Here is a 57671-nt window from a genome sequence, read left to right as displayed (position 1 = left end):
AACTGACCGTTTGAACTTGGTATTTCGAGAAGGGTTGACAGGTGTCAGAGTCATCCGCGCATTCGATAAGACACGCTTTGAAGAAAATCGTTTTGATTTAGCGAATAAAGATTATACAAATACAGCAATCAAAGTTAATACGATTGTCGCATTGATGATGCCGATGATGACATTGATCATGAGCGGTACAAACGTAGCAATCACTTGGTTTGGTGGACACTACATAGCAGATATGACCTTGGAAGTCGGTAATCTGATTGCATTTATGACTTATGCGATGCAGATCTTGATCAGCTTTATGATGCTTTCCGCTATTTTTATCATGGTACCTCGTGCACAAGCTTCAGCTGATCGTATCAATGAGGTGTTGGATGAAAAAATCGGTATCCATGACCCTGAAAATCCTAAAACCGTTTCTTTTGCTGGAAAAGAAGCAACATTGGCCTTCAATCATGTCAATTATCGATATCATGGAGCAGAAAAACTTGCATTGGAAGATATTGATTTTCAAGCTAAGTCAGGCGAAATCGTCGCAATCATAGGAGGAACTGGTTCAGGTAAAACGACCTTAGTCAATTTGATCCCCCGATTATATGACATCGAATCTGGTTCGATCCAAATAAACGGAACGGACATCAGTGAAATGACTCAATATAATTTGCGGGAGCTAATGGGCTTTGTTCCTCAAAAAGCAGTTCTTTTCTCTGGAACGATCCGAGACAATATGCAGTATGGTAAGCCGGATGCAACAGATGAAATGATTTGGAAAGCGTTAGAAATCGCACAAGCTAAAGATTTTGTTTCAGAGATGGAAGATGGATTAGATAGCCATGTGGAACAAGGAGGAGGAAACTTCTCCGGCGGACAAAGACAGCGTCTAGCAATTGCACGAGCATTAGTCAAAACAGCAGACATTTATGTGTTTGATGATTCCTTCTCAGCATTGGATTTCAAAACGGATGCCAATCTTCGCCAAGCATTGAAAACGAATATGAAAGAAAGTATCACGGTTTTAGTTGCTCAACGAGTAAGTACAGTAATGGATGCAGATATGATCCTTGTGCTAGATGAAGGAAAACTAGTTGGCAAGGGAACACATGAAGAACTATTGGCAACAAATGAAACTTATCAAGAAATCGTTCATTCACAACTAAGAGAGGAGGACTTAGCATGAGTAAAACAAACACACGTCCCTCTCACGGACCAGCAGGCGGTCCAGGACACGGCGGACCTGGCAGGAATCTCGGTGTAAAAGGGGAAAAGCCTAAAAATTTCTGGGGAACAGTACGCCGATTGTTTGGCTATATGTCTAAACGTATGGTTGCAATCATCGCTGTATTTGTACTAGCAATAGCAGCCGTGATTTTCCAAATCCAAACACCAAAAGTTTTGGGGAAAGCAACTACAGAAATATTCAAAGGTGTAATGGCTGGCGCGCAACAGATGCAACAAGGGCAACAAGTAACAAAATTTCCGATAGATTTTGATAAAATTGCGCAAATCATTGCAACAGTAATCGTGATGTATTTGATCTCAGCTGTATTCAACTTTTTACAGCAGTTTATTATGACACGTGTTTCACAGCGGACAGTTTATGAGTTGCGTCATGACTTGGAAGCCAAAATGAATCGTGTACCGATTTCCTATTATGATACACATACAAATGGCGATATCATGTCTCGAGCAATCAATGATATGGATAACATCGCAAGCACGCTGCAACAAAATTTGACTCAATTTGTAACTAGTGCAGTCACATTGATCGGGGTCATCGTGATGATGCTTTCAATCAGCTGGCAATTAACGTTAGTCGCGTTATTGATGATCCCTTTAAGCTTGATCATCGTTATGGTCGTTGCGTCAAGATCACAAGTGTTTTTCGCAGATCAGCAAAAAAGTTTAGGTTTATTGAATAACCAAGTAGAAGAAACATATGGTGGTCATACGATCGTTAAAACATTCAATCATACTGAAAAAGATCAGGAAGTATTTGAAAAAGAAAATCAGAATCTGTATGCCGCTGGTTGGAAAGCTCAATTTATTTCGGCAATCATCATGCCGTTGATGAATTTCGTTAAAAATCTAGGCTATGTGTTCGTCGCTGTACTAGGCGGAGTAAAAGTTGCAAATGGGAACATGACATTAGGGGATGTTCAAGCATTCTTGCAATATACGACACAGTTCTCTCAACCAATCACTCAACTTGCAAGTTTGATGAACACTATCCAATCAACGGTTGCTTCAGCCGAACGGGTATTTGAAGTGTTGGATGAAGAAGAGATGTCCAATGAAAAATCTGGCCTTCCAGAAGAAAAAGATACACCATACAAAGTTCGTTTTGAAAATGTTCAATTCGGCTACACACCAGATAACTTGCTAATGACTGATTTCAACTTGGATGTCAAACCTGGTGAGATGGTCGCTATTGTAGGGCCAACCGGTGCAGGAAAGACGACACTGATCAACCTTCTTGAACGGTTCTACGATGTTTCTGGAGGCAGTATTCGTTACGATGGTGTAGATACCCGTGACCTTTCACGTGATGAATTGCGCGCACAGTTTTCAATGGTACTGCAAGATACGTGGCTGTTTACAGGAAGTATCTATGACAATATCAAATATGGGAACGACGATGCAACAGATGAACAAGTCATTGAAGCTGCTAAAGCCGCTCACGTAGATGATTTTGTTCGTAAATTGCCAGAAGGATATAACACTGTATTAAACGAGGATGCAAGCAATATTTCGCAAGGGCAACGTCAGCTGATCACTATTGCGCGGGCATTCTTAGCAAATCCGGATGTCCTGATCCTTGATGAAGCAACATCTAGTGTAGATACACGAACAGAAATACTGATTCAAAAAGCGATGAACCGCCTATTGGAAAACCGAACAAGTTTTGTTGTCGCTCACCGCTTGTCTACAATACGCGATGCAGACAACATTATTGTGATGAATCATGGTTCGATCGTAGAAACTGGAAACCACGATACATTGATGGAAAAAGACGGATTCTATGCAGATCTTTATAACAGTCAGTTTTCTGAAGAAGAAGCTTCATAGAAACGTACAAATTTATTATTTTTCTTTACCGCATGAAGCACATTTCAAGAAAATGAGTTTCATGTGGTTTTTTACTCATTTATTTACAAAAAACAAGTAAAATGCGAAGTTTCTCACACTTTTTTTAACAAAAACAAAGTTATTGCTTGAAAGAAGAAGAATCCATCGTTAAAATAAAGCTTGACGTAGAGGGGAGCAAGAAATATGAGAGATTTTCAATTGGGGGCTGCCACCTATTTAAAAAGTGTAGCCATTCGGGTGAAAGACCGAGATAAAATGATTGATTTTTACAAGAACGTTGTTGGCTTTGATTTGAAAAGAGAAGAAAACGAATTAGCCATTTTAGGAACAGAAGAAGCTGGAAGTGAAATGTTGCTGCTGGAAGAAAGTCCTAGAGCGAATGATCACATGGGGAAGATCAAAAAGCTGAACCGTTTCTCATTGATTATCCCTAGCACAGAAGAACTGGCAGATATTCTTTGCCGTATTCGTAAAATGAATTATCCAATCAAAGAAGCTTTAGAAGATCATGGACGTATGGGGATTTTACTCGTAGACCCAGAAGAGAATGAATTAGAAATTTACCATGAAGAGAATAAGAATGACCAAAGAGAAGTTCCAGAGACGATGGATCAAGAAGCGTTGTTAAGAAAATCTGAAGAAAAATTCAGTAAACTATCAGCAGGATCTTATTTTGAAAAAATCCATTTAAATGTTACTGATTTAGCAAAAGAACGCCAATTTCTTAATCGTGTCCTTGGTTTGAAGGTACATAATGAAGAAGAGGGCATCCATGTATTGAATGAAGGAGACTTCCATGTTGGATTGACAGAAGCAAGTGGTGGTGCCATCGATTTGCCTACAGATGAAGTGATTGGACTTGATTTTCTGAAATTCATGATTGATACTGAAAGCATGGAAGGACTGATTGCTCACTTGCAGCAATTATCAGTCGATTTCTTCTTGGACAAAAAGCATACAGTACTCACAATCTATGATGCCATAGGAATCGAATGGTGGTTCGTCAGTGAGCCAAAAGAAAAGAATAAAACTGACATTCGATGCGACGCTTAACTTTTTCTTTCTTAACGATTGTCGCATGTCTCGTCATTTTATGAACGGTCATACTATCACTTGTTCTAGAGATAGAAAGAGCAAACAGTATACCGAATGAAACTGCGTGGTTTTCCGCGCAGTTTTTTTGTGTAAAAAGGTTGATTCCTCATAGATTAAGCTTTAAGCTTGGACTGTAAGAATCTGACAGAAAAGCAGGAGAAAAAGATGTACCCACAAACGAAACAGCTTATTTTGAAAAAAATGGAAGAAGGATTTTATCCAGGTGTAGCAGCCGCCTTCATCAAAGAAAATCAAGTAGAATCATTTACAGCTGGCTTTGCCCAAGTCGTTCCTGAAAAACAGCCGATGACAGAAGATCTGTTGTTTGATGCAGCATCACTGACGAAAGTCGTTGCAACCACTTCATTAGTTTTGCGTCTATTAGAGGATGGAAAAATAGAACTCGATCAACCACTGCATAAATATCTTTCTGAATTCGAAAATCAGACAATCACTTTGCGTCATTTACTGACACATACTTCTGATATCAAAACATGGATACCAAACAGAGATGAGCTATCTCAGGAAGAATTGATTGCCGCTTATTTGAAGCTAGAACCAGGTGAGCAACTAGGAAAAGAAGTAAAATATACAGATGCCGGAACGATTCTTCTTGGATTGATGCTGGAAAAAATTTACCAAGAAACTGCAGTGGAAATCTTTCAAGAACAAGTATTGGAACCATTAGAAATGATGAACAGCTTATTTCTTCCTTTTCCTTCCAAAAAAATCGTTCCCACAGAACAACTGCCTTCGGGTGAGGTTTTGCGTGGACAAACTCATGATCCGAAAGCAAGAGTTTTAGCTGAACATGCAGGAAATGCTGGGCTCTTTATCGATTTGAACGACAGCATTACTTTTGTCCAAATGTATTTGAACAAGGGAAAAATCAGTAATGGTCGGTTTTTAAAAGAAGAAACGATTGATTCTTTGCTACAAGATCAAACTCCAGAAAGAAATGGCTATCGTTCTCTAGGGTGGGATTTAAAAAAAGATGTAGGAGACGGTCATGCGATTCTTTTTCATACTGGTTATACAGGTACGTTTTTCTTGATTGATATAAAAACACAAGAAGCGTTGATATTTTTGTCTAATCGCGTACATCCTGTCGATCATCGTGCGGAGTATCTCATATGTCGAGATGAAATTGTTGAAAATTTTTTGAAAGAGAAAGCGGTATTACAGAAATAATGCTATAATAGCTATGAAAAATGAGAGGAGTTTGAATTATGCAAGAACCTATGTTTTTAAAACCAGTTTTTCAAGAAAAAATTTGGGGAGGAAGCCGCTTACGTTCAGTCTTCGGTTTTGATATCCCTAACGATAAAATCGGAGAAGATTGGGCGATCAGTGCGCATCCTCATGGTGTCAGTGTAGTAGAAAATGGCGAATTCAAAGGGAAAAGATTAGATGAACTATGGTCAGAACACAAGGAATTGTTTGGCCATCCTTCAGAACCAGTGTTTCCATTATTGATCAAGATCTTAGATGCAGAAGATGATCTATCTGTACAAGTACATCCAGATGATGCCTATGGGATGAAACATGAAGGTGAATTAGGAAAAACTGAGTGCTGGTATATCATCGATGCTGAACCTGGTGCAGAAATCATCTACGGTCATCATGCAAAGACAAGAGAAGAACTAGCTGAGATGATCAAAAATGGGCGCTGGGATGATCTTTTGAAGAAAGTACCAGTTAAAAAAGGTGATTTCTTTTATGTACCAAGCGGAACGATCCATGCTATTGGTAAAGGGATCATGATTTTAGAAACACAACAAAGCTCCGATACGACCTATCGCGTGTATGACTACGACAGAAAAGATGCGCAAGGACAAACAAGAGAGCTGCATATCCAACAATCGATCGATGTAACAACTGTCCCTGCCAAAACACCAGAACTACAAATCAAAGAAGTTCGAAAAGGGAATTCATCGATCGTCACTTATTTAGAAACTGAGTTTTTCAATGTATATGAGTGGGATATTAAAGGAATCGCATCTTTCAAAAAACAAGCCCCTTATACGTTGATGACAGTGATTGAAGGAGCAGGAGACCTTGTTGTTGACGGAAAAACATATCCATTAGAAAAAGGAACAAGCTGTATCATTCCAAGTGGCGTTTCTGAGTGGACGGTCCAAGGTGAACTAGCAATCATTGCGTCTGAACCAGGCAAATAGTTCCCAGATAGCTGAAAGCGGCAGACGGTTTTCGTTTGCTGCTTTTTCTACATAAAATCCGTCTATCAATAAATAGAAGTATGGTGAAAAAGATGGAATACAAATGGAAAGCAAACAGCAACAGTCGAGTGTTTACGAAACAACTGAGAAAAGCCGGACACCACTTGAATGAGATGATCATGCCAAACCTAAGTCTGTTTATTGCTTGGGGAATCTTGTCATTAGTAATGAAAGGTGTGTCTGGCGATTTGCACGCCACGTTGGAAGAGGTATGCCACTGGATGATTCAACTGCTTTTACCAATCTTGATCAGCTATTCAGGCGGAAAATCGGTAGGGGGACAAAAAGGAGCAGTCGCGGGCGCAATCGCTTCTTTAGGGTTGATTGCTCGTTCCGATGCCCCGCAAATCGTAGGAGCGATGATTATAGGGCCGCTTGCCGGCATCTCGTATGAACAATTTGTTTCTAGATTTCATGCGAAATTCAAAGGTGGTTATGAAATGCTTGTCAGCAACTTACTAGTAGGGCTGATTGGTAGTATTATTTGTATAATTGGAATCGTTTTTATTGAGCCAGCTTTAAATAGTTTCCACCTGTTGCTTGTCTCCGTCGTGTCTTGGCTAGTCAAAATGAATCTGTTGCCGCTTGTCAGTTTGATCCTAGAACCTCTAAAAGTACTATTTTTTAATAATGCAATCAACCATGGTGTGTTGACACCTTTAGGAATCGAATTCTCACAAACAGTCGGGTACTCTTACCTGTTTTTGATGGAGGCAAATCCGGGACCTGGTTTAGGGATCTTACTTGCTATCCTTTGTTTTGCAGAAAAACAGGAAAAAGTAAATGCGAGTGGAGCATTGATGATCCATGCGATTGGCGGGATTCACGAAATCTATTTTCCATTTGTCTTGCTGCGACCGTATCTATTTTTAGCTGTAATGGTTGGTGGAGCAAGTGGCACGTTGATATTCCAATGGTTAGATGCGGGATTAGCTACTCCTGTATCGCCCGGGTCACTACTCGTGATTTTTGCCAATACGCCTTATCCGCAACTAGCTGGGGTAAGTATAGGGATAGCAATCAGTACATTTGTGACCTTCATTTGTGCAACGCTGCTATTGAAATTACCGAAAAAAGAAGAAGGAGACAACACGGTCAAAGAAAGGGGAGAAATTTTGGAACTATCTACCATTCATTCTGTCGTTTTTGCGTGTGACTCGGGCATGGGATCAAGCGCTATGGGAGCTGCCCTGCTGAAGAAAAAATTAGCAGCGGAAAAAATTGATCTCGCTGTTGGATACAGCTCTGTCTATGAATTGAACAATCAAGTAAATCAGCTTGTTATCGTCCAACATGAATTAGCGGATCTTGCAAGAGAAAAAGTACCTCAAAGTCAAATTTTCGTATTGAATCACTTTTTGGAAACAGATATCTTGCTGTCACGAATAAAAAAAGCAATCCACGAACCAAATTGGAAAGAAAAAAAAGAGAGAGTAGAAGTAATAGAACAGAAAAAGTCGCCCGTCAACGTTGTGTTTTTGTATAAAAATAATAGACGTGGTTCACAAACCATGGGCATGGCGATTTTAAGTCAATTAGCAAAAAAAGAGAAAAAACAGTTTGTTATCTTAAAGGAACCAATCGAACAGCTCAAAATCCAAGAAGAAACGATTTATATCGCCCAAAGAGAACTAGCTGTAAATGAACAGCTAAAAGAAAAGATCCCTCAGCTAGTCCTAGTGGAACATTGGGTAGCTACGAATGAATACGAAAAACTTGTGAAGGGAGAAAAATAAGATGTACTTATCGCCCAGAGAAAAACAATTATTAGCAGAATTTCTCAGCAGTCCCTCACCTGTGACTATCCAAAAAATGATGAATTTATTGAAAGTCAGCAAGCGGACCATTTACCGCGAATTAGATAATCTTGAAGTCTCATTGAAATCGGTAAATGCTTCGTTGAAAAAAGTAGCAAGAGGTTCGTTTGTCATTGAGGCATCGGAAGAAGTAATGGAGCAATTAAAAGAAAATACAGAGGGGAAAAGCGATGATTTGCCTACTGCTAAACGCCAACACGCAATTTTAGCCGAGTTGTTACTAACGACAGAACCGTTGAGTCTTGCTCATTTTATGGAATTATACCGCATCAGTAATACTACTTTTTATGCAGATATCAAACAGTTGGAAGAAAGTATCCGCCAACTGCCTTTGGAAATCATTCGGAACCAAGGATATGAGATCGTAGGACCGGAAAAATACCGTCGGCTTCTAACAGCGAATGTATTAGAATTAGAAATCAATGAATATGAACTTTTTCATAGTATTCCTTTTGATTCATCGCTGAATTACTTTTTTCGATTCGTTGATCCGCAACATCTGTCTCTTGCACGCCAAGTAGTCGGGGAAGAATTGATCCAAAAAAAGACTAATCTAAGTGATAGAAAACTTGAACATTTGGTTTTGATGCTGACATTGACGATGGATCGTGTAACGAAAAATCATTTACTGACAAATGAGACGTATAATGGTCTGGCAAACAAAGAATTGCTTCAGACCGCTAAACGATTATTCTCACGGATTGCTTCTGAGACAAAACAACTTTACCCAGTAAATGAGATCGTCTTTTTTGCAGGATTATTAAATGACTTCACGAACTCATTTGATCAGAATTTCTTTGAAGAAACGTTCGATACACAGCTTGCTTATTTAGTAAAACAACTGATTCAAGAAGTAAGTGAAGAGACGAATGTCCATTTTTATGAAGATGAAACCTTGTACAAAATGCTTTTGACCCATTTGTCTGGTGTGTTTTCAAGAGCCGTTTTACAAGAAGAGACACTGACTAATCCGATTTTAGAAAAAATCATGGTTCAATATGAGGAAATTGCCAATGCAATCCGCAAAGCAGTAGAGCGGATTTTTCAAGAAAAGAAATTATCAGAAGAAGAGATCGCATATATGGTCCTTCATTTTGCAAATTCATTGGAAAGAAGCCCGAAAGAAAGCGATATCAGTATCGCAGGATTCTCACCAAGCGGCTTAGCTTCTACTAGCATGTTGGAACTGCGTTTGAAACGGTATTTTCCTTTCATTCAACAGATTCATTTCTATCGGATCGCTGATTTGAAAAAAATTGATTTACAAGAAGAATATGATATTGTTATTTCTACATCTATTCTACCAGGATATGATGGAAAATATATTTTAGTCTCCCCGCTACTGCTAGAAGATGAAGTCAAGCAGCTAAAAGAAGCTTTTTCGCATATTGAGAAGAAAAAAAGGCAAAAGAATACGTATAACAGCAATAACGAGTGGATGCTAGAAGATACTTATGAGGAAACGATGCATTTCATGGAGCAAATCAATCAATTACTTGATCGTTTCTTTATTCAAGAACTAGATAATCCTAATACGGTCTCTGAAACGATTCGCAGTTTATTTCCTTATTTTCCTGAAGGACTAGTAACAGATGAAGAGGTGGTTCATCGCCGACTGCTTAAGCGATATGAACAAGCACCTATCGGAATTCCTCATACAAATATGGGGTTATTCCATACATCCAGCTCATTGGTTTCTAAACCGATCTTTTGTATTTTCAATTTGAAACAACCGTTGACAATTGACGGGATGGATAGACAGCCAGTCGATTTGTCCCGTATGTTAGTTATACTGGCGCCTTCGCCAATCCAAGAAAAAGACGGGATTCTTTTAGGAAAGATCAGTGGAGCAATCATCATGAACGATTTGAACACCGAGATCTTCCGCTCAGGAAATAAAGAAATCGTTTATCAATTGTTAGCGAAAATCCTGATTGAAGAAATAAAGAAATGAGGGTGAAAAGATGATCCAGCTACCAGCAGAAAAAATATTGCTCGATCAATCCTATCAAAATTGGAAAGAAGCGTTGACCGAGATCGGCCAGTGGATGACCCAACAAGGGGGAATCAAACCGGCATATATCCAATCAATGATCGAAAGACAAGAAAAAGCGAGTGTCTATATCGGGAATTTCGTAGCCTTGCCACATGGGACTGACAAAGATGAAGAAGTAGTAGAAGAAGGGATCTATTTAGTCCAAGTACCTGATGGTGTGGACTTTGGAACAAAAGAGGAACCAAAAATCGCGACACTCTTATTTGTAGTGGCTTTAAAAAAAGAACATCAGTTAGCTGTGCTACAAGATTTAGCCTTTTTTTGTTCAGACATCGACCAAGTAATGGCACTCAGTGATGCGGAAACCATTGAAGAAGTCCAAATGATTTTTGAACATGGACATATATAACCAATGTTCTCAGTAAAAAAGATGCCTTGCATCAAGTAATAACTTCAACCAAGTGAAAAATAGGAGACGGTGACAAGATTTTTGTCACCGCTCCTATTATTTTTGTGTTTTAATAACTCTTTTTTATATAGATAGCGCACATACCTATGAATAATAGAACAATACTCCATGTACCAAGTGTCAAGATACCATTCATGAAAGTAACCTGTTCTGAAGCTAGTGGAGAGAAAATATCTCCTCCTACGATCACATTTTGAAAATCAACATAAGAAGTTGGCAAGTAATGACTGATTGATTCTATCCATCCAATCGAAGAAAACAAGCGATACTCTGCTAAGAAAAGACAAAGAAGTGTACCTAAAAGATTGACTAGAGAATGTTCAAATAAAGCAGATAGAAGAAAACTGATCGTACTTAAAAAGAACACCCACAACAACAAGAACAGAAAACTCTGGAAAAGATATGCATACATCGGAAGGATTCGTATCTCCTGACCAATGATCGTTCCTACAGGATAACGGAAGTCGCCCAAACCATTTTTGATTACTACTAGTATAGAGACGAACAAAAATGGAATCACGAGACTTAGCATAGCTGCACCATAATAAACGGTGAAACGGATGCTATGTTTCTTTACCATACTATCCGGTAATAGATTGACTAGAGAGATTACCTGCTTTCTTTTTTCATAAGAGATGATCGAGGAAAGAAACAAGGCGGTTATACATAAAATCAAAAAACTAGAAATCATTCCTGAAAAAATATTTTCGTAGTAATTCGCTAAAGGGAGGTGCGCTGGCAAGTCAAAAATTGAATATCTTTGGATCTGATGTTCTTTCATATAACGGAGCAACTCTACACGTTTTTGTTGTTCAATGATTGGAAGTCCTTGTCTTTGACCAGAAATCAGCCGGCCCAGTATATCTTTTTCATAATGATAAGTTGCTTCGACCATTTCCTGGACATTCCCTGTGTTTTTTGCACGTAAAATTGCTTCGATCAGTTTGTTGCTTTTCTCTAAACTTTCCACAAATTCTTTCTCATTCTCATCTTCTTTCAACGTTTCAATCAAACGTTGCGTCTCTTCATAGTTATGATTCAGTTCATCGAATTCTGTATAAGCAAGTTCATGATCAAAAAAAAGTGGGAATGCAAAGAGCACGATCAACAATAGAGGGAATAAAAAGTTTACTTTGTTTTTTAGTAAGAGATTGCGTTCAAATGTAAATAAAGTCATAGTTACACCTCATACAATTGACGATAAATAGCTAAAATCTCTTCCATATTTGAGGATTCTGTGACGATTTCTCCATTTTTTAGAAAACATGCTTTAGAACAAATCGATTGGATATTCGCGATAGCGTGGGAAGAAAGAAGAATCGTCTTCCCCTCTTCCTGCCATTGTCTGATCAGCCTATTCAAGATATCAATACTTCCTGGGTCTAACCCGTTCAACGGTTCATCGAATAACATGACAGATGAATCACTGATCAAGTAAGCAGCAAGCAAGACATGTTGTTTCATTCCTAGAGACATTTTTCCAATCGGCAAAGTAAGGTACTCAGTCATCTTCAATCGTTGGAAAACAGTTTAGCATTCTACTTTGCTCTGCCAATAGTATTTGATCAAAGTCAAATAATCAACAGCCGTTAGATAGTCGGATAACTGATTCGTTGATTCTAGAAAAAAGAAAGACCGGCGATAATCTGTATAAGCAGTAGGAGAGATGTTGTGAAGGGACAATTGATCATAAGTTGTTGGCAGCAGTTGGGCAATGCCATTCAGCAAAGTTGTTTTGCCAAATCCGTTCGGGGCAATCAAAGCAGCTACTTCTCCTGATTCTACTAAAAGATCCAATTGTCGAATCACACGTTTTTTACCACGTTTCATGTTCATGTTTTTGATCAGTAATGTCATAGATAGGTCTCCAATATAAATTTTAATATCATAATAAAACAAAAAGCATCCAAATAAAATGCTGACAAAAGTTATTATTTACATATTATAAAAAAGTTAAAATAACATGTTTATTTAAAAGTAAAGTTTGCTGATCCCAAAATTTTTTTATTTTGCTGATATCCTCAAACCTTTGGCACAAAGTTTCGTGCCAAAGTACGACTATTTCTCTTTTTAGTAAGCGAATACAATTAGAGTATCAAAAGGAGAGAGGAAGAGACAAAATGGAACGGATGATTCCCAAAAACAACATTTCGCTAAAAGCGAGGGTACAAAAATTAGGCAGTACCTTATCAAGCATGGTCATGCCAAACATTGGAGCACTGATTGCTTGGGGTGTGTTAACGGCTTTATTTATCCCAGATGGTTATTTGCCAAATGAAGCTTTTGCTACCATGGTAAGCCCGATGCTAACTTATCTGATTCCTTTATTGATCGGCTATACTGGCGGAAAAGTAATTGCTGGTGACCGCGGATCAGTTGTGGGAGCAATTGCAACGATGGGTGTGATTGTCGGAACAGATATTCCAATGATGCTAGGTGCGATGATCATGGGACCTCTTGGTGGATATGCTATCAAGAAATTTGATCAGCTGTTCCAAAAACGGATCAAATCCGGTTTTGAAATGTTGGTCAATAATTTTTCAGCAGGTCTTATCGGTTTTGGATTAGCGTTATTAGGTTTTTCTGCGATTGGTCCAGTTGTCGATACATTGACTCAAGCAATGGCAAAAGGTGTAGAGATCATTTTATCTGCCCATTTGATTCCATTGACAAGTATTTTTATTGAACCAGCAAAAATCTTATTTTTGAATAATGCAATCAATCATGGGATTTTGACACCATTAGGAACTGAACAAGTAGCAGATGCAGGAAAATCTATTCTATTCTTGCTTGAAGCAAATCCTGGTCCAGGACTTGGCGTATTACTTGCTTTTACTTTGTTTGGCAAAGGAGCAGCAAAATCTTCAGCACCAGGTGCTATGATCATCCACTTTTTAGGTGGGATCCATGAAATCTATTTTCCTTACGTCATGATGAAACCGTTATTATTCTTATCAGTTATAGGCGGAGGAATGTCAGGAAGTTTCATTTTCCAATTGATGGATGCTGGACTAAGAGCGCCAGCTTCTCCAGGATCAATCATTGCGATTCTAGCGATGACACCGTTCAATTCTTACCTTCCTGTTATTTTGGGCGTGATTGTTGCCGCAGCTGTTTCATTCGGTATTTCTGCAGTGATTTTGAAAGCGGATGCGAAAGATACAAATGAAGACTTTGAAAAGTCTGTGCAAGAGACAAAAGCAGCTAAACAAGCATCTAAAGGTGCCCAAGGTATTCCTCAAGGAACTGCGCTATCTGGCGTACAAAAAATCATTTTTGCTTGTGATGCAGGGATGGGATCAAGTGCGATGGGCGCTTCGATTTTGAGAAAAAAAGTACAGGAAGCAGACTTGCCTCAAACGGTGACTAACCAAGCAATCAGCCAACTGACAGATGACTCGAATACATTGATCGTTACTCAGGTCGAACTACAAGAAAGAGCAAAACAAAAAGCACCGAACGCGCGTTTTGTTTCAGTAGAAAACTTTTTGAATTCACCTCGATATGATGAAATCATTCAAGAATTGAGCAGCAAACAGGAACCATCAACTTCTGAAACTAAGAACGAGCCAACAGAAGAGTTTCTTTCAGCAAACATCAAACAAATCAAAGAGATTCTACTTGTCCACGATGATCGTTCGGGATCAGCAACAATGGGAATGACTGTGCTCAAAGATATATTAGACAAGAACCATTTAACTATCCCGTTACGAAAAGTCAACATCCAGGAGTTAAAAGGGGAGCCTGATTCACTGATCGTAGCCAAAGAAAGTTTAGCAGAAAAAGCACAGATGGCTGCACCGCAATCCATTCATTTATCGGTTAATAGCATGGTCAACCCACAAAAATTTGAATCAATTGCACAATATTTGAAACAGACAGCTTAAGGGAGGAAAACAGCATGCAAAGTTTGCCATTCGACATGATCGAACTCAATCGATCATTTAAAACCAAAGAAGAAGCGATCCGCTATTGCGGTCAAAAGCTTGTAGAAGCAGGATGCGTTGATGAGGAATATATCGATGCCATGGTAGAAAGAGACAACATGTTATCTGTTTACATGGGGAATTTTATCGCGATTCCTCATGGAACAGATGAAGCAAAAAAATATGTGAAAAAATCCGGCATTTGTGTCGTACAGGTGCCAGACGGTGTCAATTTTGGTACGGAAGAAGAAGAAAAGATTGCGACTGTTTTGTTCGGTATAGCAGGAGTCGGCGATGAGCATCTGCAACTTGTACAGCAAATCGCACTTTATTGCAGTGATATGGACAATGTTGTCCAACTAGCAGACGCGCTCAGCAAAGAAGAAGTAACGGAAAATCTAGCAATTGCTTAAGGAGAGAGAAAAATGAGAGCAGTACATTTTGGTGCAGGAAATATCGGTCGAGGATTTATTGGAGAAATTTTGGCAACTAATGGATTTGAGATTACTTTCGTAGATGTGAATCACACGATCATTGATGCTTTAAATGAAAGAAAAGAATACGAAATCGAATTAGCAGATGAATCAAAAGAAAGAATCACTGTGAAAAATGTCAAAGGAATCAACAATCAAACAAATCCAGAAAAAGTAATCCAAGAAATCGCTGAAGCAGATTTAGTCACTACCGCCATTGGCCCGAATACCTTACCTTTTATTGCCGAGTTGATTGCAAAAGGTATCCAAGCAAGAGAAATGGAAGGAAACGCAACACCTTTAGATGTCATTGCCTGTGAAAACATGATTGGTGGTTCAGCATTTCTAGAAAAAGAAGTGTATAAATATCTTCCAGAAACATCATTTACTGACAAATATATCGGCTTTCCAAATGCAGCAGTCGATCGAATCGTCCCATTACAACACCATGAAGATCCTTTATTCGTCCAAGTAGAACCTTTCAAGGAATGGGTCATTGACGATAGCCAAAGAAAAAATAAAGAAATCCAATTAAAAGGGGTTTTATATGTAGATGATCTAGAACCATATATCGAACGCAAACTATTTAGTGTCAATACTGGTCATGCGACTGTCGCTTATACAGGTGCCTTGTTAGGTTACCAGACCATTGATGAAGCAATGCAAGATGCGTTAGTTGTAGCACAATTAAAATCAGTTCTGCAGGAAACAGGAAGTTTGCTGATTGCCAAATGGGGGTTTGATTCAGAGCAGCATCATGCGTATATTGAAAAAATCATCCATCGTTTCCAAAACAAATATATCTCTGATGCGATCACACGTGTCGCTCGGACACCATTACGTAAGTTAGGTTATCAAGAACGGTTTACACGGCCAATGAGAGAACTGCAAGAACATAACTTGACTTGTCCACATTTGACGGCAACAATGGGTATTATTTTTAATTATTATGATCCTGAAGATGAACAAAGCCGTCAACTGCATGAAATGAAGATCCATGAAAACTTAGAACAATTGATCCAAGAAGTCACAGGAATCAATGATCCGAAAACAATCGGGAATATCAAGCAAAACGTGAACCGTTATGCCAAGCAAGTCGCTTAAAATAGGATACGAAAAAGGGGAATGTGACGCAACTTTTGTCACATTCCCCTTTTTCGAATAACTAGGCTGTTTGTCCTTCAAGATAGGGCAGGTCCAACTCTTCACCGTAACGTTGTTCTAAAGCTAGGCGAATCAAGCGAGCTGCTAATTTCTCATTTCTTGCAAGGATAGGTCCGTGGAAATAAGAACCGAAGACATTTCGGTAAATGACACCTTCGGATTGATCTTCCCCATTGTTCCCTTGACCTTGTACCACTTTCCCCAAAGGCCGTTCACCTTTACCTAAGAAAGTCCGACCATTGTGGTTTTCAAATCCATAATAAGTTTCATTGAATTCTTCATTATGGATGACAATGTCACCGATAAACCGGTTGTTTTCCTGACTTAATGTGTAGTGATCCAGGGCACTGATACCTTGGATCTTTTCTCCGTTGGCTCCCATGTAGTAGTGACCCAGCAATTGATAACCACCGCAAATGGCTAACATGACACCATCATTTTCGATATAGTTGATCAAAGAATCTTTCTTTTTCTGGATGTCTTTTGAAATGATCAGTTGCTCAAAGTCTTGACCACCGCCAAAGAAAACCAAGTCATATTTATTAGCATCAAAAGGTTCATGTATACTAACGATCTCCGTATGGCAAGAAACCCCCATTTTTTCTGCTACATATTTCAACATCAAAAGGTTTCCGTTATCACCATATGTGTTCATCAAATTTCCATAAAGGTGGGCGATATTGAGTTCATAATTAGCCATGATTCATTCCTCCTTTGATAAATCCTTGAGCCGCTAGTTCTTTACGTAGCTGCAATACAGCAGTGTAAGTAGCTAAGATATAGACATGTTCAGTTGGCAATTCTTTGATTTTTTCGATTACTTCTGGTAATTCTTTTGTTTCTGTCAATTTATTTTCTGGAATCCCGGCAACTTTCAGACGTAAAGTCATATCTGTATGACGATCTCCTCCAGAAATAACGGCTGGGATATCCATATCGGCAAAGTTTTCAAAATTACCATCCCAAATCCAGCTGACATCGATTCCATCTGCGTAATTGGCATTCAATAAAGCTACTAAAGAAAATGGATAAGGAGCTAGACCAATCATATCGATTACTTGATTGATGCCTACAGGATTTTTGACAAGTACTAATGTACATTTCTTTCCATTGATATTGATGACTTCTTGTCGGCCGAACACTTTCTCGTCATATCCTAAACCTTGTTTGATTTTATCAGGATCGACATTGAAGTACTCCGCCACTGCAGTAGCTGCTAAAGCGTTGTAGACGTTATACATACCACCAACTTCGATTCCATATTCATGACCATCAATCACAAAATCTGCTGAAACATTGTCCATCCGTACCATATCAGTCAATCGGTAATCCAGTTCAGGACGTTTGAAGTCACAATTTGGACAGTAATATTTTCCTAAGTTTGCATAAGTGATCATTTTATAATGCAGGATGTGATGACAATTCGGACACAAGACACCGTCTGTATTGTAATGCGCCATTTGTTCACGATCTTCTTCATGGTCAAAGCCATAATATTTTCTAGGATTAACTGTTTCGATCGAATTGAAGATCGGTGAATCACCGTTACTGATAATCGTTGCATTTGGTGACTTTGCGGCACCGTCTACAATCATTTTATAGGTCGTATAAATTTCTCCATACCGATCCATTTGATCACGGAAAATATTTGTAAATAAAAATAGTTCTGGTTTCATATATTCTGTGACTTTGCTCAAACTTGCTTCATCTATTTCTAGGACAGCAAATTTTTTCTGTCCTTTTTTTGGTTTTGCCTGCAAGAAAGTCGATACAATTCCCTGTACCATATTCGCACCAGTAGGGTTGGTTAGAACTTCATCGAATTGCTGGCGCAAAATATTGACTGTTAAAGCGGTAGTCAATGTTTTACCGTTTGTTCCGGTAACAACGACGACTTGGTAGTCTTTTGCCAAGCTATCCAATATATGTGGATCGACTTTCAGCGCTAGTTTACCTGGTAAACTTGATCCGCCTTTAAAAAAAGTTTTTAATGCCCATTGCGACGTTTTCCCAACTGCAATCGCAAAATGACTGCGTATTCCCATTATGTAACCTCCAAAAACGATTTGCTGACGAATAAATTCAACTAATCATACCATATGTTGAAAAAAAGGTTAAATTGCTTTTCTTATTCTTAAGAAAAGGTTACGGCTGAAAGTGCATGAAATCGGAGAAAACCGCATGATTTAAAAAAAACAGCTTGAAACAAAATGATTGTTTCAAGCTGGTGTGATTTTATTATTACTCTTCATCGGTCTTTTCATTATTAACCAATAATGATTTTCTCACTTGGATATTCATAGCCCAGATCTCGGGTTTCTTTTGGTACGAACAGCATCAATGTATACAGCATTCCAATCCGCCCAATAAACATCAGGGCAGCAATCGTGATTTTCCCTACAACAGACAAGTCGCCGGTAATCCCTAAGGACAAACCAGTTGTTCCAAAAGCAGAAGTTACTTCGACGATGATCGAGATCAGTGTTTGTTCCTCTGTAGCAGATAAAAAAACGATACAAAAGAAACACATACCAAGAGAAAGCATAAAGACAACGACTGACTTTCGCACATCATCTTGATCGATTCTCCGTCCAAAAATATTGATATTACCTTCACTCTTGAGGAAGGAGTATAGATACAAACCGATGATTGCTACAGTAGTTGTTCGAATCCCGCCTCCTACAGAACTAGGACTGCATCCGATAAACATCAGTAAAGAAAAAATGATCAGTGTCGTAATCTGAAAATCACCCAAATCGTGAATCTGGAGACCGGCATTACGAGTCGTAATCGAATAAAACATCGAATTGATCCATTTGACACTCATACTGGAATCTTGGAATAAATGGTCCTTTTCCAATAGATAAATTAAGATAGTTCCCGAAACAAACAAGATGACAAAAGCCAACACAGCCAATTTGGTAAACAAGGAAAAACGAAATGGAAGCTTTGCACTGGAACGTTTATATAATAGCCACTCCCGACACTCCATCAATACAGGAAAACCAATTCCGCCGACAAAAATCAAAAACATGATTAGGATTAAGAAAAAATAGTCATGTGCAAAGGGCTTGATGGAATCCCCAGTGACGTCAAATCCAGAGTTCGTGACAGCCGATATCGCCTGATAAAAACCGTAAAAAACGGCATCACGCCAACGATCAAAATAGCCTCTGTAATAAAAATAAATAGAAAAGAATGTCCCAAAAAGTAATTGAAACCAGATTAAAATAGCAAAAGTAATCCGGATCAGTCGGACGATACCAGACAAACGCGGTTGATTCATATCCGTCATGATCAGCTGCCGCTGTTTCAATGTGATTCGTCGTTTAGAAAAAATGACAAAAGCAGTAGAAATCATCATGATCCCCAAACCACCAACTTGAAATAATATTTCCAGCAGTATAATGCCGTTATCATTGAACACAGAATTGATATCAAAAGTCGATAGTCCAGTCACGCTCACTGTACTGATTGCCATGAACAGCATGTCCACAAAAGAAACATGGCTATCTGGTTCGCGAAAAATCGGCAGATAAAATAGAACGAGTGATAAGACCGTCATCAATATATAATAAAAAACGATGATTTGGATCGATGAGAAATGATTAGCAGCAAACTTCTGTCCTCGCCGTTGCAGCCTTCGAAAGAATAAATCAACATGCACAGTACTATCCTCCTGACAATAGTCGTTTCTATCAGTATACAAGGGGAATCAGGAATACTCAAAGAAATTATTGAACAGATAACAATACAGCTTTCGATTAAAATAGAAATGGCTTATAATAAAGCAAATCCTAGAAAAAAGAAGGAGGAGGAATAACAAATTGATCAATGCCCAACAAATCGTAGAAAAAATGAAAAATCAAAAAATAAATTATGATACAGTTCTAAAAAAAATGATCATGCAATGGGAGAAAGAAGAAGTAAAGCCTAAGATATTAATACATACATGCTGTGCTCCTTGCAGTACGCACACGTTGGAATTCATGTCTCAATATGCAGATATCACGTTATTTTTTTCAAATTCGAATATCCATCCTAAAAGTGAGTATTTGCGGAGGTTACATGAACAAAAACGATTTGTAGACCAATTTAATGAGAAAACTGACCATCATGTAGCGCTGATTGTTGATGAATACCGTCCAAGTGAATTCACCAAAATGGTTTTAACAAACCATCTTGAAGACGAAAAAGAAGGTGGTGCTCGCTGCAGTGCATGCTTCAATATGCGATTAGATCTTGTTGCGCAAAAAGCGCAAGAACTAGGATACGATTACTTTGGAAGTGCCCTGACGATCTCACCAAAGAAAAATGCAGCCTTGATCAATCAAATCGGAATGGATATCCAAAAGATTTACGGGACACAATATTTGCCAAGTGATTTCAAGAAAAACAAAGGCTATGAACGCTCTTTGCAAATGTGCAAAGAGTATGATATCTATCGCCAATGTTATTGTGGTTGCGTGTTCGCTGCCAAGCAGCAAGGATGTGATCTGAAAGAAATCAATCGGGAAGCAAAAGCTTACTTAAAAACATCGACCGTAGTTTTTGATGAAAATTAAAGAAATCTTTCGGAAAAACGTAAGAAAAAAATAAAGAATTTATGGTAGAAATAAGGTAGACTGTATAATTTGTCCGTAGTAAAGTAAGAAAACAAGAATAAATTTCAATGAAGGAAGAGATAAGATGCGAAAAGTAGCACCTATTTTGAAGCCAATCGCTGTATTAACAATCTCGACGATTGTCGCGACTACTACAGGTATTGTGAATAGTTCCAGCTACCGTGCACCCAGTTCAAGTTCTAGTACTGTAGAAGAAACAACACCAACTACTTCAGTCTCGACATCTGAACCAACAACAACGGAAAGTTTGAATGAAACCACTACGACAAGTACATGGGACGACACAACAACTAGTTCGTCGTATGATGAGACATATACAACTGACAGCTCAAGCGAAACAAGCAATACGGTACCAGATGGCACTTCATCGGATTCAACCAATCCAAGTACAAGTCCGGATACAAGTGCTAGCTCCGAAACGATACCAAGCAGTACGACTGTAGATGATAACACGCAAAATGATGATGCAGCACGTACAGCACAGCAAAACCAAGATTCAGGAAATACCCAAACGTATAACCAACAAGCAGGTGATTCTCAATGACATTTTTACTAGACCTTATCAATGGGGTGCATAAATTCCTTGGCTATTTAGACATCAGTCCTAAATATCTTAACCGTGGATATACGATTTTAAGTGTGATCCCCACGCTTTATTTATTGAGAATTGTTTATGGACTTTGGCAAAACCAAAACTATCTTCAATTTTTCTTATATGGACTTGCATTTCTAGTGCTTGTTTATTTTACTGTTTTAAATGTATTTTATTACTTTTTAGATAAAAACACGAAAGCCGATGTCACACAGCTTTTTGTGAAGTATTTGCCTGATGAAGCGTTCAACATCCAGACAGAAGAAACAATCAATAATGGAAATTCGATCGATAAAGTGAATACACAAGAGGTCATGGTTTCTTATGACGAAGATTACCAATTGAAATTAGCCGAGAATATGCGGTACTTGATTGGAAATGGTGAGATCAAAATAAATGAACTCGGTCGCATGGATGGATTTCTTGTCGATAGAAATACGTTGTATCCTTATTACTATGTCAAGAAAACAGGAGAGAAAGAGTATGTTCTAAATATTGGACGAAGCTACTCGGACATGGAAAAAGTAGGGACCATTCGGCTGAGCTCAACAGAAGACACATTAGAACCTGTCGGATTGTTCATCGTTGGCGGTGATTTTGTCAAAGACGGGTTGCGTTATCATGAGCCTTATCGCCTGAAATTAATTGCAAAAAAAGCACAATCACAAGAAGAACAAGTTGTTTATAGTCGGAGCCAAAGAAGAAGACATTCATAAGGGGATGTGACATGACTTTTGTCATGCCCCTTTTTTATATAACGAGAAAAATAGAACGAACACGTCACTTATTCTTTCCTTTCATTTATAAACATTGTAGAATAAAGAGAGTACAATGAAATATCGTAAAAAAATGTAATAAATAACGAGGAAATATAAGTAGGAGGTAAGCTGTGAAAGAATTTTTGAAAAATTGGGGGATTCTGATCCTTGTATTAGCGGCTATTTTATTAGCTAGAGTGTACGTGTTTACACCAGTCACTGTAAACGGACATTCGATGGACCCTACATTAAGTGATGGACAACGACTGATTTCATCTAAAATCTCGAACTATGAACGAATGGACATCATTACTACGAAGGAACCAGGGGATGAAGAACGAATGATCGTTAAACGAATCATTGGTATGCCTGGGGACACAGTTAAGATGGAAAATGACCAGTTGACCATTAATGGCAAAAAGTATGATGAGCCTTATCTAGATAAGTTCAAAAAAGAATTTTCAGAAGATAAGTTACAAGGAGAGTATGCTTATAGTTCAGGGTTCCAAGCACAAGCAGAAAGTGCCTCTACCTTTACGAGCGATTTTGAATATACTGTGCCAAAAGGAAAGTATCTTGTTCTGGGTGATAACCGTTTGATTTCAAAAGACAGCCGAATGTTTGGGTTAGTCGACAAAGATATGATCCAAGGCAAAGTTGTTTTCCGCTACTGGCCTCTTTCCGAAATCAAAATCATTTGATGAAAAAATAAAAAGAAGAGGTTGTGACAGAAGTGGTCAGCTTCAAGAAATAAGAAACTGCTTTTGGAACACCGTTTAAACGAAAAAAGAAGCTGTGACATATTTTTGTCACAGCTTCTTTTTAAGCTTTTTGGCTGATGGATAGGAAAAGCGAAGCGTTTTTGTTCATAAATAGCTTTTCTCCACGATGAAAAGTATGACTAGCAGTAGAGACAAAGCCAGTTTTTTTCAATCGATCGTTCAATTCTTCTTGGATAAAGCCATTATGGACTTTCGGATGACTGATTTGTTCATTCTTGTCAAAATCTACAATAATCAGTTGACCGCCAGGAGCTAAAAGTTCGAAAAGTTTCATGAGAATAGTCTTCGTATCAGGAATGTGCAAAAGTACGAGTGATAGAAGGATCACATCTGCTTGGATAGCAGGAAATTCGACAGAAGCATCAGCGTGGATCGTTCGGACATTTTTCAGATCTGCTGCTTGGATCTTTTCTTCTACCATTTTCAACATAGTTTCTGAAGCATCGGCAATGATCAGTTCTTTGAATCTTTCCGCAAGCGGTAAACTCACAAGCCCAGTTCCGCCTCCGTAATCCAGCAGGACTTTTTGGTGGCTGTCGCGCGGTAGATAAGTTGTTAGTTCTTCGCGAATAATCTTGGCTAATGCTTGACGGTCAGGGGAATCATAATGATTAGCGATGGAATCAAAAATATTTTTTGTCATCAAATAGCTCCTTACATAAAACTTTGGAATTTTAACTTATTATAGCACGTGAAAAGAAAGAAAACATGCTATACTCAATTCAAAAAGAAAGTATTTAGCAGATGTACTTATTTTTATAAATCCTAAGAATTTTCAAGGACAGAAATTTTTCTAGAAAGATAAGATAAATGGATCGCCTTATTTAGTTCTTGTCAAAAAATTGGAACAAAAGTAAGCAAGGGATTTGAACGATAATCTGTGCTTGATGAAAATTCTCACTGTAAAAAATGTTGAAAATCAAGTATAATACCATAGGAACAAACTGGAAGGTGAAAAAGAGCATGGCACAACTATTTTTTAAGTATGGCGCAATGAATAGCGGCAAGACAATCGAGATCCTAAAAGTCGCACATAATTATGAAGAACAAAATAAACCAGTTGTCTTGATGACAAGCGGTATTGATACGAGAGATGGTTTAGGCGTTGTTTCAAGCCGAATCGGACTGAAACGTGAAGCAATGCCGATATTTGAAGAAACAGACGTATTTGACGTGATTCAGAACATGGAAAGCAAACCCTATTGTGTGCTGATCGATGAAGCGCAGTTCTTAAAAAAGAAACATGTCATTGCTTTTACGAGAATCGTGGATGAATTGGATATTCCGGTTATGGCGTTTGGTTTGAAAAATGATTTTCGAAACGAGTTATTTGAAGGATCAAAATATTTATTGCTTTACGCAGACAAGATTGAAGAAATGAAAACGATCTGTTGGTTCTGCCACAAAAAAGCAATCATGAATTTACATTATATTGATGGGAAACCTGTTTATGAAGGCGATCAAGTGCAAATTGGCGGAAATGAAGCTTATTACCCCGTTTGTCGAAAACATTACTTTCATCCATCAATGATTACAGAAGGAGAATAAGCATGTACGATCAATTACAATCAATTGAAGACCGTTATGAAGAGCTTGGAGAACTTTTAAGTGACCCAGAAGTGATTTCTGATACAAAGCGCTTTATGCAGCTTTCAAAAGAAGAAGCAAACACGCGCGAAACAGTCGAAGTTTATCGTCGTTATAAAGAAGTAGTACAAGGGATCACCGATACAGAAGAACTGCTTGGTGAAAAACTGGATGATGAAATGGCTGAACTAGCAAAAGAAGAATTATCTGAGTTAAAAAAAGAAAAAGAAGTCTTAGAAGAAAAAATCAAGATCTTGCTTTTACCAAAAGATCCAAATGACGATAAAAATATCATCATGGAAATCCGCGGAGCAGCAGGTGGAGACGAAGCAGCCTTATTCGCGGGTGATCTTTTCAATATGTACCAAAAGTATGCTGAAGCACAAGGTTGGAAAACAGAAGTGATGGAAGCAAATGTTACCGGGATCGGTGGATACAAAGAAGTGATTATGATGATTACCGGAGAGAATGTTTATTCGAAATTAAAATATGAAAGTGGTGCACATCGTGTCCAACGTGTTCCTTCAACTGAATCGCAAGGGCGTATCCATACTTCCACAGCGACAGTTGTCGTGATGCCAGAAGCTGAAGAAGTAGAGATCGATATTGAAGACAAAGATATCCGCACAGATATCTATCATGCTTCAGGTGCTGGCGGACAGCACGTCAATAAAACAGCATCTGCGGTACGTTTGACTCACTTACCAACAGGGATCGTCGTTGCTATGCAGGATGAACGTTCTCAGATCAAGAACCGTGAAAAAGCAATGAAGATCTTGCGTGCTCGTGTGTATGATAAGATCCAACAAGAAGCACAAAGTGAATATGATGCCAATCGAAAATCAGCAGTCGGAACTGGGGATCGTTCAGAACGGATTCGGACGTATAATTTCCCACAAAATCGCGTGACTGATCACCGTATCGGATTAACTATCCAAAAATTAGATCAGATTTTAGCAGGGAAATTGGATGAAATCGTTGATGCATTGATCATGTATGATCAAACATCAAAACTGGAAGCTATGCAAAATGGGTAAAATGACCTATCGAGAAGTCCTGTCACGGGCTTCTTCTTTTTTAGAGGATCATGGAAAAGAAGCATACAGTATCCAATTTTTATTTTTGGAACGAAAACAATGGAAAAAACTTGATTGGCTCCTTCATATGAACGAAGAGATTTCAGAAGAAGAACAACAGTTGATCGAAACAGATCTGCGACTTCTGCTTGCAGATCATCCGCCTCAGTATTTGCTAGGATACGCAGATTTTTATGATCATCGGTTGAAGGTAACCGAAGCAACACTGATTCCTCGACCAGAAACAGAAGAGTTAGTGGAGTGGTGTTTAGACGAGACGCCTGATGTACCATTGGAAGTGATAGATATCGGGACAGGGACTGGGGCGATTGCTATTAGTTTGAAAGCAGCAAGAAAAAATTGGCATGTATCTGCCGTAGATCTTTCTGAAGAAGCATTAGAAGTCGCGAAAGAAAATGCTCAGCACGAAGGAACGAAAATCAGTTTTTACCATGGGAATACATTGGAACCAGTACAGGATCGGCGATTTGATGTGATTATTTCTAATCCGCCGTACATCAGTCGGAATGAATGGGAACTGATGGATGAAAGTGTCCGGTCATTCGAACCTAAGATGGCCCTTTTTGCGGAGAACGATGGATTAGCTGTTTATGAAAAAATAGCAGTTGAAGCACCAAGCGTACTAAAACCAAATGGAAAGATTTTTTTAGAAATCGGATTTCGCCAAGGTGAAGCAGTAAAAAAAATATTCCAGCAAGCATTTCCAGATAAAAAAGTGGCGATAAAAAAGGATCTTTTTGGTAATGAACGAATGATCCAAGTCTACAGTTGAAGCTGTGGATGAAAAAATTTTTATTTGTTTTTTTATTATAAAAAAACACTAATTTGACAAGGATGTAAACGACTTTTTGGCTTATCAACAAGTTTATCCACTATTGACAAACGAATGATCCACAGTCAGTGGAAAACTTGAGGATAAAGTTGGATAAAACAAGAACGTATGAAAAAGGGGTTGTGGATAAACTGTGGAAACGAAACGTTATGATGAAACTGAATTAAAAGAGGCAGCCAAAGCACTGAAAGCAGGAGAACTTGTTGCTTTTCCTACTGAAACAGTGTATGGATTGGGCGCCAATGCTCTATTGCCAAATACTGTCAAGAAAGTGTTTTCTGTAAAAGGAAGACCTCAAGACAATCCATTGATCGTCCATGTCGCCTCTTTTGAACAAGTAAAAGAGTATGTGGACAACTTTCATCCAGAAACAGAGAAGATTGTGAAGAACTTCTGGCCTGGACCACTAACTTTGATATTTAAAATCAAAAAAGATACCTTGCCCTCAGTTGTAACAGGAGGATTATCCACAGCTGCATTTCGTATGCCGGATAACAAAAAAACACTAGAAGTAATCGAACTTTCAGGGGTTCCGCTTGTCGGTCCAAGTGCAAATACGTCGGGAAAACCAAGTCCGACAACTGCAGATCATGTATTCCATGATCTACAAGGAAAAATTACCGGGATCATTGATGATGGAGCTACGCGAATTGGAGTAGAATCCACTGTTCTTGATTTAAGTGATCCAACAGCCATGCCTATGATCTTACGACCAGGTGCAGTAACGAAAGAACAAATCGAAGCAGTCATCGAATCTCCTGTTGCTATTGATCAGCATCTTGTAAAAGAAAATGAAACACCAAAAGCGCCTGGGATGAAATACAAGCACTACTCACCCGATACACGTGTTCTGATGGTCAGAGAGGGCGATTGGTCAACTGCAGTTCAATGGGCAAAAAATAAGAAGATCCGTGTAGGTGTCATAGCAAGCCCCGAAATTTCGGATCAAGTGCGGACAGATACTGCAGCTGTTTATATGTATAACGACAACTCAGTAGAAGCGGCGGCTAAAGGATTGTTTGCAGGTCTAAGAGGATTAGATGAACCAACACTTGGGTTAGATTTGATTTTTGTACAAGTATATCCAGAAACTGGATTGGGGAATGCTTATATGAATCGCTTGAAAAAAGCAGCTGGACAAAATTATTTTGAAAAATGATCAATTGGTTATTGCCGCATTCTTTTAGTATGATACAATGCTATCAAGTAAATCTTCTATCAGTGAACGAAAAACGAAGTGTAAATAGAAGAGATACGAATATTTGGCAATTTGTTTTTGATGGGAAAAATAAAATTGTAGGAAAATAAAAAGGAGCTGTTGTTTGTGGTAGATTACAAAACGTTTGACCCTGATCTTTGGGCTGCGATCGCCAAAGAAGAAGAAAGACAAGAACATAATTTGGAGCTGATTGCCTCTGAAAACTTTGTCTCCGAAGCAGTGATGGCTGCGCAAGGAAGTATTTTGACAAATAAATACGCAGAAGGTTATCCAGGGCATCGCTATTATGGAGGATGTGAATTTGTCGACATCGTTGAAAATTTAGCGATTGACCGTGCAAAAGAATTATTCGGAGCGAAATTTGCGAACGTCCAACCTCACTCCGGCTCTCAAGCCAACACGGCTGCTTATCTCGCTTTGGTAGAACCAGGGGACACGATCTTAGGAATGGATCTTTCCGCAGGCGGACATCTAACACATGGATCACCAGTCAACTTCAGTGGCAAAACCTATCACTTTGTTGCTTACGGTGTTGATCCGACAACAGAAGTTATTGATTATAATGTGGTACGTATTTTAGCTAGAAAACATCAACCAAAATTGATTGTAGCAGGTGCCAGTGCTTACGGACGAACGATCGACTTTGCGAAATTCAGAGAAATCGCAGATGAAGTAGGCGCAAAACTGATGGTAGATATGGCACATATCGCAGGATTAGTAGCAGCAGGACTTCATCCTAATCCAGTTCCTTATGCAGATATCACAACGACTACCACTCACAAAACATTGCGCGGACCTCGAGGCGGCATGATTTTGACAAACGATGAAACATTAGCGAAAAAAATCAATAGTGCGGTCTTCCCTGGTATTCAAGGCGGACCTCTAGAGCATGTGATTGCTGGGAAGGCAGCGGCATTCAAAGAAGCACTAGATCCTGCATTTAAAGAATATAGTGAACAAATCATTGCCAATGCAAAAGCAATGGTCAAAGTATTCAATCAAGCAATCGGAACAAGAGTCATTTCAGGAGCGACAGATAATCATCTGATGCTGATCGATGTTCGTGAGTTAGGTATAAATGGAAAAGAAGCAGAGAGTATTTTGGACAGTGTGAATATCACGGTAAATAAAAACTCGATTCCTTTTGAAACGCTAAGTCCATTCAAAACAAGCGGCATCCGAATCGGTACACCAGCAATCACTACTCGCGGGCTTAAAGAAGAAGATGCTGTAAAAGTGGCTGAATTAGTTGTTAAAGCATTACAAGCAAAAGGCGACAATGCTCAATTAGACGAAGTCAAAACAGGTGTACGCGAATTAACTGAAAAATTTCCATTGCATAAAAAATAAAAATTTAAATTCCATATAATACAATAATACAGAAAAGTTCAATACCGGACTTTTCTGTTTTTTTCTATTTTATTTTTTTATGGAAAACGGATTCTTTGACAATATTGATGATGCTCTCTAGTATATGAGGTGTAATTTTAGTCTTCACATTAAATCTCAGGGAGGAAAAGTCATGACTGATCGTATCTCGTTAGAAAAGGAAGCCATAGCATTCAGTGATGCAAATGCACCTCATCCGCGAATCTATGAACTAGCACCGGAAGAAGGAAGAGCATTACTGGAAGAAGTACAAGAATCACCTGTGAACAAATATTCCGTTGATATTGAAGACTTGATGGTAGATACTGGCGAATGGGGAAAAATCAATATTCGTTTTGTACGACCGGAAGGAAATATAGATAAATTACCAGTTATTTTTTATATCCATGGAGCTGGTTGGGTCTTTGGCAGTACTCAAACCCATGATAAATTGATCAGAGAACTTTCGGTCCGCACGAATTCTGTCGTTGTCTTTCCAGAATATAGTCGATCACCTGAAGCGAAATATCCAATAGCAATTGAACAAAATTATGCTGTGTTGCAACAGCTGAATAAATTAGCCAAGTCAAAAAATCTGGATCTCGAGAATCTAATCGTTGCAGGAGATTCAGTTGGTGGTAACATGGCTACAGTCATGACGATCTTAACAAAAGAACGAAAAGGGCTCCCAATATCTAAACAATTGCTGTATTATCCAGTTACCAACGCTGATTTTGATACAGATTCCTATCATGAATTCGGAGAAAACTATTTTTTGACAAGAGAAGGAATGAGATGGTTTTGGGATCAATACACGACGAATGAGGAAGAGCGTGCTGAGATCACAGCTTCGCCTTTGAGAGCAGAACTGAATGAACTAAAAGATCTACCTCCGGCAATGATTTTGACAGGAGAAGCGGATGTATTAAGAGAGGAAGGCGAGGCTTATGCACGCAAACTTCGTGATGCAGGGGTTCCTGTTACACAAGTACGCTTCCAAGGAATCATCCATGATTTCGTCATGGTAAATGCTATGGATCAGACAAAGGCAACGCGTGCAGCAATGGCATTATCTACTTCTTGGATCATGGAAAAAGAATAAGCTTTGCTTGTCAGCAGGAAAACTTCTTTTCAAAAAAGGATTTTCTTAGGAAAAATGGCGAGTTTGACTAGTCAATCACTTGATTTTGTTTTACAATTAAAAAGAAACGACAGAACAAAGGAGAGCTTAAAAAAAATGGGCAAATTTCAAGTGATCGATCATCCATTGATTCAACACAAACTAACTATTATTCGGGACAAAAACTGCGGAACAAAGGTTTTTCGTGAAGTAGTCGATGAAATCGCTATGTTGATGGCATATGAAGTATCACGGGATATGCCGTTGGAAGACATCGTGATCGAAACACCGATCACTGAAACAACACAAAAAACGTTGTCCGGTAAAAAAGTAGCGATTATTCCAATCTTGCGTGCAGGTATCGGAATGGTTGATGGTATCTTGGAATTGATTCCAGCTGCTAAAGTGGGCCATATCGGTCTTTATCGAGATGAAGAAACGTTTGAGCCACATGAATATTTCGTCAAACTTCCAGAAGACATTGATGCACGTCAGTTGTTCGTAGTAGATCCAATGTTGGCAACAGGTGGATCAGCAATCATGGCAATCGATGCATTGAAAGAACGTGGCGCGTCGAACATCAAATTTGTTTGTTTGGTAGCAGCACCTGAGGGAGTAAAAGCTTTGCAAGAAGCGCATCCTGATATTGATATCTATACAGCTTCTCTAGATGAAAAATTGAATGAACATGGTTATATCGTTCCTGGACTAGGGGATGCGGGTGACCGTTTGTTTGGTACAAAATAAGTAAAATGAAAAAGGATGTGACACAACTTTTGTCACATCCTTTTTTGGTCATTTTTAATGTTTGAGGCAGAGCAGCTTTTTCACAGCTTTCGTTTGTATATAAAAAAACCATCCCAAAAATGCAGAGATGGTCAAATTCAAATCTTTTTAAGTTCTTTGTAGTTAACGATTACTACACCTTTGCTTTGCGTCATCAAGTTCGCATTTTCTGCAGTTTCATCAATCTCAACAACAGCGGAATTTTTCAATTGTTTTGAAATCGTTCCAGTTTGCGGCTTGCCGTGAATCGTGAACATTACGTGAGTATTGATCTTGAATTTTTCACCAATTTCCGATGGTACGATAGTTGTATCAAATTTTCCAAAAGTTGCCATTTTCATAAAACCTGCCTTTCACATCAATTATACCACGTTTTATGAAAAATATCATGAAATTAAACTAATTTTCCATCGAACTCTTTACAATCAGCCAAATAGAGTATATAATTTCTTTTGGATAAGGCCAGCTTAGCTCAGTTGGTAGAGCAACGCACTCGTAACGCGTAGGTCGTAGGTTCGATCCCTATAGCTGGCATAAAGCAAAAGACAGATACCCTGGTTGGGTATCTGTCTTTTTTCTTTATGTCTGTGTGATTTAAAAACCACTAAAAATGGCGTATACTTTGTGTATAGAATGTAGTGGGGAGAAATATATTTCTGGGAGGAAATCGTGATGTCTAAAAGTGAAGAAATAGAAAACATGGTACTAAAATTATATGATCTCGTTTTAAATCCAGAGATCAATGAAAAGGAACGTATACTTCTGATAGAAGCAAAAACAGGCTTAGAAAAAGGTCAGTATTATCCTAAAGTCATGAATAATTTGGAACGTAGTTTACGTCCGTTAGCAATCAAGGGAGAATTGTCTAAAGCAGTCTCACCGTTTTATATGGAGATATCAACAATAGGAAAATTTGAAAAAGAATTAGGTCGAGGAATGGCTTCGGCATCGATTACTTTTGGGCATTTATAAAAATGGATTATTCATCTCAATGAATTAAAAAGTAGCGTCAATCACAGAATACAGGCTAGGTTCGTTTATTTGAACAAAGTCTGTATTTTTTATATTGTGTTTTATTCTTTATTTAATATAAAAACATCTGTTATAAAATAATAATGCTAATTAAAAGAATATTTTATGCAACTATAGTTATTTATGCACGTTCCATTTTTGTAAGTTAAAAATTGGAAATATAGATTGAAAAAATGAAAGCAATAAGTAAAATAAAATGAATATATGCGAAAAAATAATTTACATTAGGAAAAACCTTGTAAAAACAGTTTTTTGGCATATTTATTTTTTATAAATATTTGTAAAATACCTATCAATTTTTTAGTTAAAAGATTGGAAATGAGTAGGGGAGGAATTGAAGAAAGGATTTTCGAGAGATGATATGGTAGGTTTTATTTTTAGTTAGAATAGGGGAGATAGAAAAAATGAAAAAGTGTAGAAATATTATTTTATCAATGTTATTTATTATTACTAATATAACATCACTGATTCCTGTTCATGTCTATGCGGATGCAGGCAGAGATATCAGCAGTAACGTCACTTCGTTGACCGTGGACCCAACGAATATTACAGATGGAGGAAACATAAAAGTAAAATTCTCGTTTGACGAAAAAAAACAAGATATCCAGCCAGGTGATTATCTTTGGATCAATTGGCCAAGTGAAGGAAATATTCGCGGTGAAGGATTCCAGAAAGAAATCCCATTAATGATTGAAAATAAAAATGTTGGAACTTTAACGGTCAGAAAAGATTCTGCACAGGTTGTATTTAATGAAAATATTAAAAACATAGACTCAGTAGAAGGGTGGGGGCAATTTGAGATCCAGGCCAGAAACGTAACCGATACTGGTGAAGAAAATACGGGGCCATTCACCGTGATGAGTGGTGACAAAACGGCTACTGTAAATGTGACAAAGCCAGCTTCTGGTTCTTCTTCTAGCGTTTTTTATTATAAAACAGGAGACATGCTTCCTGAAGATACTGAGCACATTCGATGGTTTTTGAATATTAACAATGACGGCACTTACGTTGAACAACCAGTGAAAATCAGTGATGAAATCCAAAGTGGACAAAGATTAGATCCAAGTACGTTTGAAATTAATCAAATACACTTAGGTGAACAGAAAGTTTACAGAGGAGAAGAGGGAATCCAACAATTTTTACAAGATTTCCCCGGTGCTACATTTGATTTTTCAGTAAATGATAATTACATTGAAATAACTATACCAAAAAACTTTGTCAATCTTAGGAAAATAATGGTGAGTTATAAGACGATTATAGAAACCCCAGAACAAACAAGTTTTGAGAATCATTCGAAAGCTTGGTTTAAAGAAGTTAATAAACCTGCTGTTGATGGAGAAGGTTTCAATCATACGGTTAAAAATATTTCAGCTTCTGGTGGAGTCAACGGTACAGTTAGAGGCGAATTGAAGATTTTCAAATATATCAATGGCACAGAGATTGGTATCCCAAATGTGACTTTCGAATTAAGACGAGCAGATGAACAGCCTATTCAAGGACAGTCTAGTATCCTGTTGACTTCGAATGAACAGGGAGAAGTTAGTATCAAAGGTCTGCAAGTAGGAGATTATGTTGTAAAAGAAAAAGAAGCACCCAATTGGATTGATTTTGATCCACTAAGTTCAAATGAACTCAAATTCTCCATAAATGAAAATGATACAGAGGGAGTCAGTTTACCTATTTATAACAAGAAAAAGGTTACGAACATCACAGCAACTAAAATTTGGAACGGTGGAACCACTCCCAGACCAAGTATTTATTTTAAATTATTCAGAGAAAGTACAAACAATTGGGAACCAGTTCCTGATACAGAAACAAAGCGATTAGATAATGGAATAACTTCAGTGACTTGGGAAGATATCCAACAGTATGATGATAGTGGAAACGAATATACGTTTAAAGTGCAAGAAGTAGACCAAAACGGAAATGATTACGTCCCTTCAGGTTATCAAAAAATTGAAAACGGGCTAGTCGTTACAAATGAGAATAGAGAAGTCATTTCGGTCTCAGGACAAAAAACATGGGAAGACAATGAGAATCAAGACGGTAAACGACCGACAACGATCACAGTGAATCTATTAGCCGACGGTCAACCAATCCAACATAAAGAAGTAAGTGAAAAAGATGATTGGCACTATCGTTTCACAAATCTGCCAAAATACAAAGACGGGCAAGAAATCATCTATACTGTAACGGAAGACAACGTACCAGAATACAGTACGACAATTGACGGGTATAACATCAAAAACAGTTATACACCGGGCAAAACAAATATATCTATACCAGGTAGCCATATAACACCGTGGAAAAATTTTCCAGAGAAGACAGAGAGAGAGAAAATTAGAAATCTATTCTCTCAAAAATTGCAAATATTTGCTCATACAGGAGAATCTAGCGAACAAAGAACCAATTATATTAGTAAGAGAGCTGTACCTAAACAGATAACAAATAAATCAAAAAACATTCTTCCTAAAACAAGTAGTAAAAAATCTAGTTTTGCTGTAATCATTGGTTTATTGATAGTAACTATCTGTACAGGGATATTCTTACAAAAATATAAAAAAGTTTAAATAGAATAATTTTTGTTATTCAGAATATAATATTTTTTGTTAAATATGACTGAAAGCAAAAGGATAAAATTCCGCTTTATAATCAAAAAGAGCATGGGACAATAGTAAAGAACACTTTTGTCTCACGCTCTAAACACGTATAAACGGCGGAAGCAGAAGCCACTCCTTCGGAAATAAGCTGAAATTCACAAAAATTTGAAAAGCAATTTTCGTGAATTTCTTCTTATCTCTTGGAGTTAAACGCTTCTGTCCCAGCCTCTTTTCGTAGAATCATTAAATATGGATTTGGCTAACTATGGAAGAATACTCTAGTTTTCAGCGTTCATACTAGTTGTTACATTGTTTGATTGGCTAAAAGAATTTCTGATATATTTTGTGCTAAATAAAGAAAAAGACGCTTGAATTGGGAATTAAGAAAACTACTCTATCATTACAAATTTTCATAAACTGGCAGATGTTCTAAGTAAACAAGTATCTTTTCAAAGTCGGAAAAATCCATGATCAACGTAGTGGTATTGATATTTGGATGAAAGCCTACGGTATCTTGACGATCAATAGCAGAATCGATCACGACTTGGATTTTTTTCTCTGTGTCGTGCATCAATGCTAATGGAGTCACTGTACCTGCTGGAATTCCTAGAAGGTCAGGAAGCTGTTCTTCAGAAACAAAAGATAAGCGCTTTTCTTTTAATTGTTCAGCTAGTTGTTTTAAATCGGCATGCTTTTCATCAGGCAAGATGACAAGATAGATTTTTTTTCCTTTTCTTGATTTCAATAATAGATTTTTTACTTGCGGACCAGGTAGGGAAAAAGGGATATTTTTGACTGACGTAATCGCAGGATGATCAACTTTTTGAAAAGAGATACCTAGTTTTCTTAGTAGTTCATAAGCTTCTTGTTCGGTTGCACGATTCATCGCGCATCACCCTCCTTTTTTTATTAGTGTATCATAAAAAAGAGTTGACAAGAGTTGACAAATGAAAAATAATCATGTAAATTACACGTAAAGTTAAAACAAATGACATCGAAAAGAAGAGTAGCAGTTAGGTGTTTTTAGAGAGTCTCTGGTTGGTGGAAAGAGACAACAGTTAACCGTGAAACACATCTTGGAGTCGATTTTCTGAAGCGTATAGTAGGAAAATCCGGGGAGCCCGTTACAGCTGCGGTCGTTGCTAGATGACCAGGTAAGGCTGGCTTTTCCGTGAGGAGCCGGTAAAAAAAGGTGGAACCACGTGATTAACGTCCTTTGATCTTCGGATCAAAGGACGTTTTGTTTTCATCTGATTTGCAACGACTGTGTGAGGTTTTTTCTGCAAGGAAAAAATAAACAGAGGTGGAACCACGTATAATACGTCCTCTTGGCATTTGCCAAGAGGATTTTTTTATTTTAAAGGAGGAAAAGAAGATGGAGTATTTAATTGAAGTTATGCCGCAATTATTAGTAGGAGCACTCACAACATTGAAATTATTTTTATTTACCTTGATTGGCTCGTTGCCATTAGGGATTATTTTAGCACTAGGATTGTCCTTGCATTTTAAGCCGCTACGCTACTTTCTTCAAACATATGTATGGATCATGCGGGGAACGCCACTATTGTTACAGCTGATTTTTGTTTTTTATGGTTTGCCGACGATTGGGATCGTTTTTGATCGATTCGAAGCAGCGCTCATTGCTTTTATCTTGAACTATGCCGCTTATTTTGCAGAGATCTTCCGTGGAGGGATACAATCGATTCCTCAAGGTCAATATGAAGCAGCGCAAGTTTTGCAATTAAGTCCCTTCCAAACGGTAACGAAAATCGTCATCCCGCAAGTGACAAAGATTGTTTTACCTTCTGTAGGTAATGAAGTTATCAACTTGGTCAAAGATTCTTCCTTGATCTATATATTAGGTTTGGGTGATGTAATGCGTGCCGGGAAAATCGCGATGGAACGCGACGCGACTTTACTGCCTTTGCTAGGAGTGGCAATCATCTATCTTACATTGACTGGTATTCTAACAATCGTAATGAAACAAGTTGAAGGAAAATTAAATTATTACCGCTAACTGATAGGAGGAAGAAGTATGATTGAATTGAAGAAAGTGAACAAAGCATTTGGTGAAAAAGAAATAATCAAAGATTTGGATCTAATCATTCCAGATGGGAAAACATTAGCTATCGTAGGTCCTTCCGGTGGCGGTAAAACCACACTTTTACGTATCTTGGCTGGCTTAGAAAGCTCTGACAGCGGAGAATTTTATTTAGACGGTGTACCGTTCAATCCATTCGAACTTAAAATGAAAGAACAAGTTGTAGGAGTCGTATTCCAAGACTTCCAGCTATTTCCACATCTGAATATTTTTGAAAACATTACCTTAGCACCGAAAATGGTATTGAAACAGACAAAAGAAGAATACACCAAAAAAGCAGAAGAATTAGCGGCTTCATTAGGGATTAGCGATTTATTGAATAACTATCCTTATCAGCTTTCTGGCGGACAAAAACAACGGGTAGCGATTGCTAGAGCATTGGCCATGAATCCACGGGTATTGGCTTATGATGAACCAACGAGTGCTTTAGACCCTGAGTTGCGTCAGCAAGTCGAGCGTTTGATCCTATCATTGAAAGAAGACGGGGTAACCCAAATCATTGTCACCCATGATCTCGTATTTGCAGGAAATGTCGGTGATCAACTATTAAAAGTTTCCCCAATTCATTAAGAAAGGAAGAAGATAGAGATGAAAAAAATCAGTTTTCTATTCGCTTTGCTCGTAGGTCTTCTTCTTTTTGCAGGCTGTTCGAATAAAAAGGCTTCAGCAGATAATTGGGCGGCTATCAACGAAGAGAAAAAAATCGTTATAGGTTTGGACGATACATTTGTTCCTATGGGATTTAGAGATAAAGATGGGAAGCTTACAGGATTCGATATTGATTTAGCCAAAGCAGTCTTTGAACAATATGGGATTACGGTAGACTTTCAGCCTATTGACTGGTCGATGAAGGAATTTGAACTGAACAATGGAACAATCGACTTGATCTGGAATGGCTATTCCAAGACACCGGCAAGAGAAAAGAAAGTGCAGTTTACAAAACCTTATATGGAAAATGATCAAGTGCTGATCACACCTAAAGAATCAGGAATCACAAGCTTTGAGCAAATGAAAAATAAGAGATTAGGTGCGCAAAATGGGTCATCTGGTTATGATGTATTTACGAAACAACCAGAAGTGTTAAAAGAGAGAGTCAAAAACCAAGATGCTGTTTTGTACGATAGTTTTAATGAAGCACTGATTGATCTGAAAAGCGGACGGATTGATGGTTTGCTGATGGATAAAGTATATGCGGACTATTATTTGAAACAAAGAAACGAACTAGAAGACTTCAACATGACAAAAGGCTCTTACGAAAGTGAGGATTTTGCGGTTGGTGTGCGTAAGTCAGATGATACGTTAGTGAAGAAAATAAATGAAGCATTTGATCGATTAGAAAAAACAGGGGAATTCCAAAAAATCTCCAATAAATGGTTTGGTGAAGATGTCACGCCGAGAAATTAACAAATAGGGAACTGTGACAAAAGACGTGTCCCAGTCCCTTTTTCCGAATAAACAGTGTTCTCCTGCCAACTCTTCGGTCACAAGTCACGATATTCAACAAACATGAGAAACTGTTTTTTGAAATTGCTCCTTGTGACTCGGAGCTGAACGGCAGGCTCACAACCTCTTCCTTAAACGGTGTTCAAAAGCCAGTTTCTCGGTATTAAGTCCAATTTATGCAAAAATGTAGAAAGCCATTTCCACAAAATTTTTCTTAATACTCGAAACTAAGCGACTTTTTCACAACCTCTTTCTTAAACGGTGTTCAATCAGCTGACCCTCGGTATTAGCTCAACAAACGGCAAAATATGAGGAACTATTTTTCCGTTTGTTTCTCTAATACTCAGGACAAAGCGCTGATTTCACAACCTCTTATACACGGTGTTCCAGAAGTACCTTCTTCGAAAAATAAGCCGAAATTTCACAAAAATTTGAGAAGCAATTTTCGTAAATTCCTTCTTATTTCTTGAAGCTGACCACTTCTTTCACAACTTCCTTTACATAATTTTATTTTGTTGTGGAAGGGGTTTCGTGTTATTCTAAAAGAGGAACGATTGAAGGTTATAGGAAAGGAAGAGATGAATGGAACACAAAGAACTTACCTCATTTCCAAAAGATTTTCTGTGGGGCTCTGCATCTGCAGCGTATCAAGTAGAAGGAGCTTGGCAAGAAGATGGGAAAGGCGAATCAGTCTGGGATCGATTTGTTCGGATTCCAGGAAAGACATTTAAAGGAACAAACGGTGATCTGGCAGTAGACCACTATCATCGTTATAAAGAAGATATTGCTTTAATGAAAGAACAAGGTCTGAAAGCTTACCGCTTCTCTGTAGCTTGGACACGGATTTTTCCTAATGGAAGAGGAGAAGTCAATCAAGCAGGGCTCGCTTTTTATGAGAGATTGATCGACGAATTGATCGAAAACGGTATCGAGCCTATGTTGACTTTGTATCATTGGGATCTTCCACAAGCATTGCAAGATGAATATAATGGTTGGGAATCACGTCAAATCATTGAAGATTTCACTAATTATGCAGAAACATTATTTGAGGCATTCCGCGGGAAAGTCCATTACTGGATTAGTTTGAATGAACAAAATATCTTTACTTCATTAGGCTATTTATTAGCAGCACATCCGCCAGGCGTGACGGATCCAAAACGAATGTATGAAGTCAACCATATCGCAAATCTAGCAAATGCATCTGTCATCAACAAATTCCATGAGTTAGAAATGCCTGGAAAAATCGGACCAAGCTTTGCGTATACGCCAAATTATCCAATCGACAGTAATCCTGAAAATGTTCTGGCAGCCGAAAATGCAGAAGATCTGATGGCCAATTATTGGATGGATGTCTACATGTGGGGTAAATATCCTATTGCTGCTATGAGATTCTTAGAAGAAAAAGGATGGGCGCCAACGATTGTAGCTGGCGATGCAGAATTGCTAGAATCAGCCAAGCCAGATTTCCTTGGGATCAATTACTATCAAACAGCGACGAATGCATTCAATCCATTAGATGGAGTTGGAGCAGGAAAAATGAATACGACTGGGAAAAAAGGTTCATCAGAAGAAACAGGGGTTCCTGGAATGTATAAAAAAGTTGAGAATCCATTTGTCGAACGAACAAATTGGGACTGGGAGATCGACCCAGAAGGCTTAAGGATCGGATTGCGTCGTATCACAAGCCGTTACCGCATGCCGGTACTGATCACGGAAAATGGCTTAGGAGAATATGACAAGTTGACAGAAGACAAACAAATCCATGACGACTATCGAATCCATTACTTACAAAGCCATGTCAAAGCAATCAAAGAAGCAATTTCGGATGGCGCAGAAGTATTAGGCTATTGTACATGGTCTTATACAGATTTGCTGAGTTGGCTGAACGGTTATCAAAAGCGATATGGATTTGTATATGTCGATCAAGATGAAACACAAGAAGGATCTTTGGAACGATATAAGAAAGACAGTTATTACTGGTACCAAAAACTGATTGAAGAAAATGGAGAGAACCTTTAGTTCTCATGCTTAAAACAAGAAGGTACGGCTGGATATGGCCGTGCCTTTTTTTGATAAAATCATTTAGAAATTAAGAAAAACTGTAAAATAAGCTGAAAAATGAAAGAAAGCGTCAGTTCTTTCAAACAAAACTTTAGTTCCCTTGCTTTTTTTTGTATAATGAAACTTGATGAAATGAGGGATAATAAATGGCACAAAAGAAACGGCCTACTAAGAAAAGGAAAAAGACGAAAAAAACGAAAAAGCAAAAACAGCAGCAAGAACAAATGCTGACGATTGGTGTTGGATTTGCCTTGATTCTATTTGCTGTATTCGGCTTTTTAAAATTAGGTTTTTTAGGAATATTGATTGCAAACGGCTTTCGGATCATTGCAGGAAATACTTACCAAATCCTCTGTCTTTTATTAGCCGTATTAGGATTTTGGATTGTCATTAAGAATACAGAGTTTTCAATTGGCAAAAACCGACGCTGGTTTGGCGGTATACTCTTTTATTTCGGTATCTTATTATTGCTACATGCCCATTTATTCGGCAAACTCCATACTGGGGAACCAAATATCATGGGGACGACATGGGACTTATTGGCTAGCGATATAAAACAAAGTCAAGTAGATAATAACGTTGGCGGAGGGATGATCGGAGCAATTCTTTATCATTTCACTTATTTCTTGATTGCACAGCCTGGAAGTTATTTAGTAGCCATTCTATTACTGGCGGGTGGAGCATTCTTGTTCAGTAATTTGGAAGGCTATCAGCTGCTGAATGGTATCCAATCAATTGGAGAACGGGTACAGGAATTATTGGAAGGTGATCCTGCCAAGCAAGCTCAAAAGCAAGCGGCAAAGGAAGAAAGAATGAAACAGCGTGCAGAAGCGAAAGAAGCGAGACGCTTAGCGGCACAAGAAGCAGCAGAAAAAGAAGCAGTAGAATATGAGAAGAAAAAAGCTGTGAACCAGCAAAGGAAAAATACTCCTGATGAATGGCAGGAACAAGAAAATGCCGAACCTGAGCAGTTAAGTTTTGTTCCAATTGACAGTTTTCAAGAAAATATCCATCCTGCGAATCTAGAAAAACCAGTCCCAGATACACCAAAACAGACCAATACAGCAGAAGGTTATGCTAATGAGTTGCCAGAGGATGACGGTACCTCATTAGAATTTGAGATCGAAGCAGAACAGGAAAATCAAGATTATGAATTGCCGACAGTTGACTTGCTTGATTCTATACCAACTGTGGATCAAAGTGATGAGTATAAAAAAATTGAAAAAAATATCGGTGTATTGGAACAAACTTTCCAAAGTTTCGGTGTGGATGCTAAGGTCGTCAAAGCTAGTTTAGGCCCATCCGTCACAAAATTCGAAGTCCAACCAGCTGTAGGGGTAAAAGTAAGTAAAATCGTGAACTTAACAGATGATATCGCACTTGCTTTAGCAGCGAAAGATGTTCGGATGGAAGCGCCGATCCCAGGTAAATCACTGATTGGTATTGAAGTACCAAATGGAAAGATCAGTATGGTTTCCTTTAGAGAAATCATCGAAGCTCAGCCAAACCATCCAGATAAATTACTGGAAGTACCCTTAGGACGTGATGTTTCTGGACGAGTACAAACGGCTGATCTTTCGAAAATGCCTCACTTACTTGTAGCTGGTTCGACTGGTAGTGGGAAGTCAGTAGCAATCAATGGGATCATTACAAGTATATTGATGCGTGCTAAGCCCCATGAAGTAAAACTGATGATGATCGATCCGAAAATGGTTGAATTAAATATGTACAACGGGATACCTCATCTGTTGACGCCGGTCGTAACGAACCCTAGAAAAGCGGCACAAGCCTTACAAAAAGTAGTACAAGAAATGGAAGAACGATATGAAAAATTTGCGGCAACTGGTGTAAGAAATATTTCTGGTTACAATGAATTTGTTCAGCAGAAAAACTTAGAAAACGGAACGAAACATCCAACCTTACCATTCATCGTAGTAATCGTAGATGAATTAGCTGACTTGATGATGGTAGCTAGCAACGAAGTCGAAGATGCGATTATTCGTTTAGCGCAAATGGCTCGGGCAGCGGGCATCCACATGATCCTAGCTACTCAACGTCCAAGTGTGGATGTTATCACAGGGATCATCAAAGCAAATGTACCTTCTAGAATGGCATTTGCTGTATCAAGTGGTACAGATTCTCGGACGATCATCGACTCTAATGGAGCAGAAAAGCTCTTAGGGCGAGGAGATATGCTGTTCTTGCCAATGGGTGAGAATAAACCTATCCGTGTGCAAGGAGCGTTCATCTCTGACCATGAAGTGGAGCGGATCGTTCAATTTGTTACAGATCAGCAAGAAGCTCATTATGAAGAGAAAATGATGCCGACAGATGAAGTTGAAACGGCAGGTGCCCCAGAACAGCCACAAGATGAGCTGTTTGAGGAAGCAAAAGCACTTGTTGTTGAAATGCAAACAGCAAGTATCTCCCTTCTCCAAAGAAGATTTCGAATCGGTTACAACCGAGCCGCTCGACTCGTAGATGAACTGGAAGCTCATGGAGTTGTTGGCCCATCAGAAGGAAGTAAGCCTCGGAAAGTATTCATTGATCAAGAGGAAACATCAGAACCACTGCCGGAAGATAATGATATGTAAAACTTGTTCAATGAACGGTTGAAAAACGAATAACTATATAAAAAAGACAAGACATGATGATACCAAGAGAAAAAATGGCTTTTTTCCCATCTTTTCTAATACGGTACGATGTTTTGTCTTTTTTGATTTTTATGAGATGAAAGTTCTATTCGATTTATTTGTGAAGTATTGCATTAACTAAACGAATCATGTATAGTATGTAGCGAAACTTTGAGAAAAAGAGGGAAAATACTTTGGAAAAACAATCCATCTATGGCTTGACGAATGAAGAATTAATCAATTGGTTTATAGAAAACGGTGAGAAAAAATTCCGAGCTGCCCAAGTTTGGGAATGGTTGTATCAAAAACGTGTAAGTAACTTCACAGAAATGACGAATCTATCAAAACAATTGATAGAAAAATTATCGGCACATTTTATCATCAATCCTCTGAAACAAATGGTCGTCCAAGAAGCTTCGGACGGTACAGTAAAATATTTGTTTGAACTTCCTGATAAAAATATGATCGAGACCGTACTAATGAGACAAGAATACGGCTTGTCCGTTTGCGTGACCACACAAGTAGGATGTAATATCGGCTGTACATTTTGTGCAAGCGGGTTGCTTAAAAAGAACCGTGATTTGACCGCTGGAGAAATCGTCGCGCAGATCATGATGGTTCAACATTATTTTGATGAGCGCAATCTTGGCGAACGTGTTTCCCATGTCGTCGTAATGGGAATCGGTGAGCCATTTGATAATTACGACAATGTAATGGACTTTTTGCATATTATTAATGATGCCAAAGGATTGGCGATTGGTGCGCGACATATTACAGTTTCTACTAGTGGCTTAGCACACAAAATCAAGGAATTCGCTAATAACGGCTTGCAAGTAAATCTGGCTATTTCCTTGCACGCGCCGAATAATGAGGTGCGAACATCGATTATGCGGATCAATCGAAGTTTCCCAATTGAGAAATTGATGGAAGCTGTGGATGAGTATTTAGAGAAAACAAACCGTCGAATCACGTTTGAATATATCATGTTGAATCAAGTAAATGATAGACCAGAGCATGCGCAACAATTAGCAGATCTATTAAAAGATAAGAAAAAGTTAGCATATGTCAACTTGATTCCATATAATCCAGTCAGTGAACATGATCAATATTCTCGCAGTCCAAAAGCTGATGTATTGAGATTTTATGATGTATTGAAGAAAAACGGCGTAAACTGTGTGATACGTAAAGAACATGGTACAGATATTGATGCAGCTTGCGGACAATTGCGAAGCAAGCAAATGAAAAAAACAGCTGCCAAATAATCGTAGCCTGCTTTGTTTTTTCAATTACCATAAAAGGAGCAGTTTTATTAATTAAGGAACTGTCCAACTTAAATAAGTGAAAAGATTCTATAGCGAAAGTTATAAAGCGTTTTTTGACAAGAAAAGCCCTCATCAAGCAAAGAAATGTCGTCAATTTGATGACAGCCTGCTTGATGGGGGTTGTAGCAATTATTTAACTGATTTTCTTATATCCTTGCTGGCTTTCTTGTGTAGCATGATAAGTTTCTACGTCAAGAATGGCCTGTTTAAATTTTTCTCGGGAGATTTCATAAGGCACATGTTTGATATCATTTGTGGTCATGGCTTTATCTAAGATTGCTTCTAAATCGGTCGTGATATTGAGATTCATGTCGGTTAACGATACTGGAAGTTGTTTTTTTCATAAACACATAGATTTTATCAAACAAATCGAACTGCTGATCCATCATCAATAAGGTCAGTACACCATAACTGACAGATGCTCCGTGAAGGTATCCCTCCATTTTTTTTAGAGGTCGTACTGCAATAGAATATGTGTACCTTAGCAGAAATAGTATTTCTGGAGTTTTTTTTGCTTTATAAGCAGGGCAGCCGATTAGTTTGCTAGAGAAATAATTGACTGCTAAAGAATTTGAGCGAGAACATTTCGTTTTTTCAAAAGGACTGTTAGAATAAGCAAGAACAAGGGGGAAGACGTATGATAATCAGTGAATTTGACCGTAATAATCCAGTATTGAAAGACCAGCTTTCTGATTTACTGAGACTGACTTGGCCGGAAGAATATGGAGACAGCTCGGCAGAAGAAGTAGAAGAAATGATGAATCCAGAACGAATCGCGGTAGCAGCGGTAGATCAAGATGAGTTAGTAGGATTTATTGGTGCAATCCCTCAATACGGTATCACAGGTTGGGAATTGCATCCATTAGTTGTAGAAAGCTCTCGACGAAAGAACCAAATAGGTACTCGATTAGTCAATTACTTAGAAAAAGAAGTAGCTTCCAGAGGAGGAATAACGATTTATTTAGGTACGGATGATTTAGACCATGGAACAACGTTAAGTCAAACGGACCTGTATGAGCATACGTTTGATAAAGTGGCTTCCATCCAGAACCTTCGTGAACATCCGTATGAGTTCTATGAAAAATTAGGTTATAAAATCGTAGGTGTCTTACCAAATGCAAATGGTTGGGACAAACCGGATATTTGGATGGCAAAAACGATTATTCCTCGACCAGATTCTCAATAATAAAAAGAGGTTGCGAAATCAGCGGTTTGACCTGAGTATTAGAGAAACAAATGGAAAAATAGTTCCTCATATTTTGCCATTTGTTGAGCGAATATCGAGGGTCAGCTGATTGAACACCGTTTACCCAGAGGTCGGGAACTTGCCGTTTCACTCTGAGTCACAAGGAACAATTTCAAAAAACAGCTTCTCATGTTTGATGACTATTGTGACTTGTGACCGAGGAGTTGGCAGGAGAACACCGTTTATTCGGATAAGGAACTGTGAAAAGACTTTTGTCACAGTTCCTTTTTTTTATTCTTTTTTATCTTTGTATGGCAATAATAGACAATATAACAAAAATTATTTAATGGCTACTGAAAGGCAATAGAAAACCTTGTACAAAGCTATTTTTTCTGAAAAATTCCTTGAAACCTCACGAAAAAATCATTATTTTATGTAAAAGACAAAAAAAAAGTGTTGATTTTTTAATAATTATTCATTAAACTCTTAAACAACTTCAGAAAATATTAATTATTCTGAAAATTCCAATAAAGGGGTACGTAAAATGAAAAAGAAATTTACATTTGGTTTGGTTGCGGTATGCGGCCTTGTACTTGCTGGATGTTATGGCGGCAGTTCAGCCACAAGCAGTAGTTCAGCAAAAAGCGGTTCTGCAGATGGAGGAGGCGTATTTAACTTAGTCGTGCCTCAAGAAATGCCTACAGCTGACTTATCAGTTGCAACAGATACAATCAGTTTTACAGCATTGAATAACGTTTATGAAGGAATTTACCGTCTTGATGAAGACAGCAAACCACAGCCGGCAGGAGCTAGCGAGTTGGCAGAAGTCAGTGAAGACGGATTAACTTACAAAATCAAATTACGAGAAGATGCAAAATGGTCAAACGGTGATCCTGTTACAGCAGCGGATTATGTTTATGGCTGGCAACGAACAGTAGACCCAGCTACAGCCTCTGAATATGCTTACCTGTATGCGCCAGTTGAAAACGCAGAAGACATCACAGCTGGAAAGAAAGATAAATCAGAACTAGGGATCAAAGCAGTTGGCGACTATGAATTAGAAATCAAATTGACGAAACAAACACCATATTTCCAATACCTGCTTGCTTTCCCATCATTTTTCCCACAAAAACAATCCGTAGTGGAAGAAAATGGGGATGCCTATGCATCTGCAAGTGATAAAGCTGTTTATAATGGACCATTCACATTAGAAGATTTCGATGGACCAGGAACAGATACAGAATGGACTTATAAGAAAAATGACCATTACTGGGACAAAGACACAGTAAAACTTTCTGAAATCAAAGTCAGTGTAGTAAAAGAATCTTCTACTGCGTTGAACTTATTCAAAGATGGCCAAGCAGATGATGTGATCTTGTCTGGTGAATTAGCACAGCAAAACGCAAACGATCCAGCTTATACTTCTGTTAAAGAAGCACGGACAAGCTATATCGAATTCAACCAACGTGAAAAGAATTCACCATTCAACAATGTGAACCTAAGAAAAGCTATTTCTTATTCAATCGATCGTGAAGCTTTAGTAAAACAAGTACTAGGTGACGGATCAGTTGTCTCTACAGGATTGATCCCATCAGATATGGTAAAAAGTCCAACAACGAACGAAGACTTTGCAAAAGAAGCTGGAAAATTAGTTTCTTATGACAAAGATAAGGCAAAAGAATATTGGGAAAAAGCGAAAAAAGAATTGGGCGTTGATTCTTTAGAATTTGATTTGATGGCTTCTGATGATGATTCATCGAAAAAAGTAATCGAATATGTTCAAAACTCAATCCAAGAAAACTTGGATGGCGTAACAGTCAAACCAACACCTGTTCCATTCTCTGTGCGTCTTGACCGCTCAACTTCGGGTGACTTTGACGCAGTACTAGGCGGATGGGCTGCTGACTATGCAGACCCAAGCAGCTTTACTGATTTGTTTGTCACAGGTAATTCATACAACCGTGGTCGTTGGAGCAATGCAGAATATGACGAAGCAGTTAAAGCAGCTTCATCAACAGATGCTGGCGATGAACAAGCCCGTTGGGATGATTTCCAAAAAGCAATCAAGATCATCTCTGATGATATGGGTGTCGTTCCGGTGTACCAAAAAGCAGAAGGTCACCTAGTGAATGAAAAAATCAAAGGTATCGTTCACCATGCTGCAGGCGCTTCATGGGATTACAAATGGACATACGTTGAAGAATAATCGTTAATACCGTGAGCATGAGAAAAAACGAGGCTGCGGCAAATGTCGCAACCTCGTTCTCATATTCACTTATCCTAACAAAGAAAAAAGCATGAAAATAGCAGAAAGAGCAATTAGTATTCCGGCAATGATCAGCCAAAAGCTGTACATACCGTAGCTGGCAGACGAGAGCGAGGAAAATTCTGGTTTTTTCTTTCGGTTCCTTGTTCGTGCAAGATGGACCGATCGCTGAAAATGATCGAAGAAACCCGAAGAAAAGACCCATAAAAAACCGCCGATAATCAGAAACGGCAATGACCATAAGAATAGATCATTAGATAATTGAATGAGTGTAAAGGAATGGTTGATGACGTTTTTTATTAAAATAACCAGAATCAGTAGAAAAGCTACTGCGTAGGGGATAGATTTTTTTTTCATTTGATTGCTCCTTTATTTTTGGTTCATTATCTAATAATGTAGCGAAACATCTGTCAGAAGTCAAAAGCTAGGGGGAAACATTAGTGAATAGTTATATCAAATATGTATTAAAACGTGTCTTTTTCATGATCATCACGCTTTGGTTAATTGCAACAATCACCTTTTTCTTGATGCAATTGCTGCCGGGCACGCCATATACGAATCAGGAACGTTTGAGTCCTGAAACAATCGAGATGCTAAATAAACAAGTCGGTTTGGATAAACCAGTTATCGTACAATATGGGATTTATCTTTCTAATTTGCTTCAAGGAGATTTTGGAATTTCCTTCCAATTTAAAAACCAGCCAGTCGCACATTTGTTAGCTGGAAGAATCGGACCGTCTTTGCAATTAGGGTTACAGGCAATTATCTTTGGAACAGTCCTAGGAACGATTTTAGGAACGATTTCTGCCATGAAGCAAAATACATGGGCAGATACATCTTCTACACTTGTAGCAATATTAGGTCGTTCCATTCCAAACTTTGTATTTGCTGTTTTACTACAATATATCTTTGCAATCAAATTACAAGTTTTACCAATCGCAAAATGGGATGGATTTGTGTACACGATCTTGCCGACAATTGCATTGGCCATGTCGCCGCTTGCTGATTCTGCTCGATTTATCCGGACGGAAATGGTGGAAGTACTGCATAGTGATTACGTGGAATTAGCAAAAGCAAAAGGATTGAGCCGTTGGGAAATCGCCTTTAAACATGGTCTTCGAAATAGTTTGATCCCATTGATGACTTTATTAGGACCCTTGGCTGTCGCATTGATGACCGGATCACTGGTGGTAGAAAATATCTTTGCTATTCCTGGTATCGGTGAACAATTCGTTAAGTCGATCACAACAAATGATTATCCTACGATCATGGCTGTAACGATTCTTTACTCATTTATGTTGATTTTTGTTATTTTGATCGTTGATCTGCTGTACGGTCTAGTTGATCCAAGAATTCGTGTTTCAGAAGGGAGCCGAGGATAAATGGAAATGACACCCAAGCGTTATGAAACAGTCGCAGATATTCCTGCGGATGAGTTTCTTCCATTACAAAAAAATACCGAAGAAGAACGTGAGCAGATTACTGCACCTTCTTTGAATTTTATCCAAGATTCATGGCGCCGTTTAAAGAAAAACAAAGCTGCCGTTATTTCAATGTTTTTACTGTTGGTCATCATTTTGATCTCTGTGGTCACGATCTTTGTTTCGCCACATGATCCAACTGCCCAAAACGTGGCTTATATCAATTTGCCTCCTCGTATTCCGGGAATCAATATCGATGGATTGAATGGAAAAGCAATGGTCGGCGGAGAACTGGTTGATAAATATGCTCAAGCAAACGTTCCTTCAAACGTAAGTTTCTTTTTAGGAACAGACGGTTTGGGCCGTGATGTATTAAGCCGTTTATTTATGGGAACGAGAATCTCGTTGCTGATCGCATTTATTGCTGCATTACTAGATGTAACGATTGGGGTAGCTTACGGGTTAATATCTGGTTTGTTAGGCGGACGTGTCGATAATGCGATGCAACGTTTTTTGGAAATCTTGTCAGGAATTCCAAACCTCGTTGTCATGATTTTGATGTTGGTCGTCTTCGAACCAGGAATTTTTTCCATCGTGGCTGCTATGGCCATCACAAACTGGATACCAATGGCACGTATCGTTCGTGCACAAACAATGAAATTAAAAGATCAAGAATATGTTCTAGCTGGATTGACATTAGGTGAGTCAAGAATGAAAATTGCATTCAAACATATTTTGCCGAATATCTCCAGTGTCATTATTATTCAAATGATGTTTAGCATCCCATCTGCTATTTTCTTCGAAGCCTTTTTAAGTTTTATCGGTTTAGGTCTTACGCCTCCGTCAGCTTCATTAGGAACGATGTTGAGCGAAGGGTACAAGACATTCCTGTATCTGCCTTATCTATTATGGATTCCGGCAGTAACTTTATCGGTTATCATGATTGGCTTTAACTTACTTGCTGATGGATTGCGTGATGCCTTTGATCCTAAAATGAAAGAGTGAGGACGATGACGAAAATTTTAGAAGTGAAAGACTTAGAAATCTCTTTTGATACGTATGCTGGAAAGGTACGAGCGATTCGCGGTGTCAATTTTCATTTAAATAAAGGAGAAACATTGGCGATCGTTGGGGAATCTGGAAGCGGAAAATCAGTGACAACCAGAAGCATCATGCGCTTGCTGTCGAGCAATGCCAATATAGATGCTGGGCAAATCCTTTTTAAAGGTAAAGACATCGTTGAAAAGACAGAAAGAGAGATGCAAAAAATCCGCGGAAAAGAAATAGCAATGATTTTCCAAGATCCAATGACCTCTTTAGATCCAACGATGCCTATTGGGAAACAAGTTGCTGAGTCACTTAGAAAGCATAATAAAGTTTCGAAAAAAGAGGGACAAAAAGCTGCGTTAGAACTGCTTAAATTAGTTGGTATACCTGAAGCTGAGAAACGTATCAATAGTTATCCCCATCAGTTTTCAGGAGGTCAACGCCAACGGATCGTGATTGCGATCGCACTGGTATGTTATCCGGAAATTCTGATTGCTGATGAACCTACAACAGCACTTGATGTGACTATCCAAGCACAAATATTGGAACTACTGAAAGAAATTCAGACAAAAATCGATACATCAATCATCTTTATCACTCATGACCTTGGTGTAGTAGCGAACGTTGCTGACCGTGTAGCTGTTATGTATGGGGGAAGAATCGTTGAAGTTGGAACATCCGAAGAAATTTTCTACAACCCGCAACATCCCTATACTTGGGGACTGCTTGGGTCAATGCCGACATTAGACAGTGCGAACGACCGATTGTATGCCATTCCTGGTTCTCCACCGGATTTACTGAATCCACCAAAAGGAGACGCATTCTACCCAAGAAATGAATTCGCGATGAAAATCGATGCAGAACAAGAACCGCCATTTTTTGAACTATCAAAAACACACAAGGCAGCAACTTGGCTACTTGCTCCACAAGCGCCTAAAGTGACGCCGCCAGGAGAAATCCAACGTCGCTGGGCTATTTTTAAAGAGAAACAAAAACATACTTATGGTCAAGGAGGAATTGCTGATGCCAAATAAACTACTTGAAGTTAAAGGACTGAAACAGTATTTCAATGTAGGAAAAAAGAATGAAGTACATGCTGTAAATGACATCAGCTTTCACATCTATGAAGGAGAAACATTTGGTTTAGTAGGCGAATCTGGAAGCGGAAAATCCACTACTGGCCGAACGATCATTCGTTTGAATGAACCTACTGACGGTGAGATATTATTCGACGGTCAAGATGTAACGAAGATCAAAGACAAAAAAGGATTGACGAAATTCCGACATGATGTTCAGATGATCTTTCAAGATCCATACGCTTCGTTGAATCCTCGGATGAAAGTCAGAGATATCATTGCGGAAGGAATTGATGTCAATGGGTTAGCTAAATCACCAGAGGAACGTGCCAAAAAAGTCGATGATCTATTAAGAACCGTTGGATTGAATCCGAGCCACGGCACTCGTTATCCCCATGAATTTTCAGGCGGACAGCGCCAGCGTATTGGTATTGCACGAGCATTAGCAGTAAAACCGCGATTTATCATTTGCGATGAACCGATTTCTGCATTAGATGTTTCCATCCAAGCCCAAGTTGTCAATTTATTGCAAGATCTCCAACGAGAACATCAATTGACCTATCTATTTATTGCGCATGATTTATCAATGGTTAAACATATCAGCGACCGAATCGGTGTAATGCATAACGGTTTGTTATTAGAAATGGGAAAAAGTGATGAAATCTATAATCACGGTGTCCATCCTTATACAGAAAGTTTGTTATCTGCTATTCCTCTGCCAGATCCAGATCATGAGAGAAAGCGCAGAAGAATCAAATATCAACCCGAACCAGATGACGGACAAGTACGTCAGCTTCGTGAAATCGCACCAGAACATTTTGTCTATGCAACTGAGCAGGAAGTCCCATATTATGCAAAAAAATTAAAACGACAAAAGGAATCTCTTCTGGTTGCTAACTAGGAGGGACATAGATGCTAAAAGCTTTTAAATTCCGTATGTATCCGACAGAAGAACAAAAACAGCAATTGATCCGTACTTTTGGCTGTGTTCGATTTACCTATAACCATTTGCTGAAAGAACGGCAGAAAAGTTGGCAACAAACAGGAGTGGTCGATTTTTCGCTCACGCCTGCTACGTTAAAAAAAGAATACCCATTCTTAAAAGAGGTAGACAGTCTTGCTTTAGCAAATGCACAGCTTAATTTGGACCGAGCTTTTCGCAATTATTTCAAGGGACGTGCCAGCTTCCCAAAGCTTAAAACGAAAAAAAGTATGTGGCAATCTTATACGACGAATAATCAAACTCATACGGTCTATCTGAAAAACGGCCACTTAAAATTACCAAAACAAAAAGAACTAATCAAGATAAACCAGCACCGTCCAGTCGAAGGCACGATTCGTTCCGCTACGATTTCTGCTCGATATAATGAAGAGTTCTATGTCGCACTACTTTGTGATGTTTCATCAATAAAAAAAGAATCGTCAGCTAAATGGATTGGGATTGCCTATCATCCAAAAACATTGATCGAAACATCGCATCCCATAGAAGTAACTTTACCAAAATTTGACCAGACAGAAGAAAAACTTCAGCATGCACAGCGGAAATTAAGCGTAAAAGTCCGCTCCGCTCACCATAGAAAGACCAGGTTAGATCAGGCAAGCAATTATCAGAAACAAAAGAGAAAAGTAATGGATCTTTATCTGAAACAAAAGAACCAGCGAGAAGATTATCTTGAACAATTATCTGGGAAATTGGTCAAACAATATGACTACTTATTTGTAGAATCTTTTCCAAAAGAAGATGCACATGCTGATTTTTCTATTCATGACTGGCATAAATTAATAACAAAATTGCGTTATAAGTCCCAATGGTATAATAAAAAATTTCTTTTGATCAATACCGACGGAGCAGAAGAAAGCAATTTTGTAAGAAAGAGCCAAGTGTTAGAACAACTAGGCAGGCATTCGGTCATTAAGGAATAAAAAATGAATGAAACTGACAGGAGCGTTAGGGTTCGCCTTGTTAATAAAAAGTCTGATTGACTTTTGTTTCTAGGAATTTTCTTTTGAAGAAAAGCTCACTAATTATGACAAACCAATAAAACAATAGCAGAAAAAATTCGTACGAGTTTTTTCTGCTATTGTTATTTTTTTATTCGAAGAATTTTACTGATATGCCAAAGTATGGAGCGAAAAACGCAAAACACAAAGAGCGGCTTTCCATTTATCTTGAGTGTTCAGAACGGAGCCCTTTCTTCACAATTCTTACTCATGATGTCCCGGCTTGAGCTGATAGATTTTTGAAGGGCGACCGATTCCTACAGGACGTTCGCCAATCTCGTCGAAATATTGGAGCATAGCTTTCTTAAAATTGGAATGATCGATCGTTTTATAATCGATTCCTAAGAACTTTGCAAATACTTTTCGAGCTTCTGTAATCGTGAAATCTTTACCTAAAACTTGCAAAACTTGCGGTTCGTGTTCCATTTTATTGACTACACGGTTGAATGCTTTCAAAATGATTTGACTATGGTCAAAAGCTAAAGTATCTTTGCCAGAAGACTCTCCAGTGACTAAGTCAAGTGAGATAGCCACTTCTCCGCTCGATAAATTGATCTTGTTGCCGTGACGTTCCAATGTGAACCAGCGTACTTCCTTAGCATCATCTCCGGCGATCAGCGGTTCTTCTCCAATGAAAGCTAAGTAGCTGACTGTGACGACCCAACCGCGCGGATCTCGATTAGGCGTGCTGAATGTATGCAGTTGTTCAATGTTTTCTTTAGAGATAACTACACCAGTTTCTTCCTTTGTTTCTCTTAAGACACTTTCTCCAGTTGACTCATCCTTTTGAACAAAACCACCAGGTAATGCCCATGAATTTCGATAAGGATGCCCTTTTCTTTGGATCAGCAATACTTTCAGCTGATCTTCTTCTTTGTTATAGCACATCAGTACGATATCGACAGTCAAAGAGGGCTTGTCATATTCTGGACGTTCCTGTTTTTGATACCAGTTAAGAAAATCTTCTTCACTTGCTTCATGTTCATAATATAATTTTTCTTCTTCTTTAGAAGCAAATCGGTTCATCAGACCACCTCCGTTGACATTAAAAGTACTTTTTACCTTATTGTAGCAGACTCTGAAAAAAAACCAAGGATTTACTTGAAAAATCCTTGGTTCTTCCTTAAATATGAAAAATAAATGGAAGTACTAGATTGAATAAAAAGAAAAGCAGATAAAACGGCAATACTTTATACCGCTCTTCACGAACGGCAAAGAAGCCGCAAATAACGATATATGCGTCAATGACAAAACGTAAAAGCCATGCGACTGTCATGAAACTGTTCAAATGCCCATGAAGGTTAAAATAACCATACATACGAATATAAAAATAGCTGAATATCAAATGTGCTAATGAAAGAAAAGCAATACTAAGTGTAAAAAAAAGATGTTTCTTCTGCATGATCGTTCCAGTCCCTTACTAAAATAGATAGTCTTTATTATACCACGAGTCAGGAAAGAAATAAAAAGCCGTTTCCGACTAAACATGAAACAAGATGAAAAATAGCATTTATTCCCTCTGTCCTTCCTTTTGAAGGAGGGAGTCATCGTAGAGAACAAGTCATTTATCCAGACTTTTTCATTTTGAAAAAAAGCTAACAGCATGCTTTTTTTATGGTATACTAGCAAGGAAACGAATTCGCATCATGCGATAAAGGAGGAAGAGCCCCGTGGCAGAAAAGGAAACTTTTTATATCACTACGCCAATCTATTATCCAAGCGGCAAACTTCATATCGGCAACTCATATACTACGATTGCATGTGACGCAATTGCTCGTTATAAACGGTTGATGGGCTTTGATGTGTTTTATCTCACTGGAGTGGATGAACATGGTCAAAAAATCGAAACAAAAGCAGAAGAATTAGGTGTAAAACCGCAAGAATACGTAGATAAAATGGCGGCTGATGTCAAAAAATTATGGAAAACGCTTGATATCAGTTATGACAAATTCATTCGTACGACAGATGATTACCATAAAGCAGCTGTTCAAAAAATATTTGATCGTTTATTAGAACAGGGAGATATTTACTTAGGTGAATATGAAGGCTGGTACTCTGTTTCTGACGAAGAATTCTTTACAGAAACACAACTTGCAGAAGTGTACAAAGATGATGAAGGTAATGTGATCGGCGGTAAAGCGCCAAGCGGACACGAAGTAGAATTGGTAAAAGAAGAATCTTACTTCTTCCGCATGAGCAAATACGCAGATCGTCTGTTGGAATACTATGAAGAACATCCCGAATTCATCCAACCAGAATCTCGTAAAAATGAAATGATCAACAACTTTATCAAACCAGGATTAGAAGATCTTGCAGTTTCACGAACAACCTTTACTTGGGGGGTACCAGTCAAGAGTGATCCGAAACATGTGGTGTACGTATGGATCGATGCATTGTCCAATTACATCACTGCACTAGGCTACGGGTCCGAGGATGAAAGTCTATTCGAAAAATACTGGCCTGCAGATGTTCAGATGGTCGGTAAAGAAATCGTTCGCTTCCATACGATTTATTGGCCAATCATGCTGATGGCTCTTGATTTGCCTCTACCTAAAAAAGTATTTGGTCATGGCTGGTTATTGATGAAAGATGGAAAAATGTCTAAATCAAAAGGAAATGTCGTTTATCCTGAAATGCTTGTGGAACGTTATGGTTTAGATGCACTCCGTTATTATTTGCTTCGTGCTGTGCCATTTGGGTCAGATGGCGTCTTTACACCAGAAGATTTTGTTTCTCGTGTCAATTATGATCTGGCAAATGATCTAGGGAACTTATTGAATCGTACGATTGCTATGATCAACAAATATTGTGATGGTCTCGTTCCTGATTATGCCTCACTTGTCACTCCATTTGACAGTGAACTGTCTACGACGGCTGCTAACGTTGTCGGACGTTACCATGATGCAATGGAAAAAATGGAATTCAATACAGCGTTAGCTGAAATCTGGGTGCTGATTTCTCGTGCAAACAAATACATTGACGAAACAGAACCATGGGTATTAGCAAAAGACGAAGAAAAGAAAGCTGAATTGAATAGTGTCATGATCCATTTAGCTGAATCCTTGCGTATCGCCGCGATTTTACTTCAACCAATCATGACAGAAACGCCAGAGAAGATCTTCAATCAACTAGGATTGGACTCTGAAACGATGAATCTTGAAGGATTGCATTTTGGCGAATTCCCTTCAGGAACAAAAGTAGTTGCAAAAGGTACACCAATCTTCCCACGTTTGGATATGGAAGAAGAAGTTGCTTTTATCCAAGAAAAAATGTCTGAAGGTACTCAAACAAACGAAGATACAGTCAAATGGGATCCAGAAGAAACAGAACTTGTTTCAACGAAAGAAAAACAAATCAAATTTGATGTATTTGAAAAAGTAGAACTAAAAGTAGCAGAAGTCATCAACTGCCAAAAAGTAGAAGGGGCAGATAAGTTGTTGCAATTCCGACTAGATGCTGGAGACAGCCAAGATCGTCAAATTTTGTCAGGAATCGCTGAATTCTATCCTGATCCAAGCGAACTGATTGGGAAAAAAGTAGTGATCGTCGCAAATCTGAAACCACGAAAGATGCGTGGACAGATCAGTCAAGGAATGATCCTTTCCGCAGAAGCACCAGATGGCTCTTTACAAGTGATTGAAGCACCAAAATCCATGCCGAATGGCTCAGAGATCGCATAAAATCATAAGAAAAACTCGCAAGACAATGCTGCTTGCGAGTTTTTTTTATTCCTGTCAATTGCCCCAATGGTGATTATGGAAGCCAATCATATAATAAAGACACATATAACCATATAAAATGTATCCTATAAAAAGAAGGACGAGCTTTACCCACCGATGGAATCTGCAGCTTCCTAAAAACAAAAGAAAAAGTGGCTGCGAATAGTTGAATAAAATATTTGTGATTCTTTCATCTGTCTGCCAATTAAGAAAAAGGCTAATAGGAATCGTAAAGACAGAAAGAAGCAACATAATGATAAGTGGACGGGCGGTTTTTAATTGATTCATCTGGGTACTCCTTTTTATTTTATTGTCTCTTACATCCAAGGATTTTGAAAGCAATAATTTGTTTACATCTACTAATAGTATTCAAAATAAAGAAAACAATCATCGAGGTCAAAATCGATGATTGTTTTCTTTATTTTGTAAAAATCCTATTATTTGATTTTATGATAACCTTTTATTTTTGTCTTCAAACGGCTTGGCAAGAGAGCAGTAAGCAGTGCAAATGGAATCGAAAAGACGTACCAGAAAATCGTTCTTCCAATACCATAACGCTGATACAGTTTCGTCAACATCACATGAAGCAAGATCAATCCTAAAAGCAAGGCACCAGCTGAAAACCAATGATTATTCCAATGCATGATTTCACGAAGTGCCATCACTCCGAAGGGATAAAAATAAAAATAGATTCCTACTAAGGTCATCCGCCAATTCTTTGTAAATGTTCCAA

The 57671-nt window shown here is 38.4% G+C and carries 50 protein-coding genes, 1 tRNA gene, 3 pseudogenes and 1 other annotated feature (2 of these 55 cut by a window edge); of the genes and pseudogenes, 40 read left to right on the top strand and 14 right to left on the bottom strand.

Going from position 1 to position 57671, the window contains the following annotated elements; genetic code table 11:
• The 8 genes from OZZ83_RS05545 to OZZ83_RS05510 all read left to right on the top strand — a co-directional run.
• Window positions 1–1174 carry the 3' portion of an ABC transporter ATP-binding protein gene (locus tag OZZ83_RS05545; protein WP_002314103.1) on the top strand. It extends 554 nt beyond the left edge of the window, so the window shows 1174 of its 1728 coding nt (coding positions 555–1728); the start codon falls outside the window, past its left edge; its stop codon occupies window positions 1172–1174.
• Window positions 1171–3063 (top strand): ABC transporter ATP-binding protein, encoded by a 1893-nt coding sequence (locus OZZ83_RS05540; RefSeq protein ID WP_002310084.1) that lies wholly within the window; start codon window positions 1171–1173, stop codon window positions 3061–3063. Before OZZ83_RS05545 ends, OZZ83_RS05540 begins: the two co-directional genes overlap by 4 nt.
• Before the next feature lie 204 nt (window positions 3064–3267).
• On the top strand, window positions 3268–4137 hold the full coding sequence (locus OZZ83_RS05535; RefSeq protein ID WP_002310085.1) for a VOC family protein: 870 nt from the start codon (window positions 3268–3270) through the stop codon (window positions 4135–4137).
• Window positions 4138–4344: 207 nt separating this feature from the next.
• Window positions 4345–5370, top strand: coding sequence for a serine hydrolase domain-containing protein (locus OZZ83_RS05530; RefSeq protein WP_325066020.1), 1026 nt, complete (start codon window positions 4345–4347; stop codon window positions 5368–5370).
• Between the two features lie 38 nt (window positions 5371–5408).
• Window positions 5409–6359, top strand: coding sequence for a mannose-6-phosphate isomerase, class I (gene manA / locus OZZ83_RS05525; protein WP_002314101.1), 951 nt, complete (start codon window positions 5409–5411; stop codon window positions 6357–6359).
• Window positions 6360–6451: 92 nt separating this feature from the next.
• A complete protein-coding gene (locus OZZ83_RS05520) occupies window positions 6452–8155 on the top strand; it encodes a PTS transporter subunit EIIC (RefSeq protein ID WP_002320382.1) in 1704 nt (567 codons plus the stop codon).
• Window position 8156: 1 nt separating this feature from the next.
• Window positions 8157–10190 (top strand): BglG family transcription antiterminator, encoded by a 2034-nt coding sequence (locus tag OZZ83_RS05515; RefSeq protein ID WP_278023425.1) that lies wholly within the window; start codon window positions 8157–8159, stop codon window positions 10188–10190.
• A 10-nt stretch (window positions 10191–10200) separates the two neighbouring features.
• A complete protein-coding gene (locus tag OZZ83_RS05510) occupies window positions 10201–10641 on the top strand; it encodes a PTS sugar transporter subunit IIA (protein WP_002287254.1) in 441 nt (146 codons plus the stop codon).
• A 109-nt stretch (window positions 10642–10750) separates the two neighbouring features.
• Here OZZ83_RS05510 and OZZ83_RS05505 read toward each other — a convergent pair whose 3' ends face one another.
• Together OZZ83_RS05505 and OZZ83_RS05500 are read right to left on the bottom strand one after the other, a co-directional pair.
• Complete coding sequence (locus tag OZZ83_RS05505; protein ID WP_002310095.1) at window positions 10751–11878, bottom strand: ABC transporter permease; 1128 nt, start codon at window positions 11876–11878, stop codon at window positions 10751–10753.
• Window positions 11879–11880: 2 nt separating this feature from the next.
• Window positions 11881–12558 (bottom strand): annotated as a pseudogene (locus OZZ83_RS05500) (ATP-binding cassette domain-containing protein).
• A gap of 263 nt (window positions 12559–12821) precedes the next feature.
• Here OZZ83_RS05500 and OZZ83_RS05495 point away from each other — a divergent pair.
• Genes OZZ83_RS05495 through OZZ83_RS05485 form a run of 3 tightly spaced genes read left to right on the top strand, consistent with a single transcriptional unit; the run spans window position 12822 to window position 16204 of the window.
• Window positions 12822–14588 carry a PTS mannitol-specific transporter subunit IIBC gene (locus tag OZZ83_RS05495; RefSeq protein ID WP_325066019.1) on the top strand — a complete coding sequence of 589 codons (1767 nt, stop codon included), beginning with the start codon at window positions 12822–12824 and terminating at the stop codon, window positions 14586–14588.
• A gap of 14 nt (window positions 14589–14602) precedes the next feature.
• Entirely contained in the window at window positions 14603–15040 is a 438-nt protein-coding gene (locus tag OZZ83_RS05490; RefSeq protein WP_002291499.1) for a PTS sugar transporter subunit IIA, read from the top strand.
• A 12-nt stretch (window positions 15041–15052) separates the two neighbouring features.
• Window positions 15053–16204 carry a mannitol-1-phosphate 5-dehydrogenase gene (locus OZZ83_RS05485; protein ID WP_278023424.1) on the top strand — a complete coding sequence of 384 codons (1152 nt, stop codon included), beginning with the start codon at window positions 15053–15055 and terminating at the stop codon, window positions 16202–16204.
• A gap of 61 nt (window positions 16205–16265) precedes the next feature.
• Here OZZ83_RS05485 and OZZ83_RS05480 read toward each other — a convergent pair whose 3' ends face one another.
• The 3 genes from OZZ83_RS05480 to OZZ83_RS05470 all read right to left on the bottom strand — a co-directional run bounded on the left by OZZ83_RS05480 (window position 16266) and on the right by OZZ83_RS05470 (window position 19931).
• The gene (locus tag OZZ83_RS05480) at window positions 16266–16964 is read right to left on the bottom strand and encodes a type 1 glutamine amidotransferase (RefSeq protein WP_002310101.1); all 699 of its coding nucleotides are present in this window, start codon (window positions 16962–16964) and stop codon (window positions 16266–16268) included.
• Entirely contained in the window at window positions 16957–18309 is a 1353-nt protein-coding gene (locus OZZ83_RS05475; RefSeq protein WP_002310102.1) for a Mur ligase family protein, read from the bottom strand. Before OZZ83_RS05475 ends, OZZ83_RS05480 begins: the two co-directional genes overlap by 8 nt.
• Window positions 18310–18530: 221 nt before the next feature.
• Window positions 18531–19931 (bottom strand): TrkH family potassium uptake protein, encoded by a 1401-nt coding sequence (locus OZZ83_RS05470; protein ID WP_025478092.1) that lies wholly within the window; start codon window positions 19929–19931, stop codon window positions 18531–18533.
• A 160-nt stretch (window positions 19932–20091) separates the two neighbouring features.
• Between OZZ83_RS05470 and OZZ83_RS05465 the strand changes: the two genes are divergently transcribed.
• The 4 genes from OZZ83_RS05465 to lepB all read left to right on the top strand — a co-directional run bounded on the left by OZZ83_RS05465 (window position 20092) and on the right by lepB (window position 22940).
• Entirely contained in the window at window positions 20092–20829 is a 738-nt protein-coding gene (locus OZZ83_RS05465) for an epoxyqueuosine reductase QueH (protein ID WP_002310105.1), read from the top strand.
• 124 nt (window positions 20830–20953) lie between these two features.
• Window positions 20954–21433 (top strand): hypothetical protein, encoded by a 480-nt coding sequence (locus tag OZZ83_RS05460; protein WP_002310106.1) that lies wholly within the window; start codon window positions 20954–20956, stop codon window positions 21431–21433.
• Entirely contained in the window at window positions 21430–22197 is a 768-nt protein-coding gene (locus OZZ83_RS05455) for a DUF6681 family protein (protein ID WP_002310109.1), read from the top strand. The genes OZZ83_RS05460 and OZZ83_RS05455 overlap by 4 nt, the downstream gene beginning before the upstream one ends.
• A gap of 173 nt (window positions 22198–22370) precedes the next feature.
• A complete protein-coding gene (gene lepB / locus OZZ83_RS05450; RefSeq protein ID WP_002316795.1) occupies window positions 22371–22940 on the top strand; it encodes a signal peptidase I in 570 nt (189 codons plus the stop codon).
• 121 nt (window positions 22941–23061) lie between these two features.
• Here the strand turns inward: lepB and OZZ83_RS05445 are convergent, their stop codons facing one another.
• Complete coding sequence (locus tag OZZ83_RS05445) at window positions 23062–23664, bottom strand: class I SAM-dependent methyltransferase (RefSeq protein WP_002314093.1); 603 nt, start codon at window positions 23662–23664, stop codon at window positions 23062–23064.
• Window positions 23665–23984: 320 nt separating this feature from the next.
• Here OZZ83_RS05445 and OZZ83_RS05440 point away from each other — a divergent pair, with 320 nt between their 5' ends.
• From OZZ83_RS05440 to upp, 7 genes are all read left to right on the top strand, one after another.
• On the top strand, window positions 23985–24569 hold the full coding sequence (locus tag OZZ83_RS05440; RefSeq protein WP_002291517.1) for a thymidine kinase: 585 nt from the start codon (window positions 23985–23987) through the stop codon (window positions 24567–24569).
• Window positions 24570–24571: 2 nt separating this feature from the next.
• The gene (gene prfA, locus OZZ83_RS05435; RefSeq protein WP_002291519.1) at window positions 24572–25645 is read left to right on the top strand and encodes a peptide chain release factor 1; all 1074 of its coding nucleotides are present in this window, start codon (window positions 24572–24574) and stop codon (window positions 25643–25645) included.
• Window positions 25638–26477 carry a peptide chain release factor N(5)-glutamine methyltransferase gene (gene prmC, locus OZZ83_RS05430; protein WP_002310113.1) on the top strand — a complete coding sequence of 280 codons (840 nt, stop codon included), beginning with the start codon at window positions 25638–25640 and terminating at the stop codon, window positions 26475–26477. Before prfA ends, prmC begins: the two co-directional genes overlap by 8 nt.
• A gap of 193 nt (window positions 26478–26670) precedes the next feature.
• The gene (locus OZZ83_RS05425; RefSeq protein ID WP_002320384.1) at window positions 26671–27696 is read left to right on the top strand and encodes an L-threonylcarbamoyladenylate synthase; all 1026 of its coding nucleotides are present in this window, start codon (window positions 26671–26673) and stop codon (window positions 27694–27696) included.
• Window positions 27697–27861: 165 nt separating this feature from the next.
• The gene (gene glyA / locus OZZ83_RS05420) at window positions 27862–29106 is read left to right on the top strand and encodes a serine hydroxymethyltransferase (protein ID WP_002310116.1); all 1245 of its coding nucleotides are present in this window, start codon (window positions 27862–27864) and stop codon (window positions 29104–29106) included.
• Between the two features lie 172 nt (window positions 29107–29278).
• Window positions 29279–30226, top strand: a complete 948-nt coding sequence (locus OZZ83_RS05415) for an alpha/beta hydrolase (protein ID WP_002314091.1) — start codon at window positions 29279–29281, stop codon at window positions 30224–30226.
• Between the two features lie 135 nt (window positions 30227–30361).
• Window positions 30362–30991, top strand: coding sequence for a uracil phosphoribosyltransferase (gene upp / locus OZZ83_RS05410; protein ID WP_002291540.1), 630 nt, complete (start codon window positions 30362–30364; stop codon window positions 30989–30991).
• Between the two features lie 137 nt (window positions 30992–31128).
• On the opposite strand, the gene OZZ83_RS05405 is transcribed toward upp, so the two are convergent.
• Entirely contained in the window at window positions 31129–31371 is a 243-nt protein-coding gene (locus tag OZZ83_RS05405) for a hypothetical protein (RefSeq protein ID WP_002291542.1), read from the bottom strand.
• Between the two features lie 120 nt (window positions 31372–31491).
• Between OZZ83_RS05405 and OZZ83_RS05400 the strand changes: the two genes are divergently transcribed.
• The 3 genes from OZZ83_RS05400 (at window position 31492) to acm (ending at window position 34632) form a co-directional block, all read left to right on the top strand.
• Window positions 31492–31564: transfer RNA gene (locus OZZ83_RS05400), tRNA-Thr, on the top strand.
• A gap of 138 nt (window positions 31565–31702) precedes the next feature.
• Window positions 31703–32002: a bacteriocin immunity protein gene (locus OZZ83_RS05395; protein ID WP_002310121.1), complete on the top strand. Its 300-nt coding sequence runs from the start codon at window positions 31703–31705 to the stop codon at window positions 32000–32002.
• 464 nt (window positions 32003–32466) lie between these two features.
• Window positions 32467–34632, top strand: a complete 2166-nt coding sequence (gene acm, locus OZZ83_RS05390) for a collagen-binding MSCRAMM adhesin Acm (protein ID WP_195943533.1) — start codon at window positions 32467–32469, stop codon at window positions 34630–34632.
• Window positions 34633–35062: 430 nt separating this feature from the next.
• Here the strand turns inward: acm and OZZ83_RS05385 are convergent, their stop codons facing one another.
• Entirely contained in the window at window positions 35063–35548 is a 486-nt protein-coding gene (locus tag OZZ83_RS05385; RefSeq protein ID WP_002310123.1) for a prolyl-tRNA synthetase associated domain-containing protein, read from the bottom strand.
• A 99-nt stretch (window positions 35549–35647) separates the two neighbouring features.
• Window positions 35648–35882 (top strand) — a binding site (T-box leader).
• A 155-nt stretch (window positions 35883–36037) separates the two neighbouring features.
• On the opposite strand from OZZ83_RS05385, the gene OZZ83_RS05380 reads away from it, so the two are divergent.
• From OZZ83_RS05380 to OZZ83_RS05350, 7 genes and pseudogenes are all read left to right on the top strand, one after another.
• Window positions 36038–36679: an amino acid ABC transporter permease gene (locus OZZ83_RS05380; RefSeq protein ID WP_002293344.1), complete on the top strand. Its 642-nt coding sequence runs from the start codon at window positions 36038–36040 to the stop codon at window positions 36677–36679.
• Between the two features lie 18 nt (window positions 36680–36697).
• Complete coding sequence (locus tag OZZ83_RS05375) at window positions 36698–37333, top strand: amino acid ABC transporter ATP-binding protein (RefSeq protein WP_278023422.1); 636 nt, start codon at window positions 36698–36700, stop codon at window positions 37331–37333.
• 18 nt (window positions 37334–37351) lie between these two features.
• Window positions 37352–38167, top strand: a complete 816-nt coding sequence (locus OZZ83_RS05370; protein WP_002310125.1) for an amino acid ABC transporter substrate-binding protein — start codon at window positions 37352–37354, stop codon at window positions 38165–38167.
• Between the two features lie 621 nt (window positions 38168–38788).
• Complete coding sequence (locus OZZ83_RS05365; RefSeq protein ID WP_002310127.1) at window positions 38789–40225, top strand: glycoside hydrolase family 1 protein; 1437 nt, start codon at window positions 38789–38791, stop codon at window positions 40223–40225.
• Between the two features lie 188 nt (window positions 40226–40413).
• Window positions 40414–42861, top strand: a complete 2448-nt coding sequence (locus OZZ83_RS05360) for a DNA translocase FtsK (protein WP_002310128.1) — start codon at window positions 40414–40416, stop codon at window positions 42859–42861.
• A 233-nt stretch (window positions 42862–43094) separates the two neighbouring features.
• Window positions 43095–44162: a 23S rRNA (adenine(2503)-C(2))-methyltransferase RlmN gene (rlmN, locus tag OZZ83_RS05355; protein ID WP_002293564.1), complete on the top strand. Its 1068-nt coding sequence runs from the start codon at window positions 43095–43097 to the stop codon at window positions 44160–44162.
• Window positions 44152–44359, top strand: a pseudogene (locus tag OZZ83_RS05350) (hypothetical protein). Before rlmN ends, OZZ83_RS05350 begins: the two are co-directional and overlap by 11 nt.
• On the opposite strand, the pseudogene OZZ83_RS05345 reads toward OZZ83_RS05350, so the two are convergent.
• A pseudogene (locus OZZ83_RS05345) lies at window positions 44356–44726 on the bottom strand (iron-containing alcohol dehydrogenase family protein); the annotation flags it as partial. The pseudogenes OZZ83_RS05350 and OZZ83_RS05345 overlap by 4 nt on opposite strands.
• 133 nt (window positions 44727–44859) lie before the next feature.
• On the opposite strand from OZZ83_RS05345, the gene OZZ83_RS05340 reads away from it, so the two are divergent.
• Together OZZ83_RS05340 and OZZ83_RS05335 are read left to right on the top strand one after the other, a co-directional pair.
• Window positions 44860–45408 carry an aminoglycoside 6'-N-acetyltransferase gene (locus tag OZZ83_RS05340; protein WP_002293989.1) on the top strand — a complete coding sequence of 183 codons (549 nt, stop codon included), beginning with the start codon at window positions 44860–44862 and terminating at the stop codon, window positions 45406–45408.
• Window positions 45409–45952: 544 nt separating this feature from the next.
• Entirely contained in the window at window positions 45953–47614 is a 1662-nt protein-coding gene (locus tag OZZ83_RS05335) for a peptide ABC transporter substrate-binding protein (RefSeq protein ID WP_002289796.1), read from the top strand.
• Between the two features lie 69 nt (window positions 47615–47683).
• Here the strand turns inward: OZZ83_RS05335 and OZZ83_RS05330 are convergent, their stop codons facing one another.
• Window positions 47684–48031, bottom strand: a complete 348-nt coding sequence (locus OZZ83_RS05330) for a DUF3899 domain-containing protein (protein WP_002293571.1) — start codon at window positions 48029–48031, stop codon at window positions 47684–47686.
• An 83-nt stretch (window positions 48032–48114) separates the two neighbouring features.
• Here OZZ83_RS05330 and opp3b point away from each other — a divergent pair, with 83 nt between their 5' ends.
• The 5 genes from opp3b to OZZ83_RS05305 are packed head-to-tail and all read left to right on the top strand — an operon-like array spanning window position 48115 to window position 53141.
• Window positions 48115–49056, top strand: a complete 942-nt coding sequence (gene opp3b, locus OZZ83_RS05325; protein ID WP_002293573.1) for an oligopeptide ABC transporter permease — start codon at window positions 48115–48117, stop codon at window positions 49054–49056.
• Window positions 49057–50100 (top strand): ABC transporter permease, encoded by a 1044-nt coding sequence (locus tag OZZ83_RS05320; protein ID WP_002293574.1) that lies wholly within the window; start codon window positions 49057–49059, stop codon window positions 50098–50100. It begins immediately after the preceding gene.
• A 5-nt stretch (window positions 50101–50105) separates the two neighbouring features.
• Window positions 50106–51176 carry an ABC transporter ATP-binding protein gene (locus OZZ83_RS05315; RefSeq protein WP_002310131.1) on the top strand — a complete coding sequence of 357 codons (1071 nt, stop codon included), beginning with the start codon at window positions 50106–50108 and terminating at the stop codon, window positions 51174–51176.
• Window positions 51166–52119: an ABC transporter ATP-binding protein gene (locus tag OZZ83_RS05310; RefSeq protein WP_002310132.1), complete on the top strand. Its 954-nt coding sequence runs from the start codon at window positions 51166–51168 to the stop codon at window positions 52117–52119. Before OZZ83_RS05315 ends, OZZ83_RS05310 begins: the two co-directional genes overlap by 11 nt.
• Before the next feature lie 11 nt (window positions 52120–52130).
• The gene (locus tag OZZ83_RS05305) at window positions 52131–53141 is read left to right on the top strand and encodes an RNA-guided endonuclease TnpB family protein (protein ID WP_002320387.1); all 1011 of its coding nucleotides are present in this window, start codon (window positions 52131–52133) and stop codon (window positions 53139–53141) included.
• Window positions 53142–53423: 282 nt separating this feature from the next.
• Here the strand turns inward: OZZ83_RS05305 and OZZ83_RS05300 are convergent, their stop codons facing one another.
• The gene (locus OZZ83_RS05300; protein ID WP_002293580.1) at window positions 53424–54245 is read right to left on the bottom strand and encodes an NUDIX domain-containing protein; all 822 of its coding nucleotides are present in this window, start codon (window positions 54243–54245) and stop codon (window positions 53424–53426) included.
• Between the two features lie 97 nt (window positions 54246–54342).
• The gene (locus OZZ83_RS05295) at window positions 54343–54621 is read right to left on the bottom strand and encodes a hypothetical protein (RefSeq protein WP_002293582.1); all 279 of its coding nucleotides are present in this window, start codon (window positions 54619–54621) and stop codon (window positions 54343–54345) included.
• 268 nt (window positions 54622–54889) lie between these two features.
• On the opposite strand from OZZ83_RS05295, the gene metG reads away from it, so the two are divergent.
• Window positions 54890–56899 (top strand): methionine--tRNA ligase, encoded by a 2010-nt coding sequence (metG, locus tag OZZ83_RS05290; RefSeq protein ID WP_002289325.1) that lies wholly within the window; start codon window positions 54890–54892, stop codon window positions 56897–56899.
• A 54-nt stretch (window positions 56900–56953) separates the two neighbouring features.
• Here metG and OZZ83_RS05285 read toward each other — a convergent pair whose 3' ends face one another.
• Both OZZ83_RS05285 and OZZ83_RS05280 read right to left on the bottom strand, forming a co-directional pair.
• A complete protein-coding gene (locus tag OZZ83_RS05285) occupies window positions 56954–57226 on the bottom strand; it encodes a hypothetical protein (RefSeq protein ID WP_002310138.1) in 273 nt (90 codons plus the stop codon).
• 149 nt (window positions 57227–57375) lie between these two features.
• Window positions 57376–57671, bottom strand: partial view of a hypothetical protein gene (locus tag OZZ83_RS05280; protein WP_002310140.1) — the 3' portion only. 292 nt of this gene lie beyond the right edge of the window; 296 of the gene's 588 nt are visible here — the last part of the coding sequence; the start codon falls outside the window, past its right edge; its stop codon occupies window positions 57376–57378.

It is taken from the genome of Enterococcus sp. E5-162 (assembly GCF_035725965.1).
Taxonomy (GTDB): Bacteria; Bacillota; Bacilli; order Lactobacillales; family Enterococcaceae; genus Enterococcus_B; species Enterococcus_B lactis.
This window is presented reverse-complemented; position numbering and strand designations above follow the sequence as displayed.

Bases quoted from the DNA above. Each gene is read 5' to 3' on its own strand.
- OZZ83_RS05330 (WP_002293571.1), bottom strand. From the start codon at position 48,031: ATGAAAAAAAAATCTATCCCCTACGCAGTAGCTTTTCTACTGATTCTG.
- OZZ83_RS05475 (WP_002310102.1), bottom strand. From the start codon at position 18,309: ATGGGAATACGCAGTCATTTTGCGATTGCAGTTGGGAAAACGTCGCAA.
- OZZ83_RS05490 (WP_002291499.1), top strand. From the start codon at position 14,603: ATGCAAAGTTTGCCATTCGACATGATCGAACTCAATCGATCATTTAAA.
- OZZ83_RS05445 (WP_002314093.1), bottom strand. From the start codon at position 23,664: ATGACAAAAAATATTTTTGATTCCATCGCTAATCATTATGATTCCCCT.
- OZZ83_RS05540 (WP_002310084.1), top strand. From the start codon at position 1,171: ATGAGTAAAACAAACACACGTCCCTCTCACGGACCAGCAGGCGGTCCA.
- OZZ83_RS05365 (WP_002310127.1), top strand. From the start codon at position 38,789: ATGGAACACAAAGAACTTACCTCATTTCCAAAAGATTTTCTGTGGGGC.
- OZZ83_RS05380 (WP_002293344.1), top strand. From the start codon at position 36,038: ATGGAGTATTTAATTGAAGTTATGCCGCAATTATTAGTAGGAGCACTC.
- OZZ83_RS05395 (WP_002310121.1), top strand. From the start codon at position 31,703: ATGTCTAAAAGTGAAGAAATAGAAAACATGGTACTAAAATTATATGAT.
- OZZ83_RS05485 (WP_278023424.1), top strand. From the start codon at position 15,053: ATGAGAGCAGTACATTTTGGTGCAGGAAATATCGGTCGAGGATTTATT.
- OZZ83_RS05515 (WP_278023425.1), top strand. From the start codon at position 8,157: ATGTACTTATCGCCCAGAGAAAAACAATTATTAGCAGAATTTCTCAGC.
- OZZ83_RS05375 (WP_278023422.1), top strand. From the start codon at position 36,698: ATGATTGAATTGAAGAAAGTGAACAAAGCATTTGGTGAAAAAGAAATA.
- OZZ83_RS05405 (WP_002291542.1), bottom strand. From the start codon at position 31,371: ATGAAAATGGCAACTTTTGGAAAATTTGATACAACTATCGTACCATCG.
- OZZ83_RS05530 (WP_325066020.1), top strand. From the start codon at position 4,345: ATGTACCCACAAACGAAACAGCTTATTTTGAAAAAAATGGAAGAAGGA.
- OZZ83_RS05315 (WP_002310131.1), top strand. From the start codon at position 50,106: ATGACGAAAATTTTAGAAGTGAAAGACTTAGAAATCTCTTTTGATACG.
- prmC (WP_002310113.1), top strand. From the start codon at position 25,638: ATGGGTAAAATGACCTATCGAGAAGTCCTGTCACGGGCTTCTTCTTTT.
- upp (WP_002291540.1), top strand. From the start codon at position 30,362: ATGGGCAAATTTCAAGTGATCGATCATCCATTGATTCAACACAAACTA.
- OZZ83_RS05360 (WP_002310128.1), top strand. From the start codon at position 40,414: ATGGCACAAAAGAAACGGCCTACTAAGAAAAGGAAAAAGACGAAAAAA.
- OZZ83_RS05495 (WP_325066019.1), top strand. From the start codon at position 12,822: ATGGAACGGATGATTCCCAAAAACAACATTTCGCTAAAAGCGAGGGTA.
- OZZ83_RS05335 (WP_002289796.1), top strand. From the start codon at position 45,953: ATGAAAAAGAAATTTACATTTGGTTTGGTTGCGGTATGCGGCCTTGTA.
- OZZ83_RS05455 (WP_002310109.1), top strand. From the start codon at position 21,430: ATGACATTTTTACTAGACCTTATCAATGGGGTGCATAAATTCCTTGGC.
- OZZ83_RS05535 (WP_002310085.1), top strand. From the start codon at position 3,268: ATGAGAGATTTTCAATTGGGGGCTGCCACCTATTTAAAAAGTGTAGCC.
- OZZ83_RS05415 (WP_002314091.1), top strand. From the start codon at position 29,279: ATGACTGATCGTATCTCGTTAGAAAAGGAAGCCATAGCATTCAGTGAT.
- OZZ83_RS05320 (WP_002293574.1), top strand. From the start codon at position 49,057: ATGGAAATGACACCCAAGCGTTATGAAACAGTCGCAGATATTCCTGCG.
- OZZ83_RS05480 (WP_002310101.1), bottom strand. From the start codon at position 16,964: ATGGCTAATTATGAACTCAATATCGCCCACCTTTATGGAAATTTGATG.
- acm (WP_195943533.1), top strand. From the start codon at position 32,467: ATGAAAAAGTGTAGAAATATTATTTTATCAATGTTATTTATTATTACT.
- OZZ83_RS05340 (WP_002293989.1), top strand. From the start codon at position 44,860: ATGATAATCAGTGAATTTGACCGTAATAATCCAGTATTGAAAGACCAG.
- OZZ83_RS05385 (WP_002310123.1), bottom strand. From the start codon at position 35,548: ATGAATCGTGCAACCGAACAAGAAGCTTATGAACTACTAAGAAAACTA.
- OZZ83_RS05440 (WP_002291517.1), top strand. From the start codon at position 23,985: ATGGCACAACTATTTTTTAAGTATGGCGCAATGAATAGCGGCAAGACA.
- OZZ83_RS05300 (WP_002293580.1), bottom strand. From the start codon at position 54,245: ATGAACCGATTTGCTTCTAAAGAAGAAGAAAAATTATATTATGAACAT.
- OZZ83_RS05295 (WP_002293582.1), bottom strand. From the start codon at position 54,621: ATGCAGAAGAAACATCTTTTTTTTACACTTAGTATTGCTTTTCTTTCA.
- OZZ83_RS05520 (WP_002320382.1), top strand. From the start codon at position 6,452: ATGGAATACAAATGGAAAGCAAACAGCAACAGTCGAGTGTTTACGAAA.
- OZZ83_RS05370 (WP_002310125.1), top strand. From the start codon at position 37,352: ATGAAAAAAATCAGTTTTCTATTCGCTTTGCTCGTAGGTCTTCTTCTT.
- prfA (WP_002291519.1), top strand. From the start codon at position 24,572: ATGTACGATCAATTACAATCAATTGAAGACCGTTATGAAGAGCTTGGA.
- OZZ83_RS05285 (WP_002310138.1), bottom strand. From the start codon at position 57,226: ATGAATCAATTAAAAACCGCCCGTCCACTTATCATTATGTTGCTTCTT.
- OZZ83_RS05510 (WP_002287254.1), top strand. From the start codon at position 10,201: ATGATCCAGCTACCAGCAGAAAAAATATTGCTCGATCAATCCTATCAA.
- OZZ83_RS05460 (WP_002310106.1), top strand. From the start codon at position 20,954: ATGCGAAAAGTAGCACCTATTTTGAAGCCAATCGCTGTATTAACAATC.
- manA (WP_002314101.1), top strand. From the start codon at position 5,409: ATGCAAGAACCTATGTTTTTAAAACCAGTTTTTCAAGAAAAAATTTGG.
- OZZ83_RS05305 (WP_002320387.1), top strand. From the start codon at position 52,131: ATGCTAAAAGCTTTTAAATTCCGTATGTATCCGACAGAAGAACAAAAA.
- OZZ83_RS05505 (WP_002310095.1), bottom strand. From the start codon at position 11,878: ATGACTTTATTTACATTTGAACGCAATCTCTTACTAAAAAACAAAGTA.
- OZZ83_RS05310 (WP_002310132.1), top strand. From the start codon at position 51,166: ATGCCAAATAAACTACTTGAAGTTAAAGGACTGAAACAGTATTTCAAT.